The organism is Streptomyces sp. R41 (assembly GCF_041053055.1).
Lineage (GTDB): Bacteria > Actinomycetota > Actinomycetes > Streptomycetales > Streptomycetaceae > Streptomyces.
On record NZ_CP163443.1, the window covers coordinates 4,092,417 to 4,150,087 of the forward strand.

At 69.5% G+C, this 57,671-nt stretch carries 45 protein-coding genes, 2 tRNA genes and 1 pseudogene (1 of these 48 only partly in view); 19 read left to right on the plus strand and 29 right to left on the minus strand.

The window, feature by feature from the left end; genetic code table 11:
• Positions 1 to 85 precede the first annotated feature (85 nt).
• Positions 86 to 159: transfer RNA gene (locus AB5J53_RS18820), tRNA-Lys, on the plus strand.
• Positions 160 to 511: 352 nt separating this feature from the next.
• Here AB5J53_RS18820 and AB5J53_RS18825 read toward each other — a convergent pair.
• From AB5J53_RS18825 to AB5J53_RS18855, 7 genes are all read right to left on the minus strand, one after another.
• On the minus strand, positions 512 to 1,144 hold the full coding sequence (locus AB5J53_RS18825) for a response regulator (RefSeq protein WP_369252318.1): 633 nt from the start codon (positions 1,142 to 1,144) through the stop codon (positions 512 to 514).
• Positions 1,145 to 1,149: 5 nt separating this feature from the next.
• Entirely contained in the window at positions 1,150 to 2,355 is a 1,206-nt protein-coding gene (locus tag AB5J53_RS18830; protein WP_369246824.1) for a sensor histidine kinase, read from the minus strand.
• Positions 2,356 to 2,425: 70 nt separating this feature from the next.
• Positions 2,426 to 4,084: a long-chain-fatty-acid--CoA ligase gene (locus AB5J53_RS18835; protein ID WP_369246825.1), complete on the minus strand. Its 1,659-nt coding sequence runs from the start codon at positions 4,082 to 4,084 to the stop codon at positions 2,426 to 2,428.
• A 70-nt stretch (positions 4,085 to 4,154) separates the two neighbouring features.
• Complete coding sequence (locus AB5J53_RS18840) at positions 4,155 to 4,622, minus strand: DUF3592 domain-containing protein (protein WP_369246826.1); 468 nt, start codon at positions 4,620 to 4,622, stop codon at positions 4,155 to 4,157.
• Between the two features lie 135 nt (positions 4,623 to 4,757).
• On the minus strand, positions 4,758 to 5,366 hold the full coding sequence (locus AB5J53_RS18845) for a lytic polysaccharide monooxygenase (protein ID WP_369246827.1): 609 nt from the start codon (positions 5,364 to 5,366) through the stop codon (positions 4,758 to 4,760).
• Between the two features lie 137 nt (positions 5,367 to 5,503).
• Positions 5,504 to 6,718 (minus strand): SPFH domain-containing protein, encoded by a 1,215-nt coding sequence (locus AB5J53_RS18850; protein WP_369246828.1) that lies wholly within the window; start codon positions 6,716 to 6,718, stop codon positions 5,504 to 5,506.
• Positions 6,719 to 6,877: 159 nt separating this feature from the next.
• The gene (locus AB5J53_RS18855) at positions 6,878 to 8,251 is read right to left on the minus strand and encodes a peptidoglycan-binding protein (RefSeq protein WP_369246829.1); all 1,374 of its coding nucleotides are present in this window, start codon (positions 8,249 to 8,251) and stop codon (positions 6,878 to 6,880) included.
• Positions 8,252 to 8,437: 186 nt separating this feature from the next.
• Here AB5J53_RS18855 and AB5J53_RS18860 point away from each other — a divergent pair.
• From AB5J53_RS18860 to AB5J53_RS18870, 3 genes are all read left to right on the plus strand, one after another.
• A tRNA-Lys gene (locus AB5J53_RS18860) sits at positions 8,438 to 8,511 on the plus strand.
• Positions 8,512 to 8,918: 407 nt separating this feature from the next.
• Positions 8,919 to 10,865 (plus strand): glycosyltransferase family 2 protein, encoded by a 1,947-nt coding sequence (locus tag AB5J53_RS18865; protein ID WP_369246830.1) that lies wholly within the window; start codon positions 8,919 to 8,921, stop codon positions 10,863 to 10,865.
• The gene (locus AB5J53_RS18870) at positions 10,862 to 12,799 is read left to right on the plus strand and encodes a galactose oxidase-like domain-containing protein (RefSeq protein ID WP_369246831.1); all 1,938 of its coding nucleotides are present in this window, start codon (positions 10,862 to 10,864) and stop codon (positions 12,797 to 12,799) included. Before AB5J53_RS18865 ends, AB5J53_RS18870 begins: the two co-directional genes overlap by 4 nt.
• 84 nt (positions 12,800 to 12,883) lie before the next feature.
• On the opposite strand, the gene AB5J53_RS18875 is transcribed toward AB5J53_RS18870, so the two are convergent.
• On the minus strand, positions 12,884 to 13,903 hold the full coding sequence (locus AB5J53_RS18875) for a glycoside hydrolase family 6 protein (protein ID WP_369246832.1): 1,020 nt from the start codon (positions 13,901 to 13,903) through the stop codon (positions 12,884 to 12,886).
• 185 nt (positions 13,904 to 14,088) lie between these two features.
• On the opposite strand from AB5J53_RS18875, the pseudogene AB5J53_RS18880 reads away from it, so the two are divergent.
• Positions 14,089 to 14,715: pseudogene (locus AB5J53_RS18880) on the plus strand (GAF and ANTAR domain-containing protein); the annotation flags it as partial.
• A gap of 474 nt (positions 14,716 to 15,189) precedes the next feature.
• On the opposite strand, the gene AB5J53_RS18885 reads toward AB5J53_RS18880, so the two are convergent.
• From AB5J53_RS18885 to AB5J53_RS18940, 12 genes are all read right to left on the minus strand, one after another.
• Complete coding sequence (locus AB5J53_RS18885) at positions 15,190 to 15,858, minus strand: class F sortase (protein WP_369246833.1); 669 nt, start codon at positions 15,856 to 15,858, stop codon at positions 15,190 to 15,192.
• A 1-nt stretch (position 15,859) separates the two neighbouring features.
• Positions 15,860 to 16,399 (minus strand): hypothetical protein, encoded by a 540-nt coding sequence (locus AB5J53_RS18890; protein WP_369246834.1) that lies wholly within the window; start codon positions 16,397 to 16,399, stop codon positions 15,860 to 15,862.
• 152 nt (positions 16,400 to 16,551) lie between these two features.
• A complete protein-coding gene (locus tag AB5J53_RS18895) occupies positions 16,552 to 17,331 on the minus strand; it encodes an HAD-IIA family hydrolase (RefSeq protein ID WP_369246835.1) in 780 nt (259 codons plus the stop codon).
• A gap of 253 nt (positions 17,332 to 17,584) precedes the next feature.
• On the minus strand, positions 17,585 to 18,667 hold the full coding sequence (locus AB5J53_RS18900; protein WP_369246836.1) for a 2-aminoethylphosphonate ABC transporter substrate-binding protein: 1,083 nt from the start codon (positions 18,665 to 18,667) through the stop codon (positions 17,585 to 17,587).
• Positions 18,668 to 18,712: 45 nt separating this feature from the next.
• The gene (locus AB5J53_RS18905) at positions 18,713 to 19,510 is read right to left on the minus strand and encodes an ABC transporter permease (protein WP_369246837.1); all 798 of its coding nucleotides are present in this window, start codon (positions 19,508 to 19,510) and stop codon (positions 18,713 to 18,715) included.
• Positions 19,497 to 20,393, minus strand: a complete 897-nt coding sequence (locus AB5J53_RS18910; RefSeq protein ID WP_369252320.1) for a 2-aminoethylphosphonate ABC transporter permease subunit — start codon at positions 20,391 to 20,393, stop codon at positions 19,497 to 19,499. Before AB5J53_RS18910 ends, AB5J53_RS18905 begins: the two co-directional genes overlap by 14 nt.
• Before the next feature lie 43 nt (positions 20,394 to 20,436).
• Positions 20,437 to 21,489: an ABC transporter ATP-binding protein gene (locus AB5J53_RS18915; RefSeq protein ID WP_369246838.1), complete on the minus strand. Its 1,053-nt coding sequence runs from the start codon at positions 21,487 to 21,489 to the stop codon at positions 20,437 to 20,439.
• Positions 21,486 to 22,223: an HAD family hydrolase gene (locus AB5J53_RS18920; protein WP_369246839.1), complete on the minus strand. Its 738-nt coding sequence runs from the start codon at positions 22,221 to 22,223 to the stop codon at positions 21,486 to 21,488. Before AB5J53_RS18920 ends, AB5J53_RS18915 begins: the two co-directional genes overlap by 4 nt.
• Positions 22,217 to 23,341 (minus strand): TIGR03364 family FAD-dependent oxidoreductase, encoded by a 1,125-nt coding sequence (locus AB5J53_RS18925; RefSeq protein WP_369246840.1) that lies wholly within the window; start codon positions 23,339 to 23,341, stop codon positions 22,217 to 22,219. Before AB5J53_RS18925 ends, AB5J53_RS18920 begins: the two co-directional genes overlap by 7 nt.
• 173 nt (positions 23,342 to 23,514) lie before the next feature.
• Positions 23,515 to 24,285, minus strand: coding sequence for a GntR family transcriptional regulator (locus AB5J53_RS18930; RefSeq protein WP_369246841.1), 771 nt, complete (start codon positions 24,283 to 24,285; stop codon positions 23,515 to 23,517).
• A gap of 127 nt (positions 24,286 to 24,412) precedes the next feature.
• Positions 24,413 to 25,303, minus strand: coding sequence for a hypothetical protein (locus AB5J53_RS18935; RefSeq protein ID WP_369246842.1), 891 nt, complete (start codon positions 25,301 to 25,303; stop codon positions 24,413 to 24,415).
• Positions 25,304 to 25,587: 284 nt separating this feature from the next.
• Positions 25,588 to 26,733 carry an ROK family protein gene (locus tag AB5J53_RS18940; protein WP_369252322.1) on the minus strand — a complete coding sequence of 382 codons (1,146 nt, stop codon included), beginning with the start codon at positions 26,731 to 26,733 and terminating at the stop codon, positions 25,588 to 25,590.
• A 215-nt stretch (positions 26,734 to 26,948) separates the two neighbouring features.
• On the opposite strand from AB5J53_RS18940, the gene AB5J53_RS18945 reads away from it, so the two are divergent.
• The 3 genes from AB5J53_RS18945 to AB5J53_RS18955 all read left to right on the plus strand — a co-directional run bounded on the left by AB5J53_RS18945 (position 26,949) and on the right by AB5J53_RS18955 (position 29,518).
• On the plus strand, positions 26,949 to 28,058 hold the full coding sequence (locus AB5J53_RS18945) for a Gfo/Idh/MocA family oxidoreductase (protein ID WP_369246843.1): 1,110 nt from the start codon (positions 26,949 to 26,951) through the stop codon (positions 28,056 to 28,058).
• The gene (locus AB5J53_RS18950) at positions 28,058 to 28,558 is read left to right on the plus strand and encodes a heme-degrading domain-containing protein (RefSeq protein WP_369246844.1); all 501 of its coding nucleotides are present in this window, start codon (positions 28,058 to 28,060) and stop codon (positions 28,556 to 28,558) included. The genes AB5J53_RS18945 and AB5J53_RS18950 overlap by 1 nt, the downstream gene beginning before the upstream one ends.
• Before the next feature lie 93 nt (positions 28,559 to 28,651).
• A complete protein-coding gene (locus tag AB5J53_RS18955; RefSeq protein ID WP_369246845.1) occupies positions 28,652 to 29,518 on the plus strand; it encodes an LLM class F420-dependent oxidoreductase in 867 nt (288 codons plus the stop codon).
• Positions 29,519 to 29,552: 34 nt separating this feature from the next.
• Here the strand turns inward: AB5J53_RS18955 and AB5J53_RS18960 are convergent, their stop codons facing one another.
• The 4 genes from AB5J53_RS18960 to AB5J53_RS18975 form a co-directional block, all read right to left on the minus strand.
• Complete coding sequence (locus AB5J53_RS18960; RefSeq protein ID WP_369246846.1) at positions 29,553 to 30,410, minus strand: fumarylacetoacetate hydrolase family protein; 858 nt, start codon at positions 30,408 to 30,410, stop codon at positions 29,553 to 29,555.
• 154 nt (positions 30,411 to 30,564) lie between these two features.
• A complete protein-coding gene (locus AB5J53_RS18965) occupies positions 30,565 to 31,323 on the minus strand; it encodes a YidC/Oxa1 family membrane protein insertase (protein ID WP_369252324.1) in 759 nt (252 codons plus the stop codon).
• 97 nt (positions 31,324 to 31,420) lie between these two features.
• Positions 31,421 to 31,738, minus strand: a complete 318-nt coding sequence (locus tag AB5J53_RS18970) for a DUF6412 domain-containing protein (protein ID WP_369246847.1) — start codon at positions 31,736 to 31,738, stop codon at positions 31,421 to 31,423.
• Between the two features lie 119 nt (positions 31,739 to 31,857).
• Positions 31,858 to 32,385 carry a winged helix-turn-helix transcriptional regulator gene (locus AB5J53_RS18975; protein ID WP_369246848.1) on the minus strand — a complete coding sequence of 176 codons (528 nt, stop codon included), beginning with the start codon at positions 32,383 to 32,385 and terminating at the stop codon, positions 31,858 to 31,860.
• Positions 32,386 to 32,499: 114 nt separating this feature from the next.
• Between AB5J53_RS18975 and AB5J53_RS18980 the strand changes: the two genes are divergently transcribed.
• The gene (locus AB5J53_RS18980; protein ID WP_369246849.1) at positions 32,500 to 33,903 is read left to right on the plus strand and encodes an MFS transporter; all 1,404 of its coding nucleotides are present in this window, start codon (positions 32,500 to 32,502) and stop codon (positions 33,901 to 33,903) included.
• Positions 33,904 to 33,941: 38 nt separating this feature from the next.
• On the opposite strand, the gene AB5J53_RS18985 is transcribed toward AB5J53_RS18980, so the two are convergent.
• Complete coding sequence (locus AB5J53_RS18985) at positions 33,942 to 35,417, minus strand: beta-1,6-galactanase (protein ID WP_369246850.1); 1,476 nt, start codon at positions 35,415 to 35,417, stop codon at positions 33,942 to 33,944.
• A gap of 358 nt (positions 35,418 to 35,775) precedes the next feature.
• On the opposite strand from AB5J53_RS18985, the gene AB5J53_RS18990 reads away from it, so the two are divergent.
• Entirely contained in the window at positions 35,776 to 36,579 is an 804-nt protein-coding gene (locus AB5J53_RS18990; protein WP_369246851.1) for a class E sortase, read from the plus strand.
• 87 nt (positions 36,580 to 36,666) lie between these two features.
• On the opposite strand, the gene AB5J53_RS18995 is transcribed toward AB5J53_RS18990, so the two are convergent.
• Complete coding sequence (locus AB5J53_RS18995; protein ID WP_369246852.1) at positions 36,667 to 37,263, minus strand: tetratricopeptide repeat protein; 597 nt, start codon at positions 37,261 to 37,263, stop codon at positions 36,667 to 36,669.
• 339 nt (positions 37,264 to 37,602) lie between these two features.
• Between AB5J53_RS18995 and AB5J53_RS19000 the strand changes: the two genes are divergently transcribed.
• From AB5J53_RS19000 to AB5J53_RS19025, 6 genes are all read left to right on the plus strand, one after another.
• The gene (locus tag AB5J53_RS19000; RefSeq protein WP_369246853.1) at positions 37,603 to 38,631 is read left to right on the plus strand and encodes an SEC-C domain-containing protein; all 1,029 of its coding nucleotides are present in this window, start codon (positions 37,603 to 37,605) and stop codon (positions 38,629 to 38,631) included.
• 215 nt (positions 38,632 to 38,846) lie between these two features.
• Positions 38,847 to 40,427 carry an ATP-binding protein gene (locus tag AB5J53_RS19005; RefSeq protein WP_369246854.1) on the plus strand — a complete coding sequence of 527 codons (1,581 nt, stop codon included), beginning with the start codon at positions 38,847 to 38,849 and terminating at the stop codon, positions 40,425 to 40,427.
• 119 nt (positions 40,428 to 40,546) lie between these two features.
• Positions 40,547 to 43,435 (plus strand): Z1 domain-containing protein, encoded by a 2,889-nt coding sequence (locus AB5J53_RS19010; RefSeq protein ID WP_369252326.1) that lies wholly within the window; start codon positions 40,547 to 40,549, stop codon positions 43,433 to 43,435.
• A gap of 54 nt (positions 43,436 to 43,489) precedes the next feature.
• Positions 43,490 to 43,900, plus strand: coding sequence for a very short patch repair endonuclease (locus AB5J53_RS19015; protein WP_369252328.1), 411 nt, complete (start codon positions 43,490 to 43,492; stop codon positions 43,898 to 43,900).
• Positions 43,888 to 44,883 carry a DNA cytosine methyltransferase gene (locus AB5J53_RS19020; protein WP_369246855.1) on the plus strand — a complete coding sequence of 332 codons (996 nt, stop codon included), beginning with the start codon at positions 43,888 to 43,890 and terminating at the stop codon, positions 44,881 to 44,883. The genes AB5J53_RS19015 and AB5J53_RS19020 overlap by 13 nt, the downstream gene beginning before the upstream one ends.
• 11 nt (positions 44,884 to 44,894) lie before the next feature.
• Positions 44,895 to 46,241, plus strand: coding sequence for a DNA cytosine methyltransferase (locus AB5J53_RS19025; protein ID WP_369246856.1), 1,347 nt, complete (start codon positions 44,895 to 44,897; stop codon positions 46,239 to 46,241).
• A gap of 18 nt (positions 46,242 to 46,259) precedes the next feature.
• Here the strand turns inward: AB5J53_RS19025 and AB5J53_RS19030 are convergent, their stop codons facing one another.
• From AB5J53_RS19030 to AB5J53_RS19040, 3 genes are read right to left on the minus strand one after another with little or no spacing between them, the layout of a single operon-like run.
• Positions 46,260 to 47,138: a DUF6339 family protein gene (locus AB5J53_RS19030; RefSeq protein WP_369246857.1), complete on the minus strand. Its 879-nt coding sequence runs from the start codon at positions 47,136 to 47,138 to the stop codon at positions 46,260 to 46,262.
• Positions 47,135 to 48,130: a hypothetical protein gene (locus AB5J53_RS19035; protein ID WP_369246858.1), complete on the minus strand. Its 996-nt coding sequence runs from the start codon at positions 48,128 to 48,130 to the stop codon at positions 47,135 to 47,137. Before AB5J53_RS19035 ends, AB5J53_RS19030 begins: the two co-directional genes overlap by 4 nt.
• A 3-nt stretch (positions 48,131 to 48,133) precedes the next feature.
• On the minus strand, positions 48,134 to 50,284 hold the full coding sequence (locus AB5J53_RS19040) for a helix-turn-helix transcriptional regulator (RefSeq protein WP_369246859.1): 2,151 nt from the start codon (positions 50,282 to 50,284) through the stop codon (positions 48,134 to 48,136).
• Positions 50,285 to 50,833: 549 nt separating this feature from the next.
• Here AB5J53_RS19040 and AB5J53_RS19045 point away from each other — a divergent pair.
• The 3 genes from AB5J53_RS19045 to AB5J53_RS19055 all read left to right on the plus strand — a co-directional run.
• Positions 50,834 to 51,022, plus strand: coding sequence for a hypothetical protein (locus AB5J53_RS19045; RefSeq protein ID WP_369246860.1), 189 nt, complete (start codon positions 50,834 to 50,836; stop codon positions 51,020 to 51,022).
• Positions 51,023 to 51,231: 209 nt separating this feature from the next.
• Positions 51,232 to 55,995: a DEAD/DEAH box helicase gene (locus AB5J53_RS19050; RefSeq protein WP_369246861.1), complete on the plus strand. Its 4,764-nt coding sequence runs from the start codon at positions 51,232 to 51,234 to the stop codon at positions 55,993 to 55,995.
• Positions 55,992 to 57,671: the 5' portion of a UvrD-helicase domain-containing protein gene (locus tag AB5J53_RS19055; protein WP_369246862.1), read on the plus strand. Its footprint extends 225 nt past the window's final position; 1,680 of the gene's 1,905 nt are visible here — the first part of the coding sequence; its start codon is at positions 55,992 to 55,994; its stop codon lies beyond the right edge, outside the window. Before AB5J53_RS19050 ends, AB5J53_RS19055 begins: the two co-directional genes overlap by 4 nt.

Here is a 57,671-nt window from a genome sequence, read left to right on the forward strand (position 1 = left end):
CCGCCACCGGGTGGTCAGGAGCACCCCTGCGGACCAGGTAGTATTTCTTTTGTCGCCGACCGCGAGAGCGGGAGGTGAGAGTCATGCGCCGCTAGCTCAGTTGGTTAGAGCAGCTGACTCTTAATCAGCGGGTCCGGGGTTCGAGTCCCTGGCGGCGCACCTTGGTGAGGCCCTCCACAGCAGTGGGGGGCCTTCACGTATGTTCCAGCACGTCCGACAGGGCGCGAACCGTCGGGGTCGCGTACAGCAGGCGCGGCGGAAGCGGGGGCAGGCCGCGTGCGCCCTGAACAGGTAGATCCCCGCGACCACGATGGCGACCCCGTGGGACCAGGCCACGACGGTGAGCGCCGAGAACGATTCGAGGGCCGCCGACACCGCGCACAGGCGTCCGGGTCCATCCTCCCCCCGAGCGGCGAGAGGAATTCCTCTCCTTCGCGTCCTTCGACAAAGTTCTTCCGAGACCTCTTCCCGTCCTTCGGAAGACCTCAGCCAAGCGGTTCCCCGGGGTCGCTCAGCCCCGCAGATAAGCCAGCACGGCCAGCACGCGTCGGTGGGTGTCCTCGGCCGGAGGCAGGTCCAGTTTTCCCAGGATGTTCCCGATGTGCTTGCCGACGGCCGCCTCGGTGACGACCAGTTGGCGGGCGATCGCCCCGTTGGACTTTCCCTCCGCCACCAGGCCGAGCACCTCGCGCTCGCGCGGTGTCAGCGCCTCCAGCGGATCCCGCCGACGGCGCAGCAACTGCCGTACGACTTCCGGATCCACGACCGTCCCGCCCGCGGCCACCCGCTCCACCGCCTCGGCGAACTGCTCGACCTGTCCGACGCGGTCCTTGAGGAGATAGCCGACGCCGGTGCCGTCCCCGGTGTCGAGGAGTTCGGCGGCGTACGCCCGCTGGACGTACTGGCTGAGGACGAGCACCGGCAGGCGCGGGTCCGCGGTCCGCAGGGCGAGGGCCGCGCGCAGTCCCTCGTCCTGGAAGCCGGGCGGCATCCGTACGTCGGTGACGACCAGGTCGGGCGCGTGCGCCGACACGGATTCCGTGAGCGCCGCCGCGTCGCCGACCGCCGCCACGACCTCGTGTCCGAAGCGGGCCAGCAGCCCCACCAGCCCCTCCCGCAGCAGCACACTGTCCTCGGCGAGCACGACTCTCAGCAAGGGATCTCCATACGCAGCACGGTCGGACCGCCGGGCGGGCTGTCGACGGTCAGTGTCCCATCGAGGACCGCCAGCCGGTCGGCGAGACCGGTGAGCCCCGACCCTCGCCCCGGGTCGGCTCCCCCGCTTCCGTCGTCCCGCACCTCGATCCGCAGCCGGTCCTCGCCGTACCGCCCGCTGATCCACGCCCGCTTCGCCCCGCTGTGCTTGCCCACGTTCGCGAGCGCCTCCCGCACGGCGAAGTACGCGGCGGACTCGACGGATTCGGCGTACCGTCCCAGGTCCACGTCCACCTCCGCGGGTACGGCGGACCGCTCGGCGGCATCGGCGATCGCGTCCCCGAGCCCGTAGTCGGCGAGCACCTGCGGGTGGATGCCGTGGATCAACTCCCGCAGCTCACCGAGGACTTGGTCCGTCTCCGCATGCGCGACCGCGAGCCGCTCCGCCAGCTCGGGCGGCGCGTCCAGACGCGCGAGCCCCAACGTCATGCTCAGCGCCACCAGCCGCTGCTGCGCCCCGTCGTGCAGATCGCGTTCGATCCGCCGCCGCTCGGCCTCGAAGGCCGCCACCAGCCGGGCCCGGGACTTCGTCACCTCGGCGAGCCGCTGTTCGGGCTCGCGCGGGGCGAGCAGCAGCCGGGCGAGTGCGGCGCGGGCACGGGCGTACAGCGCGAGCGGCCACAGGAGTACGAGGAGCAGGGCGAGCCCGCCCGCCGCGGACAGGAACGCCTGCCCGTACGCGTCGATCAGCCACAGCTTGGCGATCCGGGTGTCACCGCCGGAGACGGCCAGCTGCACGGGTGCCCCCAGCATCGCGCCTGGCACGCCCAGCGCCCCCGCCAGTACCAGCAGGTCCAGCGGCCACAGCACGAACGCCAGCAGGACGGCGTACGCGAGCTCGCGCCAGGTCGCCTGCTCGGTGAACCGGAGCCGGGCCCAGGCGGCGAGGCCCGGTTCGTCCGGGGCCCGGTGAGGGCCGGTCACCGGCGCCCCACCGCCGAGCCGCAGCCGCCACCGCTCCACCACCCCCACGGGCACCCCCGTCAGCGCGAGCAGCGCCAGCAGTGGCAGCCCGACGAGCACGGGCGTCAGCGCGGCGCCGACGACGCCGAGCACCAGCAGTCCGACGAGCAGCGGGACGCCGACGAGTACGCCGCTGACGAGATACCCCACCGGGCGTACCGGATTCCTGCGGATCATGCGGCCACGGTAGGCGGCGCCCGGCACCTTGGACCATACGAGCAGCGGGTGTACCGGGGTGGGCCCAGCCCTACCGCGTCAGCAACTCCTCGCGCCCCCGTGCCCGGTACTCGTCCACCAGCCCCTCGACGTCCGCCTCCGCCAGCCTCCGGTACGCGCACTCCCCCGGTGGCCGCCACCACACCGGATCGGCGCACCGGAAACCCTCCCGGCGCAGCCCCACCCGGTGGATCTTGTTGGTGGCCGTGACGGGCATCCGCTCCACGATCCGCACGAAACGGGGCGCCATCTTGGTGCCCAAGTCCGGCTGGGAGAGGAGGAATTCACCGAAGTCCAGCGGATCGAAGGAGACCCCCGCCTTCAGAGCCACCGTCGCCATCACCTGGTCCCCGGCCACGGGATCCGGCACCGCGTACACCGCCACGGCGACTGCGTCCGCGTACCGGGCGAGGATGTTCTCGATCACCGCGGCCGCGAGGTTCTCGCTGTCGACGCGGAGGCGGTCGTCCGTGCGGCCCGCGAAATACAAGAACCCGGCGGCGTCGCGGTAGAAGAGGTCGCCGGTCCAGTACCATCCGTCGCGCCGCCGGGCGGCGTCCGCGGCCGGGTTGCGCCAGTAGCCCTCGAAGGGGTTGGGGCCGCGGTTCACCAACTCACCTATGGCATCCGCCCCGTTGAGGAGCCGCCCGTCCTCGGCGAAGACGGCGGCCGGGCACTCGCGCCGGGTCGCCGGATCGACCACCGCGAGGTCGTCCCCGGGCGCCGCCCGTCCGATCGCCCCGGTCGGGGTGCCGGGCACCCGCTGGATGGCCGCGCCGCCTTCCGAGGAGCCGTACCCCTCCACAAGGCGCACCCCGAAGCGCTGCTCGAAGGCGGCCGCGTCGACCGCGCCGGCTTCCGTGCCGAAGCCCATCCGCAGCGGATTGTCACGGTCGTCGGGACGGGCGGGCGTGGCCAGCAGGTACTGCACGGCGCGGCCCACATAGGTGAAGTACGTGGCCTCGCAGGCCCGTACGTCGGCGAGGAACCCCGAGGCGGAGAACCGGCGCCGCAGCGCGACCGTCGCGCCCGCCGCCAGCGCGGGCGCCCAGTCGGCGATCACCGCGTTGCCGTGGAACATCGGCATACAGATGTAGTGCGTGTCGTCCGGTCGCACCCCGAAGTGGTCGACGAGCGACTGCCCGGCGGCGGCGAGCCTGCCCTGGGTGCAGATCGCGGCCTTGGGGGCACCGGTCGAGCCGGAGGTGAAGTAGAGGAGGAGACGGTCGTCCGGGGTCGCGCCGGAGGCGTCCGGCTTCGTGCCCTCGTACGACGCGAGGAGGTCGGCGTACGCGTCCGTTTCGGTCACCAGGACGCGTACGCCGGGGAGTTCGAGGTTGTCGAGGAGCGGCAGGTGGGCCCGCTCGGTGATCAGGACGCGGCACTCGGTGTGCAGGATGTCGCGGGCCAGTTCGGGGCCGCGCCGGGTCGGATTGATCCCGGCGACGGCGGCGCCGGCGAGGGCGGCCGCGCTCAACCACATCGGATACTCGGGGGTGTTGTCGAGCAGCACCCCGAGGTGCCGTTCGGCGCCGGGCGGCAGCAGATCGGCGAGCAGCGCCGCCCGCGCCGCCGCGCCCGCCGCCACCCGGTGGTGGCTCAGGACCCGCCCCTCGAACCACAGCCCAGGACGGTGGTCGCCCCATCGTTCCCGCACGAGCTCCGCGACGGTACGCCTCATGGACCCCATGGGGGCGCACCATAATTGACGTACCGTCAGATGGGGAGAGGCGCGGCGCGCGCAGCACCGGTACCGCGGCCTACATCCCGAAGAACCCGTCGCTCGCCGCCGACATCTGGTGGTACGTGACCATGAAGCCGACGCAGAAGGCGACGATCACGCCGAAGAACACCAGCATGCCGACCGTGCCCGCGGCGGCCTTGACCGGGCTCGGCGCGTGGGCCGTGGCCTTCTCGGGGCGCTCGGCCGCGTAGTGCACGGTGACGATGTCACCCTCGACGACGGTCGAGGGGCCGTTCGCCTCCTCGAAGCGGGCCGTACGGCCGTCGCGCGTCGTGAACTCGTACACGTGGTGCAGCGTCGTGGTCACGGAGGTGTCGCCACCGCCGCCGCTGGTCGTCGTGTACGAGCGAAGACAGCGCGCCTCGGCGGTCAGTCCGCTGTTCCAGGCGCTCCTGAGCTCCAGCGAGCGGCGGACCACCTTGGCCGCCGCGAGGAGCACCACGGCCATGATCAGTCCGGGTATGGCGTAGAAGAAGACGTCCATGACATTCCCCCGTGTTCGCGTACTCGCGTGTTCGCTACCGCTCCCTGCACGCCGTCATGGTCATGTCGACGTGCAGGGAACATACCCGCGGGTACCGGGGCCGCGCCTCAAGGGATCCTCAGAAATCAGGCGCCGTCAGAACGTCACGTCCGCGCACGAGTAGAACGCGTTCGCCGTGTCCGCGATCGTCCACACGCCGAGGATGATGTGGTGCCCGCTCTTGCCGGTGGGCAGCGTGCCGGTGTGCGAGAACGTGGACGGGGGGCGCTGTCCGTTGTAGGGGACCGTCAGGAACGGGGTGGTCTCCAGGTCCGCGCGGGTCAGTGCGTGGCTCTGGTTCCAGCCGGTCTTGGTGACGAAGTACTTGAAGTCGGTCGTGGCGTGCACGGCCGTGAACTGCCAGCGGAAGCTGTAGCTCTGGCCGCTGGTGACCCTGGTCGTCGGCCAGGCCCCGCCCGAGGGGGTCTTGGGCTGGTCGAGCTGGCTGAAGTTGGTGTGGTTCGCGGAACAGATCTGGCCGTCGGCGGGACCGGCCGCGGGGAAGCCCTTCGGGCCCTCGACACTCTGGGGCTCCCACTGGATGTCACCGCAGTTGGCGACGGTGCCGCCGTTCGCGGCGCACATCTTCTGCCGGCTGAGGGGCTGGTCGGTGTAGCCGTGGGCGCTGGCACCGCCGGTCGAGAGCACGAAGGTGCCCGCGGTGGCGAGGCCGAGCGCGGCCGCATAGAACTTGGCTTTGCGCATGCTGCCGCTCCTGGAGGACGTGGGGGAAGTTCTCGTGAGCCGTGCGCGCGATGTTCAGGTCTAGACCAAGTCCCAGATTATTGCCGTGAGTTGAACATGTCCATACCAATCTCGGGAGACGTTTCCGAAGAGACCCCTCACGAGGAGGCCTCCCTCCGCCCGGTGTAGAACGCCACCGTCAGGTCCTTCACCAGCGCCTTGCGCTCGTAGTCGTCCAGTTCGACCAGCCCGCGCATCGTCAGCCGGGTCACCGTGTCCTCGACCGAGTCGACGACGGAGGTGAGCACGGTGTCGCGGTGCTGGGCGTCCAGCGCCGCGATCCGGCGGCGCTGCATCACGGCGGCCACCTCGGGCGCGTACTCGATCCGGGTCGGCTGGGCCGAGAACACCTGCAGCCCGACGGGTGCCGTGTCGGCGGCGACCAGCCGGGTCAGCGCCTCGCCGACCGCGTCCGTGTTGCGCAGGGTCACGTCCTTGACGACGGCCGGCGGCGCCTCGGCCGGGAGCTGTGAGAGCACCCGGGAGAGCGCCGCCTCCACGCACTCCCGCAGATACGTCTGGTGGTCCTCGACCCCGAGCGTGGCGCGCGCGGTGTCCTTGACACGCCAGACGACGAGCACGACCACCCGCAGCGCGACCCCGTTCGCGTCGACCACGGACATCGGCTCACTGCGCCAGTGCCGCAGCCGGACGTCGACACGGCGGCGTAGCACCAGCGGGTTGACCCACATCAGCCCGGTGCGCCGGACCGTGCCGCGGTAGCGCCCGAAGAGACCGAGCACCCAGGCCCGCCCGGTCCGGCCGCGGGCGAGACCGCCGAAGCCGAACAGGCCGAGCGCCCCGGCCCCGGCGTACGCGGCCCACTGCGCGGGTCCGAGCCCGGCGCCCGCGTGCCCCGGAAGCTCCAGCGCCTTCAGCACGGTCGGCGGCAACGCGCCCGACCACCACGAGGTGAGCACACATCCGGCCACACCACAGGCCCCGGCCAGCACTCCCGCCACTCCGGGCAGCACCCGGGCGGGGTGCTCGACCAGTTCGGGGTCTACCTCCGGGACCGGGCGCGGGGCCCTGCCGGGTACGGGCCGCCGGATCCGCGGCTGCTCGCCGGTGCCGCGCCGCCGGCCCACGACGGCGGGCGTGAGGGGCACCGAGACCGGCTCGGGGTCGTCACGGAAGAGCAGATGGACGGGGATCTCGGTGGTCGACTCGTTCTGGATGAGCCGTGCGGATCGCGTACCACCGCCCTCCGGTGCCGCTGCCGATGCCGATACCGGTGCTGATGCCGATACCGATGCGTCCGGCCCCGTCCCTGCCCCTTCGGACTCCGGGGTGTGTGAAGTCGTCGTACTCATACGTGCCTCCATGCCTCCGCGCCTGGAAGTTTCGTAAGAACTCGGATGTCGGCCCAACTCGGGCTCTCGTCCGAGTCCGGTATCCCGCCCGAGTTCGGGATACCGCCCGAAACCCGGGATTTCGCACGAACTCGAATGTGTGCAGGACTCGAATGGTGCTCAGGAGAAGAGCCGCCGCCATGTCTCCGGCCCCGGATAACCGTCCGCCGCGCCGCCGCGCCAGCCCTGGGAACGCTGGAACGCCTCGACGTTGCGCCGGTCCGCCTCGCCCCAGCGCGGTCCGGGACCCGTTGTGTAGTACTTGCCGAACCCTTTCTTCATCAGCTGCTTTCCGAGCCGGGTGACGTACGCGTTGTGCGCACCCGGCCGGAACATCGCGCGCCCCGGATAGCCGGACACCCCGTGCGAGGAGGCGCCCGAGGTATCCGTGGAACCCTCCGCGGAACCCTTCGTCCCGGGAGACCCCTCGGCCTCGGAGTCACCCGTCGCCGCGCCCGGAATGTCCTTGCCCTTCTTCCCCACCAGGTACGACCACGTCTCGGGCCCCGGGAGCCCGTCCGCCTCCGCTCCGGCCCAGCCCTGCGCCCGCTGGAACGCCCGGGTGGCCTGCCGGTCCGCGTCCGACCAGCGCGGTCCCGGGCCCGTGGCGTAGAAGCGGCCCGCGCCCCGGTCCACGAGGAGGCGGCCCAGTTGGGTGACGTATGCGTTGTTCGCGCCGGGGCCGAAGTACGCGTCCCCCGGGTAGCCGGTGTTCTGCGCGTCCGACGAGGCCGCGCCCGCGCCGCTCATACCCTCGGTCAGCCCCTTGTACCGGTAGGCCACATAGCGGTCCGAGTTGCTCCAGTACGCGTACGGGGTGGCCTGTTTCCGGGTGTGCGGGCGGGTCTGCTCGTACGCGAGGTAATAGCTGTGCGTGTAGTCCGTCCAGCCGCCGAAAAGGACGACGTGCGAGCCTCTCTCGGGATCGTCGGGATTGTGGAAGAGGAGAATGTCGCCCGGCTGCAGCTGATCGCGGGAAATCCGCACGCCGAAGGTGCTCAGGCTGCCCGTCCATTCGTTTCCCGGCAGGCCCCAGGCCATCGAGACGAAGCCGGAGCAGTCCTGTCGGTACCCGTCCGGCCGGTACGCGTACATGTCGTACGGCACCCGCGCGGCCACCCACTTCTTGGCCCGGTTGACGATCTCGGCCCGGGTGGTCGTGGGCGCCTCGGCCACGGTCGAGGGCTTTGCGGGTTTCGCCGGTTTGCCGCCGGGCCCGTGCAGCGGGGCCTTGCCGCCCTGCGGGGTGTCGGGCTCGTCACCTGCGGGAACGCCCGGCCGGGCGGGTCCGTGCGCGACCGCGACCGCCGGCACCGACTGGCCCACGCCGAGGACGGTGCCCGCCGCCGCGGCCAGGACGAGCGCCTTGCGGGCCGCCGGATGGCCCAAGGGCCCCGAGAGCGAGGAATACGGCATGACGCGTCGCCAGTGAACGCATCCGGGGCAGTCGCAGTCGCTCGCGGGATCGAACTCCTCGAATACCGGAGCCGCCATGCGAATCCCCTCACACTCCAGGTGGAAATGTCCGCAGTTCTGCACAGTCGTCAGTTTCTCAACCCTCCTCCGGTGTCGCATGTTGACGGTCCGAATGATGTACAGGACCCCTCCGACCTGGTCCGGAGAGCCTCCCCGGTGGTCCAGAGCACCCCACCCGGTCGGATAGAGTTCTCGGGTCAGCCGGCGCCGCTAGCTCAGTTGGTTAGAGCAGCTGACTCTTAATCAGCGGGTCCGGGGTTCGAGTCCCTGGCGGCGCACCGACCGATGGGGGCCCTCGCAGCTGCGAGGGCCCCCATCGCCGTACGCGCACGCCGACCCCAACCTCGTACACGCGTCCCAATGAGCGCGTATGACCGGTTAACACCGCGTTTCGCATCTTGCGATCAAGATGGACGGCGTAGAACCCTGGGCTTCAAGGGACTGTCGATACATGACAGTTGGGGGCTTGGCCGGTTGCGGGCATGGGGGGTTGGGGGCCCCGTTCATGGACAGATGTCGAGGGGGGCATCATGCAACCGGAAGGTCGTCGTTCCATGTCTATAGGGTGTGGATGATGTGGTGACGCTGGCCTGCCAGTGATGCGTCCGTGACGGTCGAGGGGGACCCGAGCGGACGACAGAAACCGACGAACACGCACCTGACCGTGCGTGCGGGGGGATGACTCATGACGTCGACGCCGACGGGCGCCCGGCAGAACTTCGACCCGTCAGAGACGACCCAGCTCAGGGTGCCATCGCACCGGACGGGCGGCTTCCGGAGGATAAAGAAGTCTCTTCCGAGATACGACTACGAGCACTACAGCCGGCTCGCGGGCCCCCTCACACAGCCCGACCCGAACAAGCCGTACAAGGTGCAGTACCGCTCGCTGCTGTCGCAGGAGCCGCACCGCATAAGGGCCGCGCTCATGCTGGGCGCCGCGCCGCTGCTCTCGCTGATCCTGCTCGGCTGGCTGCTCCAGCCCGAGCACTGGACCGAACGCGACTATCCGGCCTACGACTTCCTGCCGGCCCTCGACATCGTGATGCTGGTCTCGATCGGTCTGATCGAGTTCTTCCGCTGCATGAACGTGCTGTCGAACGCGCACGCCACCCTGGTCGCCCGCGACCCCATCCCGGTGGTGCCCGAGACCGGCACCAGAGTCGCCTTCCTCACCTCCTTCGTGCCCGGCAAGGAACCCCTCGCCATGGTGACGAAGACCCTGGAGGCGGCCGTCAAGCTGCGCCACCGGGGCCTTCTGCACGTCTGGCTCCTCGACGAGGGCGACGACCCCGAGGTGAAGGAGGTGTGCAAGCGCCTCGGCGTGCACCACTTCTCCCGCAAGGGCGTCGCGAAGTGGAACCAGGCCAAGGGCCCGCACCGCGCCAAGACCAAGCACGGCAACTACAACGCCTGGCTGGAAGCGCACGGCGACGACTACGACTACTTCGCCTCGGTCGACACCGACCATGTGCCGCTGCCCAACTACCTGGAGCGGATGCTCGGCTTCTTCCGCGACCCGGACGTCGGCTTCGTCATCGGCCCGCAGGTGTACGGCAACTACGACAACCCCATCACCAAGGCCGCCGAGTCCCAGCAGTTCCTCTTCCACGCGCTGATCCAGCGGGCCGGCAACGCCTACGGCGCGCCGATGTTCGTGGGTACCTCCAACGCCGTACGCATCAAGGCGCTGAAGCAGATCGGCGGTCTGTACGACTCGATCACCGAGGACATGGCGACCGGCTTCGAGATCCACCGCCACAAGAACCCGGCCACGGGCAAGAAGTGGCGCTCGGTCTACACCCCGGACGTACTCGCGGTCGGTGAGGGCCCGAACGCCTGGACGGACTTCTTCACCCAGCAGCTGCGCTGGTCCAGAGGCACGTACGAGACGATCCTCAAGCAGTACTGGAAGGGCTTCTACTCGCTGCCGCCGAGCAAGCTCTTCAACTACACGATGATGATCATCTTCTACCCGATGTCGGCCCTCAACTGGATCCTCGCGGCGCTGAGTTGCGCGCTGTTCCTGGGCCTGGGCGCCTCGGGTGTGAACATCGACCCGACGGTCTGGCTGATGCTGTACGGCAACGCGTCCGCGCTGCAGATCGGCCTGTACATCTGGAACCGCCGCCACAACGTCTCCCCGCACGAGCCCGAGGGCTCGGGCGGCGTGGCCGGCATGGTGATGTCGGCGCTCTCCGCGCCCATCTACGCCCGGTCCCTGATGGACGCCGTGCTGCGCCGCAAGAGCAAGTTCGTGGTGACGCCCAAGGGCGATTCGGCGAGCCCCGACACGCTGTTCGGGACCTTCCGGATCCACCTGTTCTTCATTCTGGTCTTCGCCGGCTCCATCGTCGCCGGTGTCATGCTCGGGCACTCGCACCCGGCGATGATCACCTGGGCCACCTTCGCCCTGCTGATCACCGCCTCGCCGATCTTCGCGTGGCGCTGGACCCTGCGCCAGGCGAAGAAGAAGCCCCCGGTCCCGCCCGAAGCCGTGGCCGTTCCTCCGCAGGCCTCCGTGCCGCAGCAGGAGCAGCACGCCCCGCATGCGCCGCAGCACAAGCCGACTTGGGCCGCGACCGGCGGGAACGACCAGACGATGCAGATCACCCTTGGGGGACGTAACAAATGAAAGACGGTGCCCGCCGCCGCCGTGCCCGCCGCCTCGCGATAACCGGGGCGGTGGTGGTCGCTCTGGCCGGGATGAACGGGCCGTGGCTGTATCGCTTCGGAACGGACAAGTACCACCAGTACACGATCAACAAGCCGGAGTACAAAGCCGCCAACGGCCACTGGGACATCATCGATTTCCCCCAGCAGTACCGGCTGAACACGATCCACGCGGCCCTGCTGCACACCGGCAAGATCCTGCTGATCGCGGGCTCGGGCAACAATCAGGACAACTTCGACGCGAAGAAGTTCGACACGCGCATCTGGGACCCGGTCAAGGGCACCATCAAGAAGATCCCGACGCCGGCCGACCTCTTCTGCACGGGCCACACGCAGCTCGCCAACGGCAATCTGCTGATCGCCGGAGGCACCAAGCGGTACGAGACGCTGAAGGGTGACGTCACCAAGGCCGGCGGCCTGATGGTGGTCCACAACGAGAACCCGGACAAGCCGATCACGCTGCCCGCGGGCACCAAGTTCACCGGCAAGAAGAACGGCAAGACGTTCGTCTCCAAGGACCCGGTGCTCGTACCGCGCGCCAAGAAGGTCTTCGACAAGGCGACCGGCACGTTCCTGCGCAACGACCCGGGCCTCGGCCGCATCTACGTCGAGGCGCACAAGAGCGGCCAGAAGTACGAGACGGGCACCCAGGACAACTACCGCATCCAGGGCCTGACGGGCACGGACGCCCGCAACACGTACGGCATCGCGCAGAAGCTCGCCCTGGACAAGAAGGACTTCCAGGGGATCCGGGACGCATACGAGTTCGATCCGGTCGCCGAGAGGTACATCAAGGTCGACCCGATGAACGAGGCCCGCTGGTACCCGACGCTGACCACCCTGTCGGACGGCAAGGTCCTCAGCCTCTCCGGTCTCGACGAGATCGGCCAGCTGGTCCCGGGCAAGAACGAGGTCTTCGACCCGAAGACCAAGAAGTGGACCTACACCAAGGGCATCCGGCAGTTCCCGACCTACCCGGCGATCTCCCTGATGCAGAACGGCAAGCTCTTCTACTCGGGCTCGAACGCCGGTTACGGCCCCGACGACGTCGGCCGCGACCCCGGCGTCTGGGACCTGGCCAGCAACAAGTTCACCAAGCTCAAGGGCCTCAGCGACCCGAACATGATGGAGACGTCCGGCACGGTGCTGCTGCCGCCCGCGCAGGACGAGAAGTACATGGTGATCGGCGGCGGCGGGGTCGGCGAGTCCAAGCTGTCCAGCAAGAAGACCCGGCTCATCGACCTCAAGGCCAAGAACCCGAAGTTCGTCGACGGGCCGGAGCTGGAGAAGGGCACCCGCTATCCGCAGTCCTCGATCCTGCCCGACGACACCGTGCTGGTGTCCGGCGGCTCCGAGGACTACCGCGGGCGCAGCGACTCCAACATCCTCCAGGCGCGGATCTACAACCCCACGTCGAACACCTTCGACCGGGTCGCGGACCCGCTCGTGGGCCGCAACTACCACTCGGGCTCGATCCTGCTGCCCGACGGCCGCGTGGTGTTCTTCGGCTCCAACTCGCTCTACGCGGACAAGGCCAACACCAAGCCCGCCACGTTCGAGCAGCGCATCGAGATCTACACACCGCCGTACCTCTTCCACGGCTCGCAGCCCTCGCTCTCGGGCGGCCCGAAGACGATCGCCCGCGGCGCGTCCGCGACGTTCACCTCGCAGCACGTCACGTCCATCAAGACGGCCCGGCTGATCCGGCCGAGCGCGTCCACCCACGTCACCGACGTCGACCAGCGGTCCATCGCGCTGGACTTCAAGAAGACGAAGAGCGGGATCACGGTGACCGTTCCGAAGAACCGCAACCTCGTCGAGTCCGGCTGGTACATGCTGTTCGTGACGGACGACCAAGGGACACCGAGCAAGGCCCAGTGGGTCAAGGTGCCTTGATCTCTTGAGTGGTACGTGACGGGGGGGCGCCCTCCGCCGGACCTGAACCCGGCGGAGGGCGCCCCCCCCGTCACGTACGGGCCGCTACTTGGAAGCCTTCGCGAGCTTCAGCGCGTAGTCCGCCCACCACTGGCCGGCCTTCGGCCCGCCCTTGCACGTGCCGTCCGACTCGCCGGGCCGCTTGATCCACAGGTACGCGTCGACGAGCGGATCGGCGGTCTTGGTCGTCGGGGTCTCGCCGAGCGCGCGGCCCGGCGGGTTGCACCAGTTCTCGTCCGCCTTGCCGCCCGTGTACGGGCCGTTGCCGTTGCGGCTGGTGTCGATGACGAAGTGTTTGCCCCCCACCTTCGCGGACAGCTGCTTGCCGTACGCGATGGAGTCCTGGGTCGAGTAGAAGTTGGAGACGTTGACGGAGAAACCGTCGGCCTGGTCGATGCCCGCCCACTGGAGCGGCTGGAAGATCTGGTCGGGGTGACCCCAGCCCGCGTTGCCCGCGTCCAGGTACACCTTGGTGTTCTTCAGGGCCTTGAGCTTGGCGATGGCGCCCTTGAGGAGGTCGTAGCGCTCCTCGTGGTATTCGTCCGGGGTGCACTGGTTGACCAGGTGCAGGATCGCGTCCGGCTCCAGGATGACCGTGGCCGGCCGGTCCTCGATGCCCTTGGCGACCCCGTCGATCCAGGTCCGGTAGGCGTTGCCGTCCGCGGCGCCTCCTTGCGAGAACTGGCCGCAGTCGCGATGCGGGATGTTGTAGAGGACCAGGATCGCGGCGCGGTCGGCCTTCTCGGCGGCCTCGGTGAAGCCGCGCGCCTCCTGTTCCGGATTCTCCGGCCCGATCCACTCACCGGTCGGCTGCTCGGCGATCTTGCGGATCTGCTCGGCGTCGTCCTTTTTGCCTGCCTTCACAAACGCGGAGACCTGCTCGGCCGCGTTCCCATCCGGATTGACCCAGAACGGGTCCGAATTCTTGGGCTGCTGTGTGACCTTGGAACCGGAACCGTCGCCCTTGTCGCTGTCGCCCCCGGAGGAGAAACACCCGGCGAGCAGCAGTGCCGCCCCCGCCACCGCAACGGACGCCCGTGCCCCGGCCCCCCTCGTGCCGTACATCCAACTCCCCCTTGGGTGCACCGTCCTAAGTCTCAATCCTGACATACGTCTCGCGCCGCCCACGAGGTCGCCCGACGTTGTCGGAGAGCTGTTACAGCCCTGGCCCTCCGGGTAGGCGCGGCTGAGCGAGGGAGACGGGGGACAAAAGAATCGGGGTACGGGACATGCACCACGGCAGCCGGGAAATGCTGCTGGCGTCGGCCCTGCTGGAAGCCTCGGACACACTCTCCGACGCTTTCGACGTCGAGCACTATCTGCAGCGCCTGTCCGATCACTGCGTGGAGATCCTCGGCGCGCGGGCCGCCGGGATCATGCTGATCGACGGCGGCGAGGAAGTGTCGCTCGCGGTGAGCAGTCGCCAACAGGAGGTCGCGCTCGACCTGTTGGCCGTCCAGCACCACGGCGGTCCCTGCCTCGACAGCTACGGCACGGGACGGCCCGTCCCGCCCATCTCGATCCGCGTGGCCCATGCCGCCTCCCGCTGGCCCGACTTCACCGAGCGGGCGCTGCGCCATGACATCGCCGCGACCTTCGCGGTCCCGCTGCGCCGCCGCGAGACACTGCTCGGCGCGCTCAACGTCTTCGTGCCCACCCTCCCCGAGCACGAGCCCGAGGAGGACGGGAGCGTGCGGCTCGCCCAGGTCCTCGCCGACGCGGCGGCCGTCGGGCTGCAGAACCACCGGCTGTACGCGCAGTACCGCACCCTGGCCGAGCAGTTGCAGATGGCCCTCTCCAGCCGCGTACGCATCGAACAGGCGAAGGGCATGCTCGCGGAGCGCTGGGGCACAGGGGTCGATCAGGCCTTCATGACGCTGCGCCAGTACGCGCGCCGGCACCGGCTGCCGCTGGACGAGGTCGCGACGGGAGTGATCGACGGCTCGGTGGACCGGGACGATCTGGGGGGGGCGGGCCGCCGGAGTCTTCGTGAGGGCTCCAGCGGGGGAGGGCGACTTCGACAAAGGCACCTTCCACCTGCGCGGATGACACACAGCCATCGGTTGTCGACATGGCGTCAAACAACCTCTAGGCCGGAACGCTCATCCGTTCTACAGTTGCCTCAAACGGCCCCAGCCCCCGGCCGATTGCGCCGTCCGCCCACCCCTCGCAGACGGCCCCCCAGAACCTCCCGCGCCGGTCGCCGGGTTACTCCCGCAGCCCGTGCGCGCGCGGTCGAGGACCAGCCCGGTCGGCGGTTTCGGGGGGAGCGGGCCGTCGACCGGGCCAGGTGCGGCTCGCGGCTCGCTCACGCTCACGCTCACGCTCACGGCCAACGTACGGCCTGCGGCTCACAATCCGCTTCCGGTGAGGTACGCCGACACGATCACGTTCGCCGTATAGGTGCGGCTCGCGCGGTCGAACGTGCCGCCGCAGGTGATGAGCCGCAGCTCGGCCCGCCCCGACTTGCGTACGCCGTACGCCTGTTGGGCGTCGAAGTCGTCGCGCGGGAGCACTTGGACGTCGTCCACGGTGAACTCGGCGACCGTCCCGTCGTCGCGGATCACGCGGACGCTCTCGCCCGGCCGAACCGTGCTGAGCTTGTAGAAGACCGCGGGCCGGGTCTCGGTGTCCACGTGCCCCACGAACAGCGCGGTCCCGGCGGCCCCCGGTTTCGCCCCGGCCGCGTACCAGCCGACCACGCCGGGCTGGTCGAACGGCGGCGGATCGATCGCGCCCTGCGCGTCGAGCCCGCGGGCCACGACGGGTGCCTGCACCCCCATCGACGGGATGTCGATGCGCTGCGGCCGCGCGCTGCCCAGCGGCTTCACCGCGGGCGGCAGTCGCACCTCCGGCGGCCGTCCGACGGCCGCGATGTCCCCCGTCGTGGTCGGCGCCGATATCCCCTGGCGCAGATCCGTCGCCTCGCGGCCCCACAGCCACAGCCCGAGCAGCAGCACGACCCAGGCGACACCGGTGATCAGGCGCCCGCTGCCGGAGGAACGCTCCCGTTCGGACATGTCAGTCGCGGCTGTCGTGGCCCCGGCGTGCGCTGCGCACCGCCACGGCCACCGCGGCGACGCTGGCGAGGACCAGGCCGATCACCGCCTGCTTGGTGCCGGGGCCGGTCGCCTTGGCGTCCACGGAGGCGAAGTGCGCGGTGCCGCCGCCGCCCGCGTGCACCGGCGCGACCGGCGAGGCGGCCGCGGACGCATTCGAACTGCCTTGCGGTGAAACGGTGACGGTGCCCTTGACCTTGCCGTCGTCGCCGTCGCAGCTGACCTTGATCTCGTACGTGCCGGGCGTGAGCGAGGTGGGCACGCGCGTCTCGCCGAGGAGCGCACCGCCGCCCTGGCCGGTGAGCTGCGCGTCCGCCACGAAGGCAGCCGACTTCGCGGTGCCCTCCTGGCCCGTGCAGCCCGTCGCGCGCAGCTGGATGTCGCTGCCGGGGGCGGGGGACGACGGCGCCACCGAGACGCCCGCGTCGGCCGCGTACGCGAGGGGTGTGCACGCGGCCGCGACCACCGCCCCGGCACAGAGAGTGAGTCGCATAGAGCGCATCGTGAACCTCCAGATACCTGGAGACTCCCCCTCGGGGCGGTGGGGCGCATCTTCAGAGGGGCGCGACTGCTCCGTACGAGTTGTGAATGGTTTACCCGCGGTCGAGCCGGGGTCGACCGGCTCCGCGCTCCGGATCCCGCCCGGTGGGCGCCCTAGACCCGGTCGACCAGGTCCGCGATCGAGTCCACGATCTTCGACGGACGGTACGGGTACTGCTCGATCTCCTCGGGCGTGGTCAGCCCCGTGAGCACCAGGAACGTCTCCATTCCGGCCTCCAGACCGGCCAGGACGTCCGTGTCCATACGGTCGCCGATCATCGCGCTGGTCTCGGAGTGCGCCCCGATGGCGTTCAGACCGGTCCGCATCATCAGCGGGTTCGGCTTGCCCGCGAAGTACGGCTGCTTCCCGGTCGCCTTGGTGATCAGCGCGGCGACCGCGCCGGTGGCGGGCAGCGGGCCCTCCGTGGACGGGCCCGTCTCGTCGGGGTTGGTGGCGATGAAGCGGGCGCCGCCCTTGATCAGCCGGACCGCCTTGGTCATGGCCTCGAAGGAGTACGTACGGGTCTCGCCGAGGACCACGTAGTCCGGCTCGTGGTCGGTCAGGACGTACCCGATGTCGTGCAGAGCCGTGGTCAGGCCCGCCTCGCCGATGACGTAGGCCGTGCCGCCGGGGCGCTGGTCGTCCAGGAACTTGGCGGTGGCCAGGGCGGACGTCCAGATGTTCTCGACCGGGACGTCCAGGCCCATGCGCTGAAGTCTGGCGTGCAGGTCACGGGCGGTGTAGATCGAGTTGTTTGTGAGCACCAGGAAGGGCCTGCCGGACTCCCGCAGCCTCTTGATGAAGGCGTCGGCGCCGGGGATCGGCACACCCTCGTGGATGAGCACACCGTCCATGTCGGTGAGCCACGACTCGATGGGCTTGCGCTCTGCCATGTGCTGGGTCTCCTGCCGTCCTGGCGTACGTACGCACACGATCCGGGGGCGCCGGAACGACGCTGTGCCGACGGCCCCCAGCCTAGTCAGGCCCGCATCGTCCCGACCTGGTCAGGTCTGCTTGATCGGGACTCCCGGCCCGGTCGGCTCTGCTTGATCGCGACTCCGTCGATCGCCCCGTACCAGTTGTGCACCCGGCAACGCCCTTGGTGGTTCGAGGGGCGTTGCCGGGTGGAGCGCTGTGCGCGGGGTGTCAGCTGCCGGTGGCCGACTTCCAGTCCTCGACGTACGACTGGAGGTTCTCGTCGATGTCGGCCCAGTCCGGCTCGAAGATCTCGACGCCGCCCATGAGCTTGGTCAGGGCGATGGCGTTCGCGTCGGTGGCCTTGACGTCCTTGCGGGCGGAGAAGCCGCCGCCGATCTCGCTGACCTGCTGCTGGGCCTTGGCGGAGAGCATGAAGTCGAGGAGCTTCCTGCCGTTCTCCGAGTGCGGGGCCTTGGTGACGAGCCCCGCGGCGTAGGGGAGGGCGAAGGTGGTGGGCTTTCCGGCGGCGTCGGCGGCCTTGTCGGTGGCCTGCGGGAACCAGATGCCCAGGTTCGGCATGTCCTTGGACTGCGCGTAGTTCATCTGGACGTCGCCGTTCGCGACGAGGAGTTCGCCCTTGTCGACCTTGGGGGCGAGCTTGCCGGTGGAGGCGGACGGGCCGACGTTGTTGGCCTGGAGCTTCTTCAGGTAGGCCAGCGCCGGCTCCTTGCCGCCGAAGTCGTGGATCGCCTTGATGAGCACGGCGGTTCCGTCGCCGGCGACACCGGGGGTGGAGTACTGGAGCTTGTTCTTGTACTTCCCGTCGAGCAGCTCGTCCCAGGTGGTGGGCGCCTGCTCGAGCTCCTTCTTGTTGTAGACGAAGCCGAAGTAGTTGTTGACGACGGAGGTCCAGGTGGCGTCGGCCGCCTTGTCGGCGCCGTCGACCTGGTCGGAGCCCTTCGGGGCGTACTTCTGCAGCAGCCCCTTGCCGTCGGCCTGCTGGATGAACGGCGGCAGCGTGACGAGGACGTCGGCCTGCGGGTTGGTCTTCTCGCGGACGGCCCGCTGGACCATCTCGCCCGAACCCCCCTCCACGTACTTGACCTTGATCCCGGTCTCCTTCTCGAAGTCCTTGAAGACCTGGTCGTACCAGCCGTCGCCGTTCTCGCCCTTGAGGCCGTCCGCGCTGTAGACGGTGACGACCTTGGCGTCGGAGGCGGCGGAGTCGCCGCCGCAGGCTGTGAGGGAGGAGGCGAGGGCCAGGCTGCCGAGGACGGCGGCGATCGGCCTGAGGCGCGTGTTTCTGGGCATGGCGAGGCGAACTCCTTGCGTTGCGATGTGTGTTGGGGGGCGGGATTACCGGTACGAGGCCTTGGTACGGATCCTCGAAACCGCGAACAGGACGACGACCGTGGCGGTCATGAGGACCACGGCGAGGGCGGAGCCGGTGAAGAGCGCTCCGCGGTCGGTGGCCGCGTAGATCTGGACCGGCAGCGGGGTCCAGTCCGGCGGGTAGAGCATCATGGTGGCGCTCAACTCGCCCATGGACAGGGCGAAGCAGAGCCCCGCGGCGGCGGTCAGCGACGGCAGCAGCAGGGGCAGCCGCACCCGCCACAGCACGTACGAGGGCCGGGCGCCGAGCGAGGCCGCGGCCTGTTCGTACGCCGGGTCGAGTCGGACGATGGCAGCCGACACCGACTGGTAGGCGAACGCCGTGACAAGAACGGTGTGCGCGAGGACGACGATCCACCGGGTGCCGTTGAGCAGCATCGGCGGCTTGGAGAAGGCGACCAGGATCGCAAGGCCCACGACGACCGAGGGCACGGCGACCGGCAGCATGAACAGGGTGTCCAGGACGCGCCTGCCCCGCTTCCCGAGCCCGTGCGCGGCGAGCGCCGCCCAGGTGCCGACGAGCAGCGCGAGCAGGCTCGCGGTGACCGCCGTGACCAGGCTGGTGGTCAGTGCCTGGAGTGATTCGCCGCGGGTGGCGGCCGTGTAGTGCCCGGTGGTGAAGCCGGACGGGAACGCGCTCGACCAGTTCGTGGCGAACGACGCGGCGAGGACGACGAGCAGCGGCAGGGCGAACAGGGGCAGGAAGAGTACGAAGAAGACGGCCCAGGTGGCCCACTTCCCCTTGCGGCTATGCACCAACACGGCGGCTCACCACCCGGTAGAGGCCGTAGAGCCCCACGGAAATAAGGACGTTGACGACGGCGACCACGCACGCGCCCGGATAGTCGGACTCCAGGATCGCCTTGCTGTAGACGAGCATCGGCAGGGTGGTGACCCCCTTGGCCCCGGTGAACAGCACGATCCCGAACTCGTTGAGGCACAGGACCAGTACGAGGCTGCCGCCGGCCGCGAGCGCGGGCAGCGCCTCGGGCAGGATCACCTGCCGCACGATCCGAGCGGGCCGCGCCCCGAGGGAGGACGCCACTTCCAACTGCGCGGTGTCGATCTGCGAGAAGGCGGCCAGCAGCGGCCGCATCACGAACGGGGTGAAGTACGTGACCTCGGCGAGCAGCACACCCCACGGGGTGGTGAGGAACTGGAACGGCCCTTCCGCAGCCCCGGTCGCGTCCGTCCACAGCCCGTTCGCCATGCCCACGGTGCCGTAGATGAACAGCAGCGCCAGCGTGATGAGGAAGGAAGGGAAGGAGAGGAACACGTCGATGAACCTGGCCACCGCCTTCCCCCCGGGAAACGGCACGAACGCGATGACCAGGGCCAGCACGAACCCGAGCACGAGACACCCGACGGTCGCCCCCACCGCCAGCCACACGGTGGTCCCGAGCGCCTCCCGAAACGCGGCAGAGGCGAACACGTCACCGTAGGCCTGCGCGGACGTGCCACCCGTGTCCGGCTGAAAGGACTGCTGGACGACGAGGGCGAGGGGGTAGAGGAAGACGAGCGAGAGGACGGCGACGGGGGGCAGGGCCCACAGCAAGTTGGACGTCAAGCGCTGTGGGCAATCGTTCCGCAGGGCGGTGGGGGTCCCCCCGCTCGAGCGAAGCCGAGAGTGAGGGAGGGTGGGCACAGCCACCGCCGCCGGGTCACTTGCCATCAGAGGTTCACTGGGCCTACCCATCAGTCACCCCCGCGGCCAGCAACACCGCGTCCTCGGGCGCGAAGTGCAACTCCACCGACTCCCCCAACGCCGGAGGCGTACGCAGCTCTCGAAGGTCCGCCATCACCCGGTGGCCCCCCACATCGACGTACAGCCGATGCGTGGCCCCCCGCCACTGAATCTCACTCACGGTCCCGACGAACTGGTTGGGCCCGGCCCCCAGCCCGACATGATGGGGCCGCACACACAAGGTCGCCGAGGCGCCCGGCGCCGCACCCCCCGTATCGACCTCGAGGTCGCCCCCGGCGAAGGAGACGGCCCCCGCCTGCACGGTCACGGGCAACAGGTTGGCGTTCCCCACGAAGGACGCCGTGAACTCGGTCCGAGGCGCCCGGTACAGCTCCCGCGGAGTCCCACAGTCCCGCAACCGCGCCCGGTCCATGACAGCGATCCGATCCGCCAGGGTCAGCGCCTCGACCTGATCATGGGTGACGTACAGGATGGACACATCCGGCAACTCCCGGTGCAGCCGGGCCAGTTCGGCAAGCATCCCGGACCGCAACTGCGCGTCGAGCGCGGACAGCGGCTCGTCGAGGAGCAGCACACCGGGCCGGACGGCAAGCGCCCGCGCGATGGCGACGCGCTGCTGCTGCCCACCGGACAGCTCACGCGGATACCGCCGGGCGTAGGCGGCCATCCCGGTCATCTCCAGCGCCTCGGCGACCCGCCCGCGGATCTCGCCCTTGGCCACCTTGCGCGCCCTGAGCCCGAAGGCGACGTTGTCCTCGACGCGCATGTGCGGGAAGAGCGCGTACTGCTGCACCACCATGCCGATCCCGCGCCGGTACGGCGGCAGATCGGTCACGTCACGGTCGCCGATGAACACCCGCCCGGAGACGGGTCGCACGAATCCGGCGACGGCCCGCAGCGCGGTGGTCTTCCCGGACCCGGACGGCCCGAGCAGCGCCATCACCTCACCGGGCTCGACGGTGAGGTCGAGCGAGTCGAGAACCGTGTTGCCCCCGTACGCGACGGACACCCGGTCGAAGCGGATACCGCCGCTCATCGCCCGCCTCCGTCGCGTAGCGCGGGCCCGTCGAGCAACGCGGGCCCGTCGAGCAACGCGGGCAGCTCGGCCACCGAACCGAGCACATGCCCGGCCCCGGCGGCGCGCAGCGCCTGGTCGTCATGGGCCCCGGTCAGCACCCCGGCGACGACTCCGGCCCCGGCGCGTACACCACTGAGCATGTCGTACGAGGTGTCGCCCACGACGGCGATCTGCTGGACGCCCTCGGCGGCCTTGGTCCGCAGAAAAGCCTCCAGCACCATGTCGGGGTACGGCCGTCCACGGCCCCCCGCGTCCGCCGGGCACAGCGTGAGCGGCACCAGGTCCCGCCAGCCCAGGGCGTCGAGGATGGCGTCCTGGGTGACGCGGGCGAACCCGGTGGTGAGCACGACCGTCCGCCCGGTCTCGGCGAGCGCCCCGATCGCCTCGCGGGCCCCGGCGATCGGCTCGATCCGCCCACCGTCGACGAGTTCCCCGTACGCCTTCTCGAAGGCGGAGTTGGCCCGCTGGGCGAGCGCCTCCTCGCCGAACAGATGCCGGAAGACGGAGATCTTGGACTCGCCCATGGTGGCCCGGACGTAGTCGAGCTTCTCGGCGTGGTCGGCGGAGCCGGGCTCGACGCCCAGCTCCCCTGCGGCCACGGCGAAGGCCTGTTCCACCAGCCCGCCGTCGGCGACGGTGGTGCCGGCCATGTCGAGGACGACAAGACGTATGCGGTTCAACTCGGTCACCATCCCAGCTCGTTGGCGGTTGTCTCGGCAATGGCGGGCGAACAGGTCATGCCGCGCCCGCCGGGCCCGGTGACCAGCCACACCCCGTCCCGTACGCGCTGCCGGTGCACGACCCGGCTCGGATCGGTGCACTGCGCGTACACCCCGGCCCAGCGCCGCCGGATCTTCGGCAGCGGCCGTCCGAGGAAGGACTCGACGACCTCGGTGAGGTGGTCGTAGGGGTCTTCGAGGGTGTCGAAGGCGAAGGGGTGCTCGTACTCGTGGGTGTCGCCGATGGTGAGCCCGCCGTCCGCGCGCTGCACCATGAGCAGCTGCATCCGGTGCGCGGCGGCGGTCGCGGCCTGCGGCTGGTGCGCGTCGAGTTCGTCGAGGGCGGGGCTGCGGTACGCGGGGTAGTAGCGGAAGCTGTCCGCGTCGGCGACGGAGGTGGTGAGCGGCTCACCGAGCGGATCGGTCTGCATCATCTGCAGCCGTACGCGCCGCACGGGCAGCTCGGGCCCCGCCAACTCCCGTACGAGACCGCTCAGCCAGGCCCCCGTGCACAGCACGACGACGTCGCCGGTGTGCACGTCCCCGTGGTCGTCGCGCACGGCGTTCTCACCGACGACGTCACGGATCTCGCGCCCCGGCAGGAAGGTGTAGTTCGGGGAACGCAACAGCTCTTCCCGCAGGGCGAGTTGGGCGGTACGCGGCTCGACGGCGGCGTCGCGCTCACAGGAGAGGGCGGCGTCGAACGCACCCCGCAGCGCCGGGTTCATCGCACGCGCCTCGTCCGCCGTGAGCAGCTTGTAGCCGCGTGCGGCGGCGTCGGGGCGGGCCAGGGCGGCCTCGGCGACGGCGAGTTCGAGGTCCCCCCGTACGGGCGTCAGCGACCCGCACGCCCGGAACCCGAGCCCCGGCACGCGCGCCCCGATCGTCTCCCACAACTCCCGTGCCCGCAGGGCGGTTTCGAGCTCCTCTCCTCCGGCGCGACCACTCACCCAGATCTGCCCGAAGTTGCGCAGCGAGGCCCCGCGGGCCTCCGCCTCACGCTCGATCTGTACGACCTCGTGGCCGCGCTCCACTGCGTGCCAGGCATGCAGGGTGCCCACCACTCCGGCTCCGACGACTATCACTCTCACGACGGCAACGCTCCTCGGGACGGGGGAATCGGAAGGGTCCGACCGGCAACCAGATGGTGAACTGCCCATCACGTTTGGGCTAGACCCGTTATCTTGTCGTTATAAAAGGAGGCGGGCCGGAGCCCGCCCGAGCGCGACTGAAATCAGCCGGAATCGGCCGGAATCTGCTGAAATCAGCCGTCGAGGTGGACTCCGAGGTGGGCCGTGAAGGAAAAGCGATCCCCCCGGTACAGCGTCCGCACCCGCTCCAGCGGCCGGCCCTCCGTGTCCCGCGAAACCCGGTGGATCAGCAGCATCGGCAGCGCGGGCGGCGTCCCGATGAGCAGCGCCTCGCGCGGGGTGGCCAGCACGGTCTCGATGCGCTCGTCGGCGTCGCCGAACGCGATGCCGAGCCGCTCGTGGAGGTACGCGTAGAAGGAGGAGTCCGGGTCGAAGTCACGGTCGAGCTCCGGCACGCGGGCCACGGCGACGTACGTGCTCTCCAGCCCGACCCGCTCGTCGTCCGCGAGCAGAACGCGCTCCATGTGCCACACGGGTTCGCCCCGCGTGAGCCCGGCCTCGGCGGCGAGGGACTCGGGGCAGGGGAAGCGGTCGAGCGAGATGAGCGTGCGTCCAGGGGTGCGCCCCTGCCGCCGTACGCCCTCGGTGTAGCTGGCGAGGGAGAGCGGCTGCTCCAGCTTCGGTCCCGCGACGACCGTTCCGCGCCCCTGCCGGCGCAGCTTCCCTTCGAGCAGCAACTCGCGCAGGGCCTGGCGCACGGTCTCGCGGGCGACCTCGTACTTCTCCGCGAGATCACGCTCGGTGGGCAGGAGGCCCCCCTCGCCCAACTCCTCGATCAGCAGGGCGATGTGCGCCTTGACCGCGTAGTACTTCGGGATACGGCCGTGCTCCGGGATGCCGGAGCGGACGGGGGCGCCGGGGGCCTGGTCGTTCGGGTAGTCCACGGGGGGATCGTCGCAGATGGGGTTCGCGCCACGAGTTCCAGGTGGCACAGGTGGCACGGATGACACGGATGGCACAGGGAAGCCGATGACACAGATGCCACAGGTGACGCAGGAGGCGGCACAGGGGTCAGCGGCGGCGGAGGCGTACCCGGCGGGTTACGGCGAGCAGGGCGCCCCCCGCGGCGAACAGCACGAGCCCGGCCGTCACGCCGAGCCGGTGCGCCGCGCCGGGGCCGGTGCGGGCCAACTCGTCCGGGGACGGGACCTGCTTCTGCGTGGCGTTGCCGCTGTCTGAGCCGGCGCTGGGGCCGACCCCGGCGCCGACGCCCTGGCTCGGGCTCTGGCTCGGGCTCTGACTGGCCCCCTCGGTCTCACTGTCGCCCTCGCCCGGTTTCTCACCCTGTTCCTCGCCCTGTTCCTCGCCCTGTTCCTCGCCCTGTTCCTCGTCCTGGATGCGGAACCGGTAGTCGTTCGACTCCCCCACCCAGTCGCCGTCGTCGTTGTGCCGCTGCACGACGGCCGCGTTCGCGACGACGTCGTTCGGGGCGGTCGCGTCGGAGGTCACGGAGAGGCGCACCTTCACGGTGAGCGTCCGCCCCGGTCCCACGGTGAATCCCGGGAAACCGTCGTCGAACGCCCCCACGTTCTCGGCCTCGTCACTCGTCTGGAACGTCACCGGATGCGCCCGCTCCCCCTCATAGAACTCCAACCGCGCCTGCCCCGGGCGCAACAACCGCTTCGTGTCCACGAGCACGACGATCGGGTGAATGCCGCCGCAGGAGTGCGCCGTGGTGTTGGTGAGGTCGATGTACCAGGTCCGGAAGTCACCGCCGACGTCATAGGTGGCGGGACCACCGTGGATCCGGGTCTTGATGGGGAAGTCCCGGGTGTCCGGGGCGGCGCAGGTGGGACGGGGACTCGCGGGCACGAGGGTGGGGGTGAGCGCGTGGGCGGGGGCAGGCACGAGGGCCAGGGCGGGGGCGGTCAAAGCGAGGGGGAGGAACTTGCGCAGTCGCATGAGGGGGCCTTCGGCCGATCGGGGACAGGAGGAATCGGGACCGGAAACATCAGGCGCTACCGGGCAACGGCACCCTCGACGTTGCCACGCCCCCACCCCCACACCGCCCCGCCACGCCCACCGCAACCCCCGTTCGGCGCAAGGGGCGCGGGGAACTGCGCGACAAGCCCCCACCGGTCAGCAGCGATAAGACAACCCAGGGGGTCTGGGTACGGAGCCCCCAGGTACGGGACGGGTAGGGGCGGAGGGGGCGAGAACCCACGCACCGGCACCCCCACCCACGGTCACCCCTCCCCCCGCCCGAACAACGGCGCCAACAACAACTGCGCCGCCCCCTCCGCAACCCCCCGCGCCCCACCGGGAGCAACCCGCACCGGCACCGCCAAGTCCACCCCCTCCCGCCGAGCCCGCTCCTCCAGCACGGCCCCGACCCCCCGCACAAAGGTCTCCTGATGGGCCGCGACAGTACGTCCACCCAGCAGCACGAGATCAATGTCCAGCAGCCCCACCAGATTCGCCGCGCCCGCCCCCAGCACGTGCGCCGCCTCATCCATGGCCCCCCGCCTCACCGCCTCCAGACACAAGACCTCGATGCACCCGCGGTTCCCGCACCCACACACCGGCCCGTCCAGCTGAATGACCTGATGCCCGAACTCCCCCGCCCCGGTACGGGCGCCCCGATGCACGCCCCCACCGATCACGAGCCCGGCCCCCAGCCCCGTCCCAAGATGCAGATACGCGAAGGACCCCCCGACGCCCCCGGCGCCTCCGCCGGCCCCGGCAATTCCAGCGCCGCCGGAGGCGCCACCTCCTACCGCAACCCCCAACGCCGCCGCATTCGTGTCCTTGTCCACCACCACCGGCAACCCCAACCGCTCCACCAACGCGTCCCGCAACGGAAACCCGTCCCACTCGGGAAACCCGGTGACCCGGTGCAAAACCCCCCGCACATGATCGAGCGGCCCGGGCAGCGCGACCCCCACTCCCAGCACGGTCGCCCCCGCGATCAGGGCCTCCACCTCCCCCGCCGCTCCCTCGACAACCGCCTCCGCTCCGGCCCCCAGATCCAGCGGAGTCCTGCGCTCGTCCACCACGGCCCCCGTGAGATCGCAGAGCACCGCCGTCAGTTCGTCCCGGTCGAGGTGCAGCCCGACCGCGTGCCCAGCCTCGGGGACGAGCCGCAGAACCGTACGGGGCTTGCCGCCGGTGGAGGCGCGGCGTCCGGCCTCCGCCGCGAGGCCGTCCGCCCGCAGCCGGGCGGTGATCTTGCTGACGGCCTGCGGGGTCAGCCCGGTCCGCTCGGCGAGTTCGAGCCGACTGATCCCGGACGGTCCGGCCGTGCGCAGCAGATCGAGCACGAGCGCGGCGTTGTGACTGCGCAGGGCGAGCAGATTCACTCCGGGTCCGGTCTCGGCGTGCCGGCCTCGCAAGCCGGACGAGGCCGCTCCCGCCGCCGTGCTCGCTCCCGCCTCCGCGCCCGTCCCCGTCGCCACGCCCCGACCACTCTCCTGCCCCTGCTGCCGGCGCACCTCCGGCACCCCCACACTCGACTCCACAGCGTCCCCGTCGCCCGCATCGCTCCTGTTCACGTCCCCCATTGTCCCCTGCGCTTGCACTTTGGCAACAGCGTTGCGAAAGTAGACCCATGACAGGCATGACTGGTACCCCCCTCCGCGTGGGCCTCGTCGGCTACGGCCTCGCGGGCTCCGTCTTCCACGCCCCGCTGATCGCCGCGACAGAGGGACTGACCCTCGACACGGTCGTCACGTCCAACCCGGAGCGGCAGGAGCAGGCCCGCGCCGAGTTCGGCGACGGCCTCCGGATCGCCGCCACGCCCGACGAGCTGTGGGCACGCGCCGACGAGCTGGACCTGATCGTCATCGCGTCCCCGAACAAGACCCACGTCCCGATCGCGACGGCCGCCCTCAAGGCGGGCCTTCCGGTCGTGGTCGACAAGCCCATCGCCGGTACGGCGGCGGAGGCCCGCGAGCTGGCCGCCCTGGCCGACGAACGCGGCCTCCTCCTCTCGGTCTTCCAGAACCGCCGCTGGGACAACGACTTCCTGACCCTCCGCAAGCTCGTCGACGAGGGCGAGTTGGGCGACGTATGGCGCTTCGAGTCCCGCTTCGAGCGGTGGCGGCCGCAGCCCAAGGGCGGCTGGCGCGAGTCCGGCGACCCGGCAGAGATCGGAGGTCTGCTGTACGACCTCGGGAGCCATGTCGTCGACCAGGCCCTGGTCCTCTTCGGCCCGGCCACGCAGGTGTACGCGGAGGCGGACATCCGCCGACCGGGCGCCGAGACCGACGACGACACCTTCATCGCGCTCACGCACGCGAGCGGCGTCCGCTCCCACCTCTACGTCTCCGCGACGACCGCCCAACTCGGCCCGCGCTTCCGGGTCCTGGGCTCGCAGGCCGGTTACGTGAAGTACGGCCTCGACCCGCAGGAGGCGGCGCTCCGCGAGGGGCTGCGGCCCGGCCCCGCCTGGGGCGCGGAACCCGACTCCCTGTGGGGCCGCCTCGGCGTTGGGGGCCCCACCCAGGCGTTTAGCACTGGGGGAGAGTCCCCGCTCACCGGCGGCGGCAGTCCCGTACAGACCCTGCCCGGCGACTACCCGGCGTACTACGCGGCCATCGCCCAGGCCCTCACCGGCGCCGGCCCCAACCCGGTGACCGCGCTGGAGGCGGCCGCCGCCCTCGACGTACTGGAGGCCGCCCGCCGTTCCGCCCGCGACGGTGTGGCGGTGACGCTGTGATGCATCACCCGCAGATCACACCGAAGTTCGCCCCCGAGATCACCCCGTCCGTCGAGGAGCTCGAGGCGCAGGAACGCCGTCTGGTCTTCCGCCGGTTCACGTACGAGGACGCGTGGGCCCTCGGCTCCCTGCTCGTGGAGCTGGCGCGGGAGCGCCAGGCGCCGGTGGCCATCGACATCCACCGCGCCGGCCAGCAGCTCTTCCACGCGGCGCTGCCCGGCTCCACCCCCGACAACGACGCCTGGATCGCCCGCAAGCGCCGCGTCGTGGAGCGCTACGGCGCCTCGTCCTACCTGGTCGGCGCCCGCTTCCGGGCCAAGGGCACGACGTTCGAGGACTCCTCCCGCCTCGACCCCGACGTGTACGCGGCGCACGGCGGCTCGTTCCCGATCACCGTCGAGGACGTGGGCGTGATCGGGTCAGTCACGGTCTCCGGCCTGCCGCAGCTCCAGGACCACCGTCTCGTGGTGGAGGCGCTGGAGCAGTTTCTGGCCGAGTAGTCGCCGCCGGGGATTAACCCGAGGCTCCCTCCGGTTGGGTCTGGCGTACAACACAGCGATCATGGAACGACACCTGCCGGAGGGAACGGAACCATGACCACCGCCCTGAAGGAAAAAGTCGGCCGCTACGGCATCTGGAGCGTCGGACTCCGCTCGGAGGACCCGGACCGGCGCACCGAGATCGCCGAGGCCGCCGCCGAGCTGGAGCAACTCGGCTACGGCGCCGTCTGGCTGGGCGGCAGCAGCGCCGCCCGCCACGCCGTACCCCTGCTGGAAGCCACCTCGCGTCTCGTGGCCGCCACCAGTATCCAGAGCATCTGGCAGTACGACGCCGAGGCGAGCGCGGCGGGCTACGCCGAGGTCGAGTCGGCCCACCCCGGCCGCTTCGTGCTCGGCCTCGGGGTGAGCCACGCCAAGCTCGCGGACCAGTACCGCCGCCCGTACTCCGCCCTGGTCGACTACCTCGACGCGCTGGACGCGGCCGGGGTCCCCGCGGAACGCCGGGTCCTGGCTGCCCTCGGTCCGAAGACGCTGCAACTGTCCGCCGACCGGGCCGCGGGCGCGATCCCCTACCTGGTCACGCCCGAGCACACCGCCCAGGCCCGCGAGATCCTGGGCGAGGGCCCGCTGCTGGCCCCGGAGTTCAAGGTCGTCCCGGAGACCGACCCGACCCGCGCCCGCGCACTGGCCCGCGAGGCCCTCGCCATGTACCTCTCCCTGCCCAACTACACGAACAGCTTCCTGCGCCTCGGCTTCACCGAGGACGACCTGGCCGCCGGCGGCAGCGACCGCCTGATCGACGCGCTGTACGCCTGGGGCGACGAGGACCGGATCCGCGCCCGCATCAACGCCTTCCACGACGCGGGCGCCGACCACGTGGCGCTCCAGGTGGTGGACGGCGGCCCGGGGGACGGCTTGCAGCGGGAGACGTGGCGGAGGCTGGCCGACCTCTTGTTCTGAAGTCGGGGACTCAGGTTGTTCAGAAGTCGGGGGCTCAGGCGTCCTTGAACTCCTGCCTCTGACGGCCGAGCCCCTCGATCTCCAGCTCGACGACATCCCCCGCCCGGAGGAACGGCTTCGGCTCGGGCTGTCCGAGGGCAACCCCCGCCGGCGTACCGGTGTTGATGACGTCACCCGGGTACAAGGTCATGAACTGGCTTACGTACCGCACCACTTCGGCGACCGGGAAGATCTGCTCGGCCGTGGTCCCGTCCTGCTTGAGCTCTCCGTTGACCCAGAGCTTCAGGGAGAGGTTCTGCGGGTCGGGGACCTCGTCCGCCGTCACCAGCCACGGCCCGAGCGGATTGAACGTCTCGCAGTTCTTGCCCTTGTCCCAGGTGCCGCCGCGCTCGATCTGGAACTCGCGCTCGGAGACGTCGTGCGCCACCGCGTACCCGGCGACGTGGGCGAGCGCCTCCTCACCGGACTCCAGGTAGCGGGCGGTACGGCCGATGACGACCGCCAGCTCGACCTCCCAGTCGGTCTTCACCGACCCGCGCGGCACGAGCACCGTGTCGTTCGGGCCGACCACCGTGTCCGCCGCCTTGAAGAAGATCACCGGCTCGGCGGGCGGCTCGGCGCCGGTCTCGCGGGCGTGGTCGTGGTAGTTCAGCCCGATGCACACGACCTTGCCGATGCGGGCCAGCGGCGGCCCGACGCGCAGCCCGGCCGCGTCCAGCGCGGGCAGCTCACCGGCCTCGGCGGCGGAACGGATCCGGCCGAGCGCCGCGTCGTCGGCGAGCAGCGCCCCGTCGATGTCCGGGACGATGCCCGACAGATCCCGGAGGGTTCCCTCGGCGTCGAGCAGCGCGGGCCGCTCCAACCCCGCCGTACCGACTCGCAGCAGCTTCATGATCACAATCTCCCTCGATCGCGGGCAGTCGACCGATGGGTGCAGCCATCGGAGGACTGGTCGATCCTCCAAGCTTGCCGTCCAGTCCGCAATACCCCGTTCACGGACTGGACCGTAACCACCCGCTCAGGCTGCCTGACCGGGCCCGGAGCACTCAGGCCGCTTGCGCCGGCCCGGACCGCTCGGGCCCCTTGGCCACGGGCCCGCCGTACAGCACCGCCCGCTCCACCGCACTCCACGTCGTACTGGTCACCACATAGAGCGCGGCGGCCAGCGGCACCACCGCCACGGTGAAGAGCGTGAAGAAGGACATGAACGGCATGATCTTGTTGACCGAGGCGAGCCCGGGCACCTGCTGATCGCCGTCGGCGACCGGTGCGGAGGCGGCCATCATCCGCTTCGTACGACGGTAATTGAAGGTCGCGACCGCGGCGACGAGGGCGAACAGTCCCAGGTAGACCAGCCCCGACGCCCCGAACACTCCCCCGTTCCCCAGCGCGTCCGCCCACCGGTCGCCGAGCGGCGCGGCGAACAGCTTGTGCCCGAGCAGGGCGTTGGCCCCGCCGCCGATCGTCGAGTTCGAGAACAGGTGGTAGAGGAGGAAGAAGGCCGGCAGCTGGAGCAGGCTGGGCAGGCAGCCGGACAGCGGCGACACCTTCTCCTCCGCATGCAGCGCCAGCACCGCCTTCTGCAGCTTCTCGGGATCCTTCGCGTGCTTCTTGCGCAGCTCCGCCACCCTCGGCTGGAGCTCGGCGCGCGCCCGCTGACCGCGCGCCGCCGCCCGGGACAGGGGATGCACGAGAAGTCGTACGAACGCGGTGAACAGGACGATCGCGGCGGCCGCCGCCGAGGCGTGGAACAGGGGCTGGAGCAGGTCGGCGAGCTGCTCGACCAGGCTCGCGAAAACGGACATGAACGTGGACATGGATGAGCCCTCCGGGGGTCTCGTCGTGCCGGGGATTCGGAATACGGCATGACGACCCGCGCGGGGTCCGGCTACGGGGTTTTCCCTACGCGGCGGCCGTCAGGAGGGCACGCCCCGGCGCCCGGGGACGCCTGCGCCCCGCCGCGTCCGGATCGCGTTGGGGCAGGAAGGCCGTACGGTGCTCGCGGTCGCGGATGGCCGTCCGGACCCGCGTACGGGGGACGGCGGGCGCGCAGCGCGAGCCGATGAGGGCGCAGACGGCGAGCGCGGATGCGGCCGCGGCGGTCGCGGTGAACGCGACGGCTACGGCGGCGGAGAGGCTGCCGGTGTCGAGCAGCGCGACTTCGAGCAGCAGAAGCAGCAGCACGGCGGCGGGGCGCATGTTCACCCAGCTCCGGATCATCGGCTGCTCCCCCTCTCGCACGTCACGTAGGTCACGAGTCTCTCGTACGTCGATTCTCGTAGGTCACGAGTCTCCCGTACGCCGAATTGCCCTCGTACGTCGGCTTGCGCTGCCCTTCGTTATACAGGAGCCGTCTCGATCGGCTCCAGCAGGCGCTTCGGCTTGAGCAGCGCCCGGCTGACCGGATCCACCGGGTCCGGATCGAGTCCGGGTCCCGGCACCATTTCGACGTCCGGGACGGGTACGACGGTTCCGCAGGCGGGACATTCGCCGTACCGGCCGAGCTCCGTGCCGCAGGTCGCGTGCCGGAAGGCGCGCAGCTGAGTCTCGCTGAAGTGCTCGCGGCCCCACAGGCCGAGCGAGCGCAGGGTGGGCCAGAGCGCGATGCCGCGGTCGGTGACGACGTACTCGTCGCGCGGCGGCGACTCCTGGTAGCGGCGCTTTTCGAGGATGCCCTCGGCGGTGAGCAGCTGGAGGCGGGCCGCGAGGACGGCGCGCGGGATGCCGAGGTGCACGAGGAAGTCGTTGTAGCGCCGTACGCCGTAGAGCGCGTCGCGTACGACGAGGAGCGTCCAGCGCTCGCCGACGATTTCGAGCGCGCGGGCGATCGAGCACTCCTGCGTCGCGTAGTCCTTGCCCAGAGCCATGCCCCCACTGTAGCCACTTTTCGACATCTTGGTTCAGTGAACGAACCTAGGGTGCTACGGTCAACACATACGCAGGTTCAATGAATGAACTTACCCGTTCCGAAGGGGCAGGCCATGACCCGGCTCGACCGCACCGCCGTCACATCCACCGATACGGCGCGCTCGACAACTCCCCCGGAGAGCACCCCGCGCGCGGCCCCCACCCTCGCCCTCACCAGCGCCGCCACCGCCGTGGCGCTGATGACGTACACCGCGCCGCTGGTCACGCTCCCCGACACCGCCGCCGCGCTGCACACCTCGGTCTCCGCCCAGGCCTGGCTGCTCAACGGCACCCCGCTGGGCCTGGCCGCGCTGCTCCTGGTCGCCGGCAGCCTCGCGGACGACTACGGCCGCCGCCGGATCTTCCTGGCCGGCACGGTCGCGCTCGGCATCACCACGGCGCTGGGCGCGCTCGCGAACTCGACCTGGCTGTTCACGCTGACCCGCATCGCCCAGGGCGCGGCGAGCGCGGCGATCCTCGCGAGCAGCCTGGGGCTGATCGTCCACGCCTTCCCGAACCCGCGCGGGCGGCTGCACGCGACCGGCGTCTGGGGCGCCTTCGTCAGCGGCGGCATCGCGGTGGGCCCGCTGCTCGCGGGCGGGATGGCCGAGTGGGACTGGCGGCTGGCATACGCGGTGCTGGGCGTGGCCGCGTTGATCGTCGCCGCGCTGGGAACCCGCGCTCTCACCGAGTCCCGCGCACCCCGGGGCGGCCGCCCCGACCTGGCGGGAGCCCTGACCTTCGGCCTGGCGCTGGTGGCCCTGGTGGCCGCGCTCACCCTGGGCCGCGACGGCTGGCTGCGCGCACCGGTGGGCCTGCTGCTGGCGGCGTTCCTCGTCCTGATGGCCGTGTTCGTCGTCGTCGAGCGCCGCAGCCGTACGCCCATGATCGACCTCGGCCTGTTCCGGCACCGCCGCTTCCTCGCCTCGTCCGCGGGCGGGCTGTTCACGGGCGTCGCGGTGATCGGCGTGTTCAGCTTCCTGCCGGCGCTGATCCAGCGGACGCTCGGCCTGTCCGCGCTGGACACGGCGTGGCTGGTCCTGCTCTGGTCCGGGCTGTCCTTCGTGGTCGCGCTGCAGGCGCGGCGCCTCGCGGGCCGGATCTCGGCACGCCACCAGCTCGCACTCGGCTTCGCGCTGCACGCGGCCGGCATCCTGACGATGCTCGGCGCGCTGGGTGCCAGTTCCTGGACGCGACTGCTCCCCGGCTTCATCATCTCCGGCATAGGCAGCGGCCTCCTCAACGCCGCCCTGCCGCACCTCGCCGTCGAGTCCGTCCCCGCGACCCGCGCCGCGATGGGCTCGGGCGCGCAGCAGACGTTCCGCTACATCGGTTCCTGCGCTGGCGTCGCCCTCACGATCGCGCTGGTGACCTCCTCCGGCGGCGTCGCCCACGGCTGGAACATCGCGATCCTCGTGTCGGCGGGACTCGCGGGGGCCGCGGCGGTGAGCGTGCTGGCCCTTCGGGAGCACGGCTGACGTCGACAGCGAGGTGCGGGCGGGCCCTCACCCCCGCCTCACACCACCACCCCGTCCACCTGCAGCGTCTGCACCGCCCCCGCCGCGAACGGCACGGCGACCGACTTGCCGCTCAGATACGTGTCCGAGCGCGAGGTGTAGCGGTCGCCGGACCCCGACGTCAGCGTGTTCCAGCGGGGGACCAGGCCGCCCGTGCCTCCCGACACCGTGGTGAAACGGGACAGGTCGAAGGTCAGGGTCTGGGAGGAGGACGCCTTGTTCACGGCCACGATCACCAGACGTTTCGCCGTCGCGTCGTAGGCCGCCGCCGCGTAGTCCACCCCCGTGTCGACGATCGTCATTCCGGGGCGGATGTGGCGGGTGAACTGGGCCATCACGTAGTACTTCGTCTGCACCGCCCCGGCGGTCAGGGTGCTCGCGTCGTACGCGATCGTCGCCCAGCCCGACGACGGGTCCATGACCTGCCAGTAGACCCAGGCGGTCGGGTGCAGCCAGCGGAAGTCCAGGCAGAGGTTGCTCGCGAGGGTGAGGCCGGTGCCGTCGCTGTCGCCGTACTCGGAGTTCCACAGGCCCTTGCCCGCGGTCTTCACGACGTCCGTGTAGAGGAGGTCCCGGCGGCCGCCCGAACCCTGGTAGCCATGGACGTTGACCCGGTTGACCTGCCCCTTTGTCGTCGAGCTGAAAGAGCTCCACGTCGTACGGGCCAGGTCGTAGCTCGTCTCGTCCGAGGCCGAGATCTTCGTGCCGGTCAGGCCTCGCTTGTCCAACTCGCTGCGCAGGTACGGGAGTACGGCCGCCTGCACCGACGCGTCCATGTGGCAGCCCTCCTGGGTGCCGGTGGCCGTCCACCAGCTGGAGGACGGTTCGTTGAAGGCCTCGACGGTGGAGAAGTTCACGCCCCAGTTGTTCTTCGCGTAGAGGGCCACTGCCGCCAGGTGGGACGCGTGCTGGCGGTAGTTCCAGGACTGGAGGTTGTTGCCGCCGCCGGACGCGCCCGACGGGTTGTGGTTCAGGCACATCCACCACATCGGGGAGTTGGCGAACAGCTCGCTCGTCGCGCCCCGTGACGTCGCCTTCAGCAGCATGGCCCGCTGGGTGGCGTCGGCCGTCCACTTCCAGGCCGAGGAGGTGGGGTCCTCGTTGTTCCAGTCCTGCCAGTAGCCCTCGATCTGCTTGAAGGAGGGGATGTTGGCGGAGGCGACCATCGATTCGCCGTTCACGCTGTTCCAGCTGCACGCGCCCAGGTTGTAGCGGGCGATGTTCAGGCCCAGGCCGGGAAGCGAAGTGCCGTTGTACGTCGTCGACTTGGTGGTGAAGAAGATGTCGGCGAAGTCGTCGCGGGCGCCGAACACGTTGGCCCACCACGCCAGCGACGTACCCCAGCCCTCCCATTTCCCGTACGTCGTCGCGGGGTTGACGGCGATGGTCGCGTCCGCGCTGGCGGTACCCGTCGCCAGGGCGCTGCCGAGGACCGTTCCGCCCGCGGCTGCCAGCAGTGTTCTACGCCGGATCATGGCTTCTCCATCCATCCCGATCAACCGCCGGTCGTCCCACCGGCGTTGGCCCGTCGACCGACTCGATCGCCGGTCGTTCCGCTGACGTTGGCCCGTCGACCGACTCGATCGCCGGTCGTCCCACTGACGTTGGCCCGTCGACTCAACTGCCGGTCGTCCCACCGGCACTGGCTCGCCCCGCTGATGCCATCAGGAAGCATCGGGTGTGGCGGGTGGGGTTGTCGAGGGTTGTGACACCCCTTTCTCACCCCTTTCTAAAACCAGTGTATGAAGCCCTGGTGGGGGCGTCGGACTGTACGGGGCTGGTGACTTGAGGAGGCAGCACCTATCGTGCGGGCCCGGCGAAGGAGGCGTACGGATGCGGGCTCCCGGGATCGTGCACCACGGCACTCGGCGGCGACGCGCCGCCTACCGGCGTGCGGTGTGGAGCGGTGCAGAGGTGCTCGTCACCGCGGGGGTGGTGCTCCTGCTCCTCGTGGTGCACCAGCTGTGGTGGACCAACCGGCAGGCCCGGCACGACGCCGCGCGCGAGGTGCAGGCGCTGGAGAGGGAGTGGAAGGCGCCGGGTGCCGCCGACGCGCCGAGTACGGACCCGGGCGAGGGCGGGAACGGGGGTGAGGGGGACGGCGGTGACGACTCCGGCGGTGCGCAGAACCCCTCCTCGCGCGAACGGCAGACCACCGTCAACAGCGCCCAGTCGGGGCCCCGTTGGTCCCAGGCCTACGCCATCCTCACCGTCCCCCGCCTCTCCCTCCGCGTCCCCGTCGCCGAGGGCGTCAGCAAGCCGAACGTTCTCAACAAGGGGTACGTCGGCCACTACAAGGGCACCCAACAGCCGGGCCAGGCGGGGAACTTCGCGCTCGCCGGGCACCGGAACACCCACGGCGAACCCTTCCGGTACATCAACCGGCTGAGGCGCGGCGACACGATCACGGTCGAGACGAAGACCGCCCTCTACACGTACGTCGTCGACAAGACCCTTCCGCAGACCTCGGCGCGGGACAGCGGCGTCATCCACAGCGTTCCGCGCAGCACCGTGCGGCCGTCGTACGGGTACAGCGAGCCCGGGTACTACATCACCCTCACCACCTGCACCCCCGAGTACACGTCCAAGTACCGGCTGGCGGTGTGGGGGAAGCTGCGGTCGATGCGGCCGCGGTAGGCCCATGGGGAAGCGCGGGAAGCTGGGGCATCACGGCAATCAACGGCAATCAGGGACAACCACGGGCAATCACGGGGCACAACGGGGCTAGAGGCTGGGCGGACCCGGCGGTGTCACCGCCGGTCCCTTCCCCTGTGCGTGCAGCAGCGCCCCGAGCTCGTACAGGGCCACAACATCGCCCGCTTCGGCGCGCGGGCGGTACAGCGCCTCCGCCTCGGCGTAACGGCCCAGGGTCCTCAGGCACCAGCCGAGGTCCCGCCAGCAGAAGCGGTGCCCGAGCTCGACCGCGAGGCGGTACCACTCCACGGCGGCCGCCGGGTCGCCGTCCCGGCGCTTCCAGTAACCCAGCTGACCGGCGGCCCGTGCGCTGCCCGCCCGCGCCATCCCGGCCACCAGGTCCTCGGCCTCCGCCACCCGTCCCGATGCCCAGCGGCGCATCTCCTGGGCCATCGTGACCAGCCAGTCGGGGTCCTCCCGTACCTCCGCCTCGCGACGCAGCCAGTACTCGGCCTCCGCCTCGTAGCGGGCGTCCTTGTACGCGAGCCCGCTCGCACTCCAGGCCAGCCGGCGCACCGCCTCCGGGTGACCGGCTTCAGCCAGCGGTACGAGCCACTGTTTGGCCTCCTCGCGGCGCCCTTGATGGAGGAGGTCGCTGCCGAGTTGGTACTGGGCTGAGGTGTCCATGATCGGTACTTTATGGCTGGGGTGGCACGCGGTGACGCGTGGCGGGGGCTGGCACCTCCGGTGACGCGTGGCCGGGGCTGGCACCCCGGGGCCGCATGGCGGGGGCACCCAGTGACACATGGCTGGGACGGAACCGGAACCGGCACCCGGTGGCCGAGGCGAGCGGGCGCCGCGGCGGACGACGTCGAGGCGGATGTTGCTGCGGCGCGCCCCCTGACCCTCGTTCCCTCCTCACTCCTCCCTCCTCCCTCGCCCCTCGTTCCCTCATTCCCGCGGCCCCGGACCCTCTGGCCTGCAGATCTCTCTTCTTTGTCGTTCGGCGGCAGTACGGTGTCCCCCATGCGCCCCGACACGCCTGCCGAGAACGTCGACCACAACGCGGAAGCAGCCCGCCTGGAGCGGACTGCCGGCCGGTACCCCGAGGACGCGGAGAACCTGCTGCTGCAGGCCGCGGCCCACCTGGAACTGGCGGGCGACCGCCCCGCCGCGACAGCGCTCTACGACCGCCTGCTGTCGTCCTTGGATTCTCCGGGTTCACTCGAGAACCCCCACCTGGTACGAGCCCTCAAGGCATCGAACCTCTGGGAGTACGGCCACGAGGCGGAAGCCCGCGCGATCATCGACGGAGTAAGGACGGCGTCCCCCCGCGACGCGGCCCCCTGGGTGATCGTCGCGGAGGCCTTGGAGTCCCACGACGAGCTGGAGGCGGCGCAGGAGACCTTCACGCAGGGCGCCCAGCTCCTCCTGACAGACGTGTCGGAGCCCCCCTACTCCACCCTCCCCCTCCTCTTCGGCCGCCACCGCGTCCGCCGCATGCTGGGCGCACCCCACGACGACTGGGACACCCTGGCGGACACCCTCCACTCGTCCCCGATCTCCCTGGACGAACTCCACGACCCGAAGCGCGTCTGGTCCCTCGGCTCGGACAACCCGGCAGAACTCCAGGCGGAGATCAGCCGCCTACGGGCGGAGCTGGGCACGTACAGGGAGGCCCTGTCCCGCCCATTCCCGGTGGCAGTCCTGCACTGGCCGACGGACGAACTGGCCGAGCTGCTGGCCGCATACCCGTCGCTGGCGTCGGAGTACTCCTCCCACGAGGAGCACCTCGCGACCATAGAGGCCTCCCTGCGCGAACTGGCCGCCTCCGGCACCCCGAACCTCGGCATCGTGACGGGCACGGTCCCGTCCTACGAAGCCTTCGCGGCGTCCGAGGCGTCGTCACCGGCCGACGCGACGTTGTTGCCGCAGTACGCGACGACGCTGGCGGCCCGGGGGCGGGCTGTGGCTTGGCCGCCGCAGAGGGGGGCGGGATGTTGGTGTGGCTCGGGCAACGCGTACGCGACGTGCCACGGGGCCACGCAAACCTGACGCAGACGTCGTCCCGCCTCCGGAGGTTGGCTCCCTGGAACGCCTCCCAGGACTCGCTCTCGGGGTTGTTCCGGGAAACGCCCCCGGAACGTCGACCCCATCTGTTCCGATCCCGTTACTCCTTCACAACTCGCTCACGCTAACGTCACATGTGACCAGCTGAACTGGCAGGCCCGCACGCATCCCGGGCATGTCCCGGCCCGCGAGGAACACGTATGCCGCCCTACCAGCCGTCTTCGGACTGGCAGTTCGACGTACCCACCAGCGGAAGCAAGCGGCTCCCCCCGGCGGCCAGGTCGTTCGAGTCGCTCGCGCACCAGGGCTACGGTTTCGAGGCGGCCATCGCCGACCTGATCGACAACTCGATCGACGCAGGAGCCCACAACGTCGTCGTGAGCTTCCTGCGGGACACGGGTGAACGCGGCGGACGAGACCGCCTCGTCGGACTGCTCGTCATCGACGACGGCCATGGCATGGACGAGGCGAGCCTGGACACGGCGATGACCGTCGGCGGGCGCGAGAAGTACGCCGCCCGAGCCCTCGGGCACTTCGGTGCCGGGCTGAAGGCCGCCTCCCTCTCGCACGCCGATGCGCTGACCGTGATCAGCCGGACCAAGCGCAGCCCGTCGACCGGCCGCCGCTGGCTCACCGCCCGCGCGCAGGCCGACTTCACCTGCGACATCGTCGATGCGACGTACTGCCAGAGCTTGGTCGATCGCTACGACGGGATCATCGGCTGGCACGGCACGATCGTGCGCTGGGACCAGGTCCGCGCGTTCGAGACCATCACCGCCGGTCAGACCGACCGCTACCTCAATGACGCGATCGAACGGCTCGAGACCCACCTCGGTCTCCACCTCCACCGCTTCCTCGCCCGCGATGGCTTCGACGTGGACATCGTCGTCGAGGACGTCCACACCCGGGAGGAACTGGACCACCGGGGCGTGGAGCCCATCGACCCGTTCGGCTACCGGGTCCCTGGCCGCCCCGGTTATCCCCGTACGTACGTCGCGCCTGTCGAGGGTGTCGGCGACGTCGCGCTCACCGCGCACATATGGCCGCCCAAGTCTCCGCTGGTCGCCTACCGAGGCATCGGCCCGCTCGCCGAGCGCCAAGGCTTCTACCTCTACCGCAACGACCGGCTCGTCCAGGCCGGCGGCTGGAACGACACCCGCAGCCCTGAGGGCCACCTCGCCCTCGCCAGGATCGCAGTGGATCTACCGCCCGAGCCCAACGACGTGTTCGCCCTGACCGTCAAGAAGGACGGCGTCCAGGTCACCCCGGCGTTCGCCCGAGGGCTGGAGAAGGCGGCATCCCCCACCACTGACCACACCTTCACCGAATACGTCCGCGAGGCCGAGGCGACCTACCGCGAAGCCGCCAGGCGGCGTACCGAGGTCAAGCGCGTGGCCGTCATCCCGCCCGGCAAGGGCATCGACCCGAAGCTGAAGCGGACGCTGCGGGACGAACTGCCGCAGCTGGAGGGCGATGACCCCATCACCTTCACCTGGGCCAGGCTCGATGTGCCGCCCGGCGTCGACTCCGCTGAACTGCTCTTCACGATCGACCACAAGGAGCGCCTGGTCGTCCTCAACAAGGACTACCGGCACGCCTTCAACGGCGGCCGGCGCGGGGGCTCCAACGACGCCCCGGTCCTCAAGAGCCTCCTCTATCTGATGCTCAACGAGATCTTCCAGAAGGAGCGGGTCTGGGCCAACCAGACCGACAAGGTCGCCCTGTGGAACAGCGTGCTCGTCACTGCGGTACGGGCCGAACTCGCCCGCGCCGAAGGTTAGTCCACCCCTCTCCCCCGCATCTTTCCGTACACCAGAGAGGCCACACAGCCGCCGTGACCGCAGAGAACACGCCCGCTCCCGACCACCTCATCGATCTCCACGGCGAGGTCCTCGACGCGATGAGCCGACGTGGCCCCAAGCACTTCGCCAAACTGGCCTTCGTCCTCGCCGACACCGACGAGCCAGCGGATACGGACATGTCCCACTTCCGCGACCGCATCCTGGCCGCGGGGCCCGGCGACGAGTTGCTCGCCCTCTGGCGCCGCAAGCTCACCGCATGGGACTTCGAGCAGTCCCCCGCGTGGTCGGCCACCGCGCCACGCATGCCGGAACGCCGCGCCGAGGTCTACGACAAGCTCGCGCTCGGCGCGGACCTGCGCAAGGCACTCGACGCGGCCGTCCCCGTCCACAGAGAACCGGGCCCTGTCACCATCAGCCGCGAGTTCCAGCCCTGGTACACCCGGGAGCAGGCGGCGAACCGCTCCTTCTACTGGGCGTCGTACGAGCGTCTGTTGCGCCGCAAGGGCTGGAACGACGCAGCGGTCTCCGGTCTGGACGAGGCCGCTCATGCGGTCGTGGAGCGACTTGCCGACCCCACCCGTGACGCCCCCTACGGCGCGCGTGGACTGGTCGTCGGCTACGTACAGTCCGGCAAGACCGCCAACTTCACCGGTGTCACGGCCAAGGCGATCGACGCGGGCTACCGCCTGGTGATCGTCCTCGGCGGCACCTTGAATCTGCTGCGCGGCCAGACCCAGCGCCGCCTCGACATGGAACTGATCGGCCAGGAGAACATCCTGGGCGCCGCCGACCCGAACGACCCGGACGCCTTGGTCGGCATCGACTACCAGGACGACGAGGACTGGCCCGCGAAGTTCGTCTCGTTCGGTGCCCGCCCCTCCGTGCTCGGCGCCTTCGACATCGAGCGTCTGACCTCTCGCGACCGTGACTACATGGCACTGGAACGCGGCATCAGCGCCCTGGAGTTCGAGAAGCCGGACCGCACCCGCCCCCTGCATGACCCGGCGAACCTGCATGCGGCCCGCGCACGCGTCATGGTCGTGAAGAAGAACAAGTCGGTGCTGGAGAAGCTGGTCAAGGACCTCAAGAAGATGGGCCCGATCCTCGGCGAGATACCGGCCCTGATCATCGACGACGAGTCGGACCAGGCTTCGGTGAACACGACGGACCCGAAGAAGTGGGAGGACGGAAAGGTCACTCGCACGGCGATCAACGGCCAGATCAGCAAGCTCCTCAAGCTCCTGCCTCGCGCCCAGTACGTCGGCTACACCGCGACTCCCTTCGCCAACGTGTTCATCGACCCGGGTGATGAGGAGGACCTCTTCCCGCGGGACTTCCTGATATCCCTCCCCCGCCCCACCGATTACATGGGCGTTCAGGACTTCCATGACCTTGACGCCTTCGGCGACGGCGAAGGCGAGGCCGAGAAGAAGCATGTCCGGGGAATCTACGACTCCACGGGCGACCGACTCCAGGAAGCCCTGGACGCCTTCATGCTGACGGGCGCTCTGAAGCTCTACCGCGAAAAGCACGGTGTTCCCTCCGACCCGTTCCGGCACCACACGATGCTCGTGCACGAATCGGTCCGCATGGCCGAACACGCCGCGCTCGCCCTGCGCATCAACACCATGTGGCACAACGCCGCGCACACGGGCCCGGAGGGTCACACACGTCTGGCGTCCCTTTTCGACAAGGACTTCCACGCCTACGCGGACGGCTCCCTGCCCACTCCCACGACGTACGCGGAGCTCAAGCCGTACGTCTCCGAGGCCCGCCAGCTCATCAACAGGGGTGGCACCCCCGTCATAGTCGTCAATGGCGAGAGCGAGCGCGACTACGCCCAGCCCGACCTGGACTTCGACCGCACCCCGAGAGTCTGGAAGATCCTCGTCGGCGGCACCAAGCTGTCCCGAGGCTTCACGGTCGAGGGACTGACGATCACATACTACCGCCGCACGACGCAGCAGGCCGACACCCTGATGCAGATGGGCCGCTGGTTCGGCTTCCGGCCCGGCTACCGCGACCTCGTGCGCCTCTACATCGGCCGCGAGGAGGCCCTCGGCCGCGGCCGCAACGCCAAGACGGTCGACCTGTACGAGGCCTTCGAGGCGATCTGCCGCGACGAGGAACTCTTCCGCGCCGAACTGGCCCGCTACGCACCTTTGGTGGACGGCCGCCCCCAGGTCACCCCCGCCCAGATCCCGCCGCTGGTGACCCAGCATCTGCCGTGGGTGAAGCCGTCGGCTCGGAACAAGATGTTCAATGCGGAGCTGGTGGAGGTGCGGTCGCCGGGGACCTGGGTGGAGCCGACCGCCTATCCGGAGACCCCGGACGAGCTGGCCGACAACACCGAGTGCTGGGAGCCCGTACTCGCCGCACTGGGCCAGGACCCGGTGCGCCTGTCGGTCGGGGACGACCCCACGTACGAGGCGCGGGTGGGGACGGTCACGCACGAGACGCTGACCAGGGTGCTGTGCGACCTGCGGTGGTCCATCCCGAGCCAGTTCTCGCCGCACCTGGAGTTCCTGCTCGAAGCGGGGCGCCAGTCGGCGACGATCGACGACTGGCTTGTGATCACGCCGTTGCAGACCTCGGCCAGACGCACGGAGGCCCGCCTCATGGGGCACGGCCCGTTCACCCTGGCCCGTCGTACCCGCCGGCGCGGCTCGCTCTTCGGCGCGCTCAGTGAGCCCAAGCACCGCGCGGCCGCCCTGCGCATCGCGGGTGCCGTCGAGACGGCCGGGAACGCGCCGGTCGAGCAGCTCGTCCGCCCGCGTCGAGGAGCACTGCTGCTCTACCCGGTGGTCGAGTCCGAGCCCCGCCTCGCCTCCGACGGGACGGTGGAACCCGGTGACGTCGTCATGGCCTTCTCCTTCGTCGCGCCGAAGTCGTCGGTGGGCACCGGTCGCCCGCTGGTTCGGTTCCGTGCGATCGACTCGGGCCGGCAGGATGCGATCGTCATCGACCGAGAAGACGCACACTCCTGAGGCGCGACACCATTGGACAACGTGAGGCCCTCTTCCCCCGGCGTCTCGGCGCGCATGTCCCGTCAGGCCAGCAAGGATACGAACGCCGAGCTGGCAGTGCGACGTCTGCTGCACGCCGCGGGCCTGCGCTACCGCGTGGAGTACCCGGTACCGGGCATGGCGCGGCGGCGTATCGACGTGGCGTTCACCCGTGCCAAGGTGGCCGTCCTGATCGACGGGTGCTTCTGGCACGGGTGCCCGGATCACGCCACGCAACCGAAGGCCAACGCCGAGTGGTGGCGTAGGAAGCTCGACCGGAACATGGCCCGCGACCGGGAGACGACGGAGCACCTGACCGCGCAGGGGTGGATGGTGTTGCGGTTCTGGGAGCATGAGACTCCCGAGGAAGTAGCCGTGCGGGTGAGAGCGGCTGTGGAGTGGCGTCTGACAGAACGCACAAGAAGGGGGAAAAAGTGGGGGATCTGACCTTCGTCGATGTGTGCTCGGGAGCGGGCGGCCTCGCCCTCGGACTGGAGCAGGCGGGGTTCGAGCCGCGCCTGCTGCTGGACGACGACGAGCTCGCCGTCAGCACTCTGCGGGCGAACCGACCGCACTGGAAAGTGCTTCAAACTGACCTGCTGGACTTCGACCCGGCCGAGCACCCCGTGAGCCACGACGTGGATCTCCTCTCGGCCGGCCTGCCACGAGTGAAGTCGAGTGCAACTGTCGGACGCGCGGATTCGCGTGCGGAGGAGCAGCTGCTGAAGGCCACGATCTATCTCGTCCATGCGATCAGGCCTCGTGCGGTACTCATCGAGAACGTTCCCGGGCTCGCGCACTCGGACGCTTACCAGCAGTTTCGTGATTTCGCGCGAGCCGAACTGGCCCACCTCGGGTACGAGTTCAGTTGGTTCGTCGTGAACGCCGTCGACTTCGGCGTGCCCCAGAACCGCAAGCAGGGCGTCCTGGTCGCCATCGGGCGCCAGTGGGCCGAGGCGTTCCGGCCACCGACACCGACGGTGCAGCAGCCGACGACGGTCGGTGCCGTTTTGGAACCGTCCATGGCCGCGCGCGGTTGGCAGGACGCGGCCCGTTGGGCCGCCCAGGCCCATCGACCGGCTCCGACCCTGGTAGGCGGCTCGAAGAACCGAGGCGGCGCAGATCTGGGACCGACGGGAGCCAAACAGAAGTGGGCGACCATGGGTGTCAACGGTCACACCGTGGGCGATGAGGTTCCCGACGCGGGCTTCGTATGGGATCCCGAACTCGGCAGGGACCACATGGTGAAGATCACGCCCAGGCAGGCGGCACTGCTGCAGGGCTTTCCCGAGACGTGGGAGATCACCGGGCGCAAGACTGCCCGGTACCGCCAGATCGGCCACGCGACACCACCGCCCGTGGGGAAGGCGCTGGGGCGGGCTGTCGCCGCAGCGCTCATTCCGGATCCACCAGTCCCCTCGGCCGGCTAGACTTCCGCCACATGACCAGCACGGCGTCCCACAAGCCCATCCTCGACCAGCCTCGTATCCTTGACCTCTTCGCAGGTCCTGGAGGGCTGGACGTCGCCGGTCACTCGCTCGACATCCCGAGTCTCGGTATCGAGTGGGACAGGAGCGCGTGCCTGACCCGGTACGCCGCCGGGCTGGACACCCTTCACGCCGATGTGAGCGCGGTACGCAAGGACGCCTTCGAGTCGTTGCCGCCGGAGATCAACGTGCTCGCCGGTGGCCCTCCGTGCCAGACGTACTCAGTGGCCGGGCACGGCGCCGGGCGCCAGGCCTTGGACAGGGTCAAGGAGTACATCGACAGGCTGATGCCAGGTGACTCCGACAAGAAGATCGACGAAGAACTCAAGGATCTCCCCGATCCACGCACCGCGCTGGTCCTCGAACCTCTCCGGTACGCGATTCAGGCAACGCGGAGCCCCAACCGTGAGAACCGACCGTACGATGTGATCGTCCTGGAGCAGGTACCCGCAGTGGCTCCGCTCTGGGAGCACTACGCCAAGGTGCTGGCCGAGACAGGGCTCCCCGACGGGACCAGATACAAGGTTGTCGTCGGCGTTCTGGACACCGAGACCTACGGGGTACCGCAGACGCGATCTCGCGCGGTGTTGATCGCTCGGCGCGAAGGGCTCGGTGAGCCCTCGCTCCCCACCCCTACACACCGTTCCTATGATGCGAAGGAATGGAACCGGAACAACGGGACGAGCGCACCTGACCAGGTCCGTCAGCCGACCCTTGACGAGAGTGGCACGTCGGGGAGCGACGAGGACAGGCTCTCCTGGAGGTCGATGCGTGATGCCCTCTCGGACCCGGTGGGCTCACATCCCGGGCGTGTCACTCCCTTCTTGGTCCGCTCGAACTACGGCAGTTCGGGGAACCCTGGGAGGCGTGGAGTGCGGACCGACCAGCAGCCCGCCACCACCGTCACCGGTCGCATCTCCCGCTTCGTGGTCTTCGAGCACCTGGACGAGAACATCGTCTACGAGGGCCCGCGGTTCAGCATGAACGAGGCGGGGATGCTGCAGAGCTTCCCGCCGGACTATCCGTGGTCCGGTATGGCGCAGGCCCAGCAGGTGGGGAACGCCGTACCTCCCTTGTTCGGTGCGCACCTGCTGAGCGCCGCTCTCGGACTCCCCGAGCCAGCCCCAGAGGCACTGAGGAAGCCGTGGCAGCCGGCCACGGAGGAGCAGCGGGCCAAGCTGCGAAGCAATGGCTGCGGGGCCGCCGACAACTGCACCAGCAGGTGCCCGCAGGCCAAGGACCAGGTGCCGCCGCCCTCATCCATGCGCCCGCGCAAGGGAAAGAATGCGTCGGCCAAGTAGTCCGAATCCGGCGCCAGGTCAATCCCCGGGCTTCCTGCCCCTGACCGGCGCAGTCTCGAACAGTTCTGCAAAGTAGCTGGTGAGCGCGGCCACGGACTCCTCCGGGACAGGGTCCTCGTCGGGCCCCTTCGGAAGTTCGTACCGCTCGACCGGTGGTGCCGATTCCGCTTCCGCGATCCAGTCGCGCAGGTGGACGGGGTCACGGGGCCGGTCCTGCCCGAGGATGTCGTAGATCAGGGTCGCGCCGGCCGCGTTGATCGCGACGCTGAGGCCATCGACCTCTCGCCCCGTGGTGACCAGTCCGCTCTTCAGCAGGCGGACCATGGCCTGAGCAGTGGGACGGTGGTCGATCATCTCCTTCTTCAGAACGCTGTGGATGAGGTCCTGGTTTCCGCAGGCTGCCTCGACCGGCTCGTAGTCCGCCCCGTTCCTGAACAGCTCCGCTGCCCACCACAGGCGTGAGAAACACTGCCGGTCGGCAGGTCCCCGGAAGCGCTCCGCGGCGACACGCCTTTCCGGCCTCTTCACCGTCGGTTCCGAAAGGTGACGCCAGACCACGTAGTCGGGAGCCACCGCCAGTGCGAGGTGATTCCACAGCCGCTTGTCCGCCGCTTCTCGCCGTGTCAGGCGCAGCGTGGCATGAAGCCGTGGCGCGAGCCATGCGTCGGCTCGGGTACGGTCCTCCCGGAACTCGAACATGGCGTCCTCCACCAGACTTCGGATCGGCTCGACCCACCATCTGGCGTCGTCCTCGGGAAGCGGCTCGACGACCTTGGCCAGATCGATGCCGCCGTGTACCTGTTCGCCTCTGAGCAGCTCTTCGGTGAGGAACGGGTCGACGGCCGAGGTGGCGAGCAGCGCCAGCCGCTCCGGTACATGGTTCGGTTGGGTGATCACGTCTCACTCTCGCGGTTCATCTGTTCCAGACTGCGGATCACATAGGCGAGCGCCTTGGTGGCGTCGGCACGGCGGACCGCCGCGTAGTGGATACGGGTCTGTAGCTCGACCCAACCCGATTCACCGGTACGCCGGCGGTGGACCTGTCGTAGGGCCTCCTCGACGTGGACGCCGGGAACGACGTCCGGGAGCATCTCCCGCAGCACCTCGCCCTGCCAGTCGGTCGGGAAGACCGGGCCGCCGCCGGGTTCCACCTCCAGATCCCCGATGGCACCGTGGAACACCGCGGTCCAGACGTCGGTGGCCATCTGAGCGACCAAAAGGTCACGTACCTTGCTGTCCATTCCCGAGCCGTTGCTGTCCAACAGGCCTATGGCACCCTCAACGTCGGTGTTCACGAACACGGTGGGGACTCTGGCCGAGGCGTCCACGATCCAGGGCGCGTCAGCGTAGGCCTGGAGCCACTCCCGGGAGCTCCTCTTGAACGATGCCGTCTGAACGTCCAGTTGGAGCCCACGGACGGGCTCGTCGGAGACCGTGTCGACGATCCAGCTCCGGTCGGTCTCGGCGATCGACCGTCCACGCACTCCGTCCACCGTCCCGACGGCGTACACGGAGAGGGAAGCCCGACCCAAGTGGTCGTCACGGAGCACCTCCAGCGACCCCGACCAGTCCCGCCCGCCCTCCGCGTCGAGCGTGAGATCCGCAGAGGTGCGGACATTGGTCTCGCCGTCGGTCAGCACGGCGAGGACACGCAGATCGGACCAGGCCGCGTCCGGCGCGTTCGCCCCGGGTGGCAACGTCGCCGACAGGCCGATCGTGGCGCTCACCCAGTCGGTGTGGCCGGCGATGCCAAGCGCGACGGACTGCTGCTGGGTCGAGTACGCGGTGGTCTCCAGCTGGTCGCGGGTGCCGTCCGAGAGTTTGAGGGAGACCGAGGTCACTCTGAGAGCGACCGGCCGGTTGAGCCGCTTGTACGGGTAGATCTTCACGCGTCACTCCCCCTTGCCGGCGCGGAGTTCGAGGACGAGGCGGGTGAGCGTGGTCCTGACCGGGTGGCTGGTGACGTCGGTGGATCCTCGGAACTTCGCGCGACGCGTACCGGGCGGGAAGCGCAGGGTCCCACCCTCCACCTCGCAGCCCTCGACGGCCACGAGTTCCGCCCACTCCAACTTCGGACGGCCTCCGGAACGCACATCCAACTGCGCGACCGGCACCATGGGGACGATCTCGTCGCCACGCGGGATGCTTACCTCTGCGGTGATCCGCCATTCCCCGTCGTCGCCGACTGTCGCGTCGAGCTTGTCCAGCACCGGAACCACCGGCCCGGCGGGCGCCTTGGCCTTGGGCCTCGTTCTCACAGTCAACGCCTTGCGTACAGCCTCACCGCCTTCGCGGTTGCTGCGCTTCGGCCGTGCGACAAGTTCCCTGACCGCACTGTTGACCTCGGCGGTCATCGCGTTGATCCGCCGGTATGCGGACGGCGACCAGCGCAGAGTCAGCTCCTCCGTCTGTCCCCAGCGGTCATGCTCAGGCGGTTCCGCCGCACGCAGGAATTCCTCGGCCTCCTTCGCGAAGGGGGCTGTTTCTCCGGCTGCCTCGCCCACCAACAGAACACCCTGGAAGGGGTTGGTCCCGAGCGGCAGCCTCTGAACCCCCGCCCTCTTGACGGTCATGCGGTTGCCGCGCAACGAGTGCACCTGGTTCTTCCCCCCGTCGCCGTCTCTGTCCCCCTCAGCCTGGGTGACCAACAGGACCGCCTGGTGCGTACCGAACGTCCCATGGACGCCGCCGGAGAGCGGCAACTTCAGCGGGACGCTCCGCGCCGCAACCTGCCCGGCCTCGGTGAGACGATCCACCGTGGTGCCCTCGTAGTGCGCCCTGAGGGCACGAGTCCGGGCGGGCTGCTCGACAGACGGGTCCACCTGTTTCTCCGGCACGACCTCCTTGCCGTTCTGCAAAGCACGGACAGAGACCTCCAGAAGGGGGAGCCTGCTGCCGCCGCCGGTCATCGCAGCCCAGAAGTCACGTCCCAGTGCCTCTACCAGACGGCCATGCATCTTGCGGATGTCACGCGTGTCCTCGTCGCCCTCCTCGTCGCCGCTGGACTCGTCGTCGGCGTCGGACTTGCCCTCAAGACTGGCGACGTCGTGCGCGCCCACGATGAGGAAGGAGGTACCGGGTTCGTCGCTCTCCCTGGTCAGATACAGGCGTGCCACGGTCTCCTCGTCCGCCCACCAGGAACGGGCGACCATCGCACCGGGCGATTCGGGATCGGGGCGCCCGAACCAGGCCGGGCCCGCGTACGGCTCGCCGTCCACTTCCCGCCACGGCAGTTCGAGACGGCCGATGACCCGGCGCTCGGTACGTCCCTCGTGAGGCACGGACAGAGTGGAGTTGATGAGCACGAGTCCGAGGGCGCTGGTGGCCCACAGGGTCGCCTTGCCCAGGCCGTACGAACCACCCGCGCCGGGGCCGGACTTGAGGCTCTCCAGCTGACGCCTGACCACAGCGGCGAACTTGCCGTCCGCGTAGTCGTCACCGATGAGCCCGGAAGCGTTGTAGTCGTCGACACGCAGCAGGACCAAGCGGCCCTTCTCGTACATGTCGCGTACACCGGCGTCCACGACCCGACCGACCTTCTGGTTACCGGCGGCCTCCGAGACTGCGGAGTAGTGCGGGAACAGATCGTTCCAGAGGATCGCCTCGCGGAAGGAGTCCAGGGCCTCACCGGTGAGCTCGTGCAGGGTGTAACGGACCCGGACCGGACGACCGTTCTCCGTAAGGCGCTCGTCCAGGCTGTTCTGGCAGGTCTCGCGGGCGAGGACCTGCACGTCGGCGTCGAAGGCGAAGGCAGCGGCATTGCCCAGGTCACGACCACCGTCGGAGTAGCCGGGACGGTGGTACCAGGTGACCGGGAGGCCGGCCTGGGTGTCGGTGGTGCGGGTGTGCACCGTACCCACGTCCGTGCCGAGTGCCTTGGCGATGTCCGTCATGACGGTCGGGCGAGGAGTTGACCTGCCAGTGATCCACGCGGACACGGCGGCCCGAGTCAGCTGGAGCTCGTCGGCCAGTTCTGCCTGTGTCTTCCCCGCGAGCTTGAGCTGTCGGGCCAGCCAAGGCCCGAACTCCTCACCTGTCTCCACGCGTCACCTGCTCTTCCTCGGAGTCCATGCAGATCGTGTGCTGTGGACCACGAGGTTAATTTGACACGCACGGAAGCGTCAACCAACAGTTGATCGACCCCATCGCTCGGACCCCTTTAACTCGGCGTCCAAGTTGCCTCGAATGACCAAGTCTCGCCCCTTATGCGCCACTTCCATGAATGGAGCGCCCAACTCCCCCCGGATGAATGGGAGTTGGGGTTGCACCTTCGGGTGACTCTCGATACGGTTGTTGACGATGGGGATCCCATCTCGCTCACGAAACCCGAAATCGGGAAGGCTGGGCGACCCGGGGAGAAGTGCATCCAAATTCAGCCCCACAACAGGAGACCGAGGCACACACCAAGTCGCCACTCCACCACCGCAGAAGCATTTCGACGAAAGGGCTGGCGACACTGGGCCAACACCCACTAGTGTTCTCGGCCAACAAGAATCCCCATGGAGGATTCGCTATCGATTTCATCCATTTTTTTCGCGGGGGGACGTGTGCCCAATTCACCCCTGTGCAACCTGAATAGGGGTGCGCCATTCATGATTGAGCAGGGATACAACGACTTCTTGTTTTCGTCTCGGGAAATGAGTTCGTTCGAACTGGCAATCAACGCGGCCAAGACCGAGGCCGAGGTGATGAAGATTCTCCAGGACTACGACCTGACCGAGAAGGACTTTCCCGACGGCAGGATTCCCGGTCTGCCGCCGGACGAGTTCCCCACAATCTGAGCGAGGTAGCACAAAGGAGCAGGTCACAGCCCCAAGCCGTTCCTCTCCGCAGGCCCGAACCCCCAACGCCTTCACGCTCTCGAAGACACTGACTGCGACGCCAATACACCAGCACCACGACAGGCACGCGCCGGCTTCGACGAAGCCGGCGCGGCCGGCCCCATGGCTGACATTTCACTCGGACTTTCACAACTCAGGAGTGCAGAGCAGTGCCGCCTTCGCCCTCTTCCGTAGTCCAAACCGTTCTCGAACAGTCCTCACGTGTCCTGCAGACTTACGCAGTGGACCCTGGTCTCGTGGCCGAGCACGCCAATGGTGAGCGCCGGATCACCCAGGGCGGATATGGCGACCGTCAGCTCTTCGAGCTCGTCCAGAACGCGGCAGACGAAATAGCCGACGATCCGGGTGGACGAGTTTACATCATCCTCACGGACACCCATTTGTACTGCGCGAACGAGGGTAATCCCGTCACCCCGGAGGGCGCGGAGACAATTCTTCGAATGAGTATGTCGAAGAAGCGTGGAGGGCAGATCGGACGCTTCGGAGTAGGCGTCAAGTCGGTCCTCGTGGTAACCGACGCACCTGAATTCTTCAGCAGCACGGGAAGTTTCGGATTCGACCGTGCCTGGTCGTACGAGCAGATCAAGGCCGTACCTGGCGTGCCAGCGCGCTACGGCCCGGACTTCGACGCCCCCGTGCTGCGGATGGCCCGACCTCTCGACGTGCAGGCCGAGCGTGCTGCCGATCATGTCCTCAACGAGCTGCTTGACTGGGCCACCACCGTCGTTCGACTGCCTCTGCTCCCCAGGGCCGACGACCGGCTGGGCAGGGACATGCACGGCGGTCGCGCCAAGGACCGCGGTGAGCCTCGCGAGGAATTCCCGGTGGGCTTCCAGCTCTTCTCCCCGCACGTCGCGAAGGTGGTGCTGGAGGACCGCCGGCCTCGGCCCATGGCCCGACGTACGCTGACCACCCGACAGACCGGCGACCTGCACACCGTGGTCGAGGAGCGGACCGGGAAGGCCGTCACCACCGACCGGTGGCGCGTGTTCAGCACCACCCACGAGCCCGGTCCGAGTGCTCGGGCGGATGCCGGAGAGCTGCACGACCGGCTTCTGCTCGACCTCGCCTGGGGTGTCCCGGCCCTGGACAAGGATCCGGAGAGCGGCCTGTACGTCAGCCCGCGGTCACGCGGACGCGGAAAATTCTGGTCCTTCTTCCCGACCAAGTACGAAATGTCGCTGAGCGGCATTCTCAACGGAGCCTGGAAGACCAACGAGGACAGGCAGAACCTGCTGGACTCCTCCCCCTTCAACCAAGAGATGATCAGGGTGTCGGCGAAGCTGGTCGTCGACTCCCTCCCCGCCCTGGCACCGGCCGAGGACCCGGCCGCCTACCTCCCCCTGCTGCCCGGCCGCGTCAAGGAAGCGATCAGCTGGGCCGACGAGTTCCTGACCCGGGAGGTCTGGGACCGCACCGCGGACTGCCCCTCCCTGCCCGACCAGGACGGCGTCCTGCGCGTCCCTACCGAACTGCGGATCCACCCGCGGCTCGACAGGGACCTGAGGAAGCTGTCCGGTTGGCTGCGGATGTGGAACGAGTGCCCCGGGCGCCCCTCGAACTGGCTGCACCCGAGCGCGGAGGCGGACGCCCTCCGTTCCGGCAAGGTCGAGCACATCATCGGCGCGGCCGGACACGAACGGACCGGCGTCCGTGAGTGGCTGGAAGCCTTGGTCGAGAGCGGGGCACCCGAAGCATCAGCAGTGGCCGTTCGAATCCTCGCGGAGATGATCGAGGCCAACTCCCCCTATGCCGAGGAGGCCCGCACGGCCCGCATCGTACTCACCGAGGAGCACGGACTTGTCGCCCCCGTGCACGGCAAGGTGTTCCGCCGTACCGACCAGGGCGGACTGCGCGAGGCCTTGGTGTACGTGGTCGACAAGCTGGCCGAGGATCCGTCGCTGGCTCACGCACTCAACATCCTGGGCATTCGCGAGGCCGATGTCGAGGGCCGGTTCGTCAGCGTCCTCGACCAGGGCTTCGATCACTACAGCGACTCGGACTGGGAGCGGTTCTGGGAGCTGTTCCGTCAGGCGGGGGTGCGTCGTCTGGCCCACAAAGTCCTGGAGCGGGTGCCCACTGCGCGCTCGACGCTCCGGGTGCGGACCACCGACGGCCGGTTCCGGCCGGTCGAGAACTGCATGCTGCCGGGTGCGGTCGTCGACGCGACGCGCGATCCGAGCATCGCCGTCGACATGGCGTTCCACTCCGACGACACCCCGTTCTTCCCCCAGGTCGGTCTGCGGGAGCGGCCGTCCGGCGGGGTGCAGCCCCGGGCGGACGAGGCATGGTTCGAGGAGTATCGCGCGGCCGTCCACGCCGCCTACCTGCGCAGCCTGGACAGTCGCGCCCCGCGCCCCACGCTGAATCGTATGAAGGTCGAGGGCGCCGCGATCGGTGGCCCGCTCCACCTCTTCCGTGCCCTCTCCGAGGAATCGCGCGCCGCCTTCCTGAAGGTCCTGCCCGACGACGCCGTGGTGGACAACTGGACGCGTCAGATCGGCGCACAGACCAGCACTCGCCAGGCGGTGATCTCGCCGATCCGATGGATGCTGAGGAAGTTCGGCACGGTCGCCACCTCCCAGGGGATCAAGCCGCTGAAGGAGGCCGTCGGACCCCAGCTGGCCGGCTATCGCGACGTGCTGCCGGTGGCGGACATCTCCCCCGAGAAGGCGCGCCGGCTGCGGCTCCCGACCACCGTCGACGAGGTTCCCGCCGACCGTTGGGATGCGCTCCTCGACGAGGTCACCCGCAGCGAGGACGACTCCTTCGTCGGCGCGACCTACGTGATGCTGACCCGGTTCGGCGCGGACTTCCCCGAGGGCTCTCTGACCCGTTGCCGGATCGGCGAGGTCTGGGGCACCCGTCCCGACGACGAGATCACGACCGCCGTCGGAGCGGCTCAGTACCGGGCGCTCCGCGCCGAGCAGCTCCCCGCGCTCCTCGTACCGACCGCCGAGGATGCCGAACTGATGATCGAGAAGTGGGGGATGCTCCGCTACGCCGACGTGATCAGCCGGGAGACCCGTGAAGTACCGGAGGGTGACCCCGTGCCTCTGGTCGAGCTGTTCCCCGCTCTGCGGCAGCGCCTGAACAGCGGGCATCGGAACAGCATGGTGCAACGGTGCAGCGAACTGGAGGAGGTCACCCGTACGCCGAACGGCACGCACGCCTCCCCCTTGGACGCCGTACGCCAGGACGGCACCGTCAAGGTCCGCGTGCCTCTCGAGCCCGAGCCGATGCTGCGTCTCATCGACCGCGAACTCGGCCTCGGCCTCGGCGCCGCCGGTTGCCGCGCGGTGCTGGAGCACCAGGACCGCATGGCTCGCGACAGCGAGCTGAAGGCGGCGCAGAAGGCGGTGCGCGAGGCCGAGGACGTGGTGGCCAAGATCGAGTTGCTGATCGGTGCGGACGCCCTCCGGACCGGCCTCCCCGAGGGATTGATGGAGGCCGAGCTGCAGGAGACCGACGGCGTGGAGCCGTCCGGGCGCCGGATCGCGCAGATGGCGTTCAACGCGCACGGTGACGGAGTGCTCCAGCAGCATGCGCGGGACATCCAGGCGCGCTTCCCCAACGCTCCGGTCGCATACGGGGGTTCGTCGGCAGCCATCGCGTTCGTCTCGGAACTGAAGCTGCCTGTCTCGTTCGCCGGTTCGAGGACTCCGTCCCCGCCCGCGTTCGAGACCGTAGAGGGTCCTCGAGACTTCCCGAGCCTCCATGAGTACCAGGAGGATCTGGTACGGAACATCTCCACGATGCTTGACCGACTGGCCCCGCAGCGCGGCATGCTGTCCCTGCCGACCGGCGCCGGCAAGACCCGGGTCACCGCCGAGGCCGTGATCCGTTGGGTGAAGCGGATCGGCGACCTCAAGGGCCCGCTGCTGTGGATCGCGCAGACCGAGGAGTTGTGCGAACAGGCTGTCCAGAGCTGGAAATTCGTCTGGAACAAGGTGGGTGCCGAGCGCCCGCTCACCATCAGCCGCCTGTGGAGCACCAACGAGGTCGGGAACGTCGTCGACCACCCGCACCTGGTGGTCGCCACCGACGCCAAGCTGGAACGGTGCCTGGGCACCGACCAGTACGCCTGGTTGCGCCAGGCCGCGCTGGTGATCGTCGACGAGGCGCACACCGCCATCTCCAAGCGGTACACCGAGATCCTGAGCCAGTTGGGACTCACCCAGTACGAGACCGGACGGCATCTCCTCGGCCTGACCGCCACCCCGTTCCGTAACCGCAACGAGGAGGAGACCCGCCGTCTGGCCGGCCGCTTCGGCAATCGACGACTCGACGAAGGGGTCTTCCCGTCGGGCGATCCGTACCACGACCTCCAGGACTGGGGGATGCTCGCCCAGGTCGAGCACCGCACCCTTGAGGGCGGCCGTATCGAACTCACCCGGGACGAGAAGACGCACGCCGATCGCATGGCCATGCTCTCCCGCTCCGCCGAACAGCGGCTCGCCGACGACCACGCGCGCAGTCGACGCATCGTCGACTCGGTGGCCGAACTGCCCGACGACTGGCCGACGTTGCTCTTCGCCACCTCCGTCGACCACGCCAAGTACCTGGCTGCCATGCTCAACGACCGGGGTGTCCGGTCCGCCGCCGTGGACTCGACGACCAGTGCGCAGGACCGTCGTACTCGCATCGAGAACTTCCGAAGCGGACGTATCCGGGTCCTCACCAACTACGGTGTGCTCACCCAGGGCTTCGACGCGCCGGCCACTCGTGCCGTGGTCGTGGCCCGGCCGGTCTACAGCACCAACGTGTACCAGCAGATGATCGGTCGCGGCCTGCGCGGACCACGGAACGGCGGCAAGGACAGCTGCCTGATCCTCAACATCAGTGACAACATCACCAACTTCGACACCGACCTCGCCTTCACTGAGTTCGAACACCTCTGGAGCCGGAAGTGACCGACGTCTACCAGGACAGCCCTCCGCTCACCGACGAGCAACTGGCCGTGGTCGAGCAGCCTTGGGAAGCGCGCGTCCTGGTCACCGCGGGCGCCGGGGCGGGAAAGACTCACACCCTGGTGCGCCGGCTCGACGCGCTGTGCGGCAACGAGGACCCCGAACAGGCGCTGGAGGCGGCCGAGATCCTGATGCTCACCTTCTCCCGGGCCGCAGCCAGGGAGCTGCGCGAACGGATCTCCCGGCACGGGGAACGAGCCCATCGTGTGCGCGCCCGTACCTTCGATGCGTGGGCGTACGAGGTGCTACTCCACGCGTATCCGGACGGCGAGTGGGGAGCGGTCGGCTTCGACGAGCGGATCGCCGCCGCGACCCGTGCGATCGAAAAGGGCGCGCTGGAGGCCGGCGATGCGGTCCCGCCAGCCCATGTCGTGATCGACGAGGTGCAGGACTTGCTGGGCGGGCGCCGTGAGCTGGTGGAGACGCTTCTCGACCGGTACCAGGACAGCTGCGGTTTCACCGTCGTCGGCGACGCCGCCCAGTCCGTGTACGGCTTCCAGATCGCGGACCTGGGCGAACGCGCCGACGAGACCGGCCGGTTCTTCGACTGGCTGCGCTGCTCCTACCCCGACGACCTGGTGGAGCTGCGTCTCACCCAGAACTTCCGGGCCACCACCGCCGAGGCCCGGATCGCACTGACGCACGGCCCCCTTCTCCAGCAGGTCACCGACCCGGACGAGGCCGGGAAGCTCTACGACGAACTGCGTGACCTCCTTTTGGATCCGGCGAACGGCATGGGCAACCTCGACGACGAGTTCACCATGGACAGTCTGCGGGACCTCTCCGACACCTGCGCCGTCCTCACCCGTGACAACCAACAGGCCCTCGTGATCTCCGGCCTGCTGCACGCGCACGGCATCGACCACCGGCTGCGGCGCCCGCTGGAGGAGCGTCCGGTGCCGTACTGGATGGCCGAGTTGCTGCGTCGCACGGAGGCGACCGGCCTCACCGAGGATCGGTTCCGCACCCTCCTCTCGGAGATCCCTCTCCCGTACGAACCGAACGCCACCGCCCTGTGGACGGTGCTGCGTCGGGTCGCGCGTGGAGCGGGCCGCGGGGTGCTCGATCTGGACCGGCTGCGCCGTGCCGTCGCCGACGGCAGGTTCCCCGATGAAGCGGCCGACCCGGAGACCTCCCACATCGTCCTCTCGACGGTGCATCGGGCCAAGGGCCTGGAGTTCGACCGGGTGATCGTCCTGACGCCACCGACCCTCGCCGAGCTCCACAAGTGGTACCAGGACGAGTTGGACCTTCCCGCCGAAGCCCGCGCCCTGTACGTGGCGATGACGCGCGCCCGCCAGGACCTGTATCACGCGGCGCCTCCCCAACTGCCGCACTTCAAGCGGGCGGGGAGTCAGCGCCACGGCCGTCGCTATCTCGGGTCGTGGCGGTCGTACGACAGGTACGGGATCGTCGCCGATGCGGGCGACGTGTGCCGGGACAACCCACCCGGCCATCAGACCGACGCTGTCGCCACCCAGGCGTATCTCCTGGAACAGGTGCGTCCCGGCCAGGAGGTGCTGCTGCGCAAGCGCCACGACCTGCCGATGAGCGAGGTCGAGAGCCCGCCGTACGCCCTGATGCACGACGGAAAGGAGATCGGGGAGGCCTCGCAGCGG

Excerpts from the sequence above, each read along its gene's own strand:
- AB5J53_RS19005 (WP_369246854.1), top strand. The coding sequence starts at position 38,847 with ATGCCGCCCTACCAGCCGTCTTCGGACTGGCAGTTCGACGTACCCACC.
- AB5J53_RS18935 (WP_369246842.1), bottom strand. The coding sequence starts at position 25,303 with ATGCGACTGCGCAAGTTCCTCCCCCTCGCTTTGACCGCCCCCGCCCTG.
- AB5J53_RS18980 (WP_369246849.1), top strand. The coding sequence starts at position 32,500 with ATGACCCGGCTCGACCGCACCGCCGTCACATCCACCGATACGGCGCGC.
- AB5J53_RS18870 (WP_369246831.1), top strand. The coding sequence starts at position 10,862 with ATGAAAGACGGTGCCCGCCGCCGCCGTGCCCGCCGCCTCGCGATAACC.
- AB5J53_RS18915 (WP_369246838.1), bottom strand. The coding sequence starts at position 21,489 with ATGAGCGGCGGTATCCGCTTCGACCGGGTGTCCGTCGCGTACGGGGGC.
- AB5J53_RS19015 (WP_369252328.1), top strand. The coding sequence starts at position 43,490 with ATGTCCCGTCAGGCCAGCAAGGATACGAACGCCGAGCTGGCAGTGCGA.
- AB5J53_RS19045 (WP_369246860.1), top strand. The coding sequence starts at position 50,834 with ATGATTGAGCAGGGATACAACGACTTCTTGTTTTCGTCTCGGGAAATG.
- AB5J53_RS18845 (WP_369246827.1), bottom strand. The coding sequence starts at position 5,366 with ATGCGCAAAGCCAAGTTCTATGCGGCCGCGCTCGGCCTCGCCACCGCG.
- AB5J53_RS18885 (WP_369246833.1), bottom strand. The coding sequence starts at position 15,858 with ATGTCCGAACGGGAGCGTTCCTCCGGCAGCGGGCGCCTGATCACCGGT.
- AB5J53_RS18965 (WP_369252324.1), bottom strand. The coding sequence starts at position 31,323 with ATGTCCGTTTTCGCGAGCCTGGTCGAGCAGCTCGCCGACCTGCTCCAG.
- AB5J53_RS18950 (WP_369246844.1), top strand. The coding sequence starts at position 28,058 with ATGCATCACCCGCAGATCACACCGAAGTTCGCCCCCGAGATCACCCCG.
- AB5J53_RS18900 (WP_369246836.1), bottom strand. The coding sequence starts at position 18,667 with ATGCCCAGAAACACGCGCCTCAGGCCGATCGCCGCCGTCCTCGGCAGC.
- AB5J53_RS18975 (WP_369246848.1), bottom strand. The coding sequence starts at position 32,385 with ATGGCTCTGGGCAAGGACTACGCGACGCAGGAGTGCTCGATCGCCCGC.
- AB5J53_RS18985 (WP_369246850.1), bottom strand. The coding sequence starts at position 35,417 with ATGATCCGGCGTAGAACACTGCTGGCAGCCGCGGGCGGAACGGTCCTC.
- AB5J53_RS18955 (WP_369246845.1), top strand. The coding sequence starts at position 28,652 with ATGACCACCGCCCTGAAGGAAAAAGTCGGCCGCTACGGCATCTGGAGC.
- AB5J53_RS18890 (WP_369246834.1), bottom strand. The coding sequence starts at position 16,399 with ATGCGCTCTATGCGACTCACTCTCTGTGCCGGGGCGGTGGTCGCGGCC.
- AB5J53_RS18865 (WP_369246830.1), top strand. The coding sequence starts at position 8,919 with ATGACGTCGACGCCGACGGGCGCCCGGCAGAACTTCGACCCGTCAGAG.
- AB5J53_RS18850 (WP_369246828.1), bottom strand. The coding sequence starts at position 6,718 with ATGAGTACGACGACTTCACACACCCCGGAGTCCGAAGGGGCAGGGACG.
- AB5J53_RS18840 (WP_369246826.1), bottom strand. The coding sequence starts at position 4,622 with ATGGACGTCTTCTTCTACGCCATACCCGGACTGATCATGGCCGTGGTG.
- AB5J53_RS19025 (WP_369246856.1), top strand. The coding sequence starts at position 44,895 with ATGACCAGCACGGCGTCCCACAAGCCCATCCTCGACCAGCCTCGTATC.
- AB5J53_RS18835 (WP_369246825.1), bottom strand. The coding sequence starts at position 4,084 with ATGGGGTCCATGAGGCGTACCGTCGCGGAGCTCGTGCGGGAACGATGG.
- AB5J53_RS18960 (WP_369246846.1), bottom strand. The coding sequence starts at position 30,410 with ATGAAGCTGCTGCGAGTCGGTACGGCGGGGTTGGAGCGGCCCGCGCTG.
- AB5J53_RS18945 (WP_369246843.1), top strand. The coding sequence starts at position 26,949 with ATGACAGGCATGACTGGTACCCCCCTCCGCGTGGGCCTCGTCGGCTAC.
- AB5J53_RS18990 (WP_369246851.1), top strand. The coding sequence starts at position 35,776 with ATGCGGGCTCCCGGGATCGTGCACCACGGCACTCGGCGGCGACGCGCC.
- AB5J53_RS18895 (WP_369246835.1), bottom strand. The coding sequence starts at position 17,331 with ATGGCAGAGCGCAAGCCCATCGAGTCGTGGCTCACCGACATGGACGGT.
- AB5J53_RS18920 (WP_369246839.1), bottom strand. The coding sequence starts at position 22,223 with ATGGTGACCGAGTTGAACCGCATACGTCTTGTCGTCCTCGACATGGCC.
- AB5J53_RS18995 (WP_369246852.1), bottom strand. The coding sequence starts at position 37,263 with ATGGACACCTCAGCCCAGTACCAACTCGGCAGCGACCTCCTCCATCAA.
- AB5J53_RS19010 (WP_369252326.1), top strand. The coding sequence starts at position 40,547 with ATGAGCCGACGTGGCCCCAAGCACTTCGCCAAACTGGCCTTCGTCCTC.
- AB5J53_RS19000 (WP_369246853.1), top strand. The coding sequence starts at position 37,603 with ATGCGCCCCGACACGCCTGCCGAGAACGTCGACCACAACGCGGAAGCA.
- AB5J53_RS18875 (WP_369246832.1), bottom strand. The coding sequence starts at position 13,903 with ATGTACGGCACGAGGGGGGCCGGGGCACGGGCGTCCGTTGCGGTGGCG.
- AB5J53_RS18855 (WP_369246829.1), bottom strand. The coding sequence starts at position 8,251 with ATGGCGGCTCCGGTATTCGAGGAGTTCGATCCCGCGAGCGACTGCGAC.
- AB5J53_RS18830 (WP_369246824.1), bottom strand. The coding sequence starts at position 2,355 with ATGATCCGCAGGAATCCGGTACGCCCGGTGGGGTATCTCGTCAGCGGC.
- AB5J53_RS18970 (WP_369246847.1), bottom strand. The coding sequence starts at position 31,738 with ATGATCCGGAGCTGGGTGAACATGCGCCCCGCCGCCGTGCTGCTGCTT.